Source organism: Enterobacter sp. 50793107, assembly GCF_001463365.1.
Classification (GTDB): Bacteria; Pseudomonadota; Gammaproteobacteria; order Enterobacterales; family Enterobacteriaceae; genus Enterobacter; species Enterobacter cloacae.
On sequence record NZ_LNII01000075.1, the window covers coordinates 170,878 to 219,887 of the forward strand.

45 protein-coding genes, 1 tRNA gene and 1 pseudogene (1 of these 47 running past the window's edge) are annotated in these 49,010 nt (G+C 55.6%); 26 read left to right on the plus strand and 21 right to left on the minus strand.

What is annotated here, in order from left to right; all coding sequences use genetic code 11:
* Positions 1-275, minus strand: partial view of a peptidylprolyl isomerase B gene (ppiB, locus tag APU11_RS11185; RefSeq protein ID WP_020685026.1) — the 5' portion only. Its footprint begins 220 nt before the window's first position; the window shows 275 of its 495 coding nt (coding positions 1-275); its start codon is at positions 273-275; the stop codon falls past the left edge of the window.
* 174 nt (positions 276-449) lie between these two features.
* Between ppiB and cysS the strand changes: the two genes are divergently transcribed.
* On the plus strand, positions 450-1,835 hold the full coding sequence (gene cysS / locus APU11_RS11190; RefSeq protein WP_020685027.1) for a cysteine--tRNA ligase: 1,386 nt from the start codon (positions 450-452) through the stop codon (positions 1,833-1,835).
* A gap of 88 nt (positions 1,836-1,923) precedes the next feature.
* Here the strand turns inward: cysS and APU11_RS11195 are convergent, their stop codons facing one another.
* The 5 genes from APU11_RS11195 to folD all read right to left on the minus strand — a co-directional run bounded on the left by APU11_RS11195 (position 1,924) and on the right by folD (position 6,441).
* The gene (locus tag APU11_RS11195) at positions 1,924-2,451 is read right to left on the minus strand and encodes a metal-dependent hydrolase (RefSeq protein ID WP_045902391.1); all 528 of its coding nucleotides are present in this window, start codon (positions 2,449-2,451) and stop codon (positions 1,924-1,926) included.
* A gap of 74 nt (positions 2,452-2,525) precedes the next feature.
* Positions 2,526-3,542, minus strand: a complete 1,017-nt coding sequence (gene malI, locus APU11_RS11200) for a Mal regulon transcriptional regulator MalI (RefSeq protein ID WP_020685029.1) — start codon at positions 3,540-3,542, stop codon at positions 2,526-2,528.
* An 83-nt stretch (positions 3,543-3,625) separates the two neighbouring features.
* The gene (locus tag APU11_RS11205; protein WP_014830936.1) at positions 3,626-5,125 is read right to left on the minus strand and encodes a PTS transporter subunit EIIC; all 1,500 of its coding nucleotides are present in this window, start codon (positions 5,123-5,125) and stop codon (positions 3,626-3,628) included.
* Positions 5,126-5,360: 235 nt separating this feature from the next.
* Positions 5,361-5,573 carry a ribosome-associated protein YbcJ gene (gene ybcJ, locus APU11_RS11210; RefSeq protein WP_023621558.1) on the minus strand — a complete coding sequence of 71 codons (213 nt, stop codon included), beginning with the start codon at positions 5,571-5,573 and terminating at the stop codon, positions 5,361-5,363.
* Position 5,574: 1 nt separating this feature from the next.
* Complete coding sequence (gene folD / locus APU11_RS11215) at positions 5,575-6,441, minus strand: bifunctional methylenetetrahydrofolate dehydrogenase/methenyltetrahydrofolate cyclohydrolase FolD (protein WP_013095929.1); 867 nt, start codon at positions 6,439-6,441, stop codon at positions 5,575-5,577.
* Between the two features lie 311 nt (positions 6,442-6,752).
* Between folD and fimA the strand changes: the two genes are divergently transcribed.
* From fimA to sfmF, 6 genes are all read left to right on the plus strand, one after another.
* Entirely contained in the window at positions 6,753-7,316 is a 564-nt protein-coding gene (gene fimA / locus APU11_RS11220; RefSeq protein WP_013095930.1) for a type 1 fimbrial major subunit FimA, read from the plus strand.
* A gap of 68 nt (positions 7,317-7,384) precedes the next feature.
* Positions 7,385-7,930 carry a type 1 fimbrial protein subunit FimI gene (gene fimI / locus APU11_RS11225; RefSeq protein WP_013095931.1) on the plus strand — a complete coding sequence of 182 codons (546 nt, stop codon included), beginning with the start codon at positions 7,385-7,387 and terminating at the stop codon, positions 7,928-7,930.
* Positions 7,931-7,964: 34 nt separating this feature from the next.
* Positions 7,965-8,657, plus strand: coding sequence for a type 1 fimbria chaperone FimC (fimC, locus tag APU11_RS11230; RefSeq protein WP_013095932.1), 693 nt, complete (start codon positions 7,965-7,967; stop codon positions 8,655-8,657).
* A 14-nt stretch (positions 8,658-8,671) separates the two neighbouring features.
* A complete protein-coding gene (locus tag APU11_RS11235) occupies positions 8,672-11,236 on the plus strand; it encodes a fimbrial biogenesis usher protein (RefSeq protein ID WP_013095933.1) in 2,565 nt (854 codons plus the stop codon).
* A 13-nt stretch (positions 11,237-11,249) separates the two neighbouring features.
* On the plus strand, positions 11,250-12,254 hold the full coding sequence (gene fimH, locus APU11_RS11240; protein WP_020685033.1) for a type 1 fimbria D-mannose specific adhesin FimH: 1,005 nt from the start codon (positions 11,250-11,252) through the stop codon (positions 12,252-12,254).
* A gap of 9 nt (positions 12,255-12,263) precedes the next feature.
* On the plus strand, positions 12,264-12,788 hold the full coding sequence (gene sfmF, locus APU11_RS11245) for a fimbria assembly protein (protein WP_013095935.1): 525 nt from the start codon (positions 12,264-12,266) through the stop codon (positions 12,786-12,788).
* Positions 12,789-12,839: 51 nt separating this feature from the next.
* Here sfmF and fimZ read toward each other — a convergent pair whose 3' ends face one another.
* The 3 genes from fimZ to APU11_RS11260 all read right to left on the minus strand — a co-directional run bounded on the left by fimZ (position 12,840) and on the right by APU11_RS11260 (position 15,723).
* Positions 12,840-13,472, minus strand: a complete 633-nt coding sequence (gene fimZ, locus APU11_RS11250; protein WP_013095936.1) for a fimbria biosynthesis transcriptional regulator FimZ — start codon at positions 13,470-13,472, stop codon at positions 12,840-12,842.
* Between the two features lie 805 nt (positions 13,473-14,277).
* A complete protein-coding gene (locus APU11_RS11255) occupies positions 14,278-15,000 on the minus strand; it encodes a response regulator transcription factor (RefSeq protein WP_023622262.1) in 723 nt (240 codons plus the stop codon).
* Positions 15,001-15,024: 24 nt separating this feature from the next.
* Positions 15,025-15,723, minus strand: coding sequence for an EAL domain-containing protein (locus tag APU11_RS11260; protein WP_038418832.1), 699 nt, complete (start codon positions 15,721-15,723; stop codon positions 15,025-15,027).
* Between the two features lie 278 nt (positions 15,724-16,001).
* On the opposite strand from APU11_RS11260, the gene APU11_RS11265 reads away from it, so the two are divergent.
* The 9 genes from APU11_RS11265 (at position 16,002) to pheP (ending at position 27,777) form a co-directional block, all read left to right on the plus strand.
* Positions 16,002-16,078, plus strand: a tRNA-Arg gene (locus APU11_RS11265).
* A 437-nt stretch (positions 16,079-16,515) separates the two neighbouring features.
* Positions 16,516-17,346, plus strand: coding sequence for a CPBP family intramembrane glutamic endopeptidase (locus APU11_RS11275; protein ID WP_038418833.1), 831 nt, complete (start codon positions 16,516-16,518; stop codon positions 17,344-17,346).
* 358 nt (positions 17,347-17,704) lie between these two features.
* Positions 17,705-18,721: an iron ABC transporter substrate-binding protein gene (locus tag APU11_RS11280; protein WP_058651673.1), complete on the plus strand. Its 1,017-nt coding sequence runs from the start codon at positions 17,705-17,707 to the stop codon at positions 18,719-18,721.
* A gap of 24 nt (positions 18,722-18,745) precedes the next feature.
* Positions 18,746-20,320: an iron ABC transporter permease gene (locus tag APU11_RS11285; RefSeq protein WP_038982839.1), complete on the plus strand. Its 1,575-nt coding sequence runs from the start codon at positions 18,746-18,748 to the stop codon at positions 20,318-20,320.
* Position 20,321: 1 nt separating this feature from the next.
* Entirely contained in the window at positions 20,322-21,353 is a 1,032-nt protein-coding gene (locus APU11_RS11290; RefSeq protein ID WP_040021458.1) for an ABC transporter ATP-binding protein, read from the plus strand.
* A gap of 150 nt (positions 21,354-21,503) precedes the next feature.
* The gene (yahO, locus tag APU11_RS11295) at positions 21,504-21,779 is read left to right on the plus strand and encodes a DUF1471 family periplasmic protein YahO (RefSeq protein WP_013097697.1); all 276 of its coding nucleotides are present in this window, start codon (positions 21,504-21,506) and stop codon (positions 21,777-21,779) included.
* Between the two features lie 223 nt (positions 21,780-22,002).
* Positions 22,003-24,186 (plus strand): TonB-dependent siderophore receptor, encoded by a 2,184-nt coding sequence (locus APU11_RS11300; RefSeq protein WP_058651674.1) that lies wholly within the window; start codon positions 22,003-22,005, stop codon positions 24,184-24,186.
* 126 nt (positions 24,187-24,312) lie between these two features.
* Positions 24,313-26,286, plus strand: coding sequence for a PhoX family phosphatase (locus APU11_RS11305; RefSeq protein ID WP_057071947.1), 1,974 nt, complete (start codon positions 24,313-24,315; stop codon positions 26,284-26,286).
* A gap of 102 nt (positions 26,287-26,388) precedes the next feature.
* Positions 26,389-27,777, plus strand: a complete 1,389-nt coding sequence (gene pheP, locus APU11_RS11310; protein WP_058651675.1) for a phenylalanine transporter — start codon at positions 26,389-26,391, stop codon at positions 27,775-27,777.
* Between the two features lie 123 nt (positions 27,778-27,900).
* On the opposite strand, the gene APU11_RS11315 is transcribed toward pheP, so the two are convergent.
* Positions 27,901-28,200 carry a helix-turn-helix transcriptional regulator gene (locus APU11_RS11315; protein ID WP_058651676.1) on the minus strand — a complete coding sequence of 100 codons (300 nt, stop codon included), beginning with the start codon at positions 28,198-28,200 and terminating at the stop codon, positions 27,901-27,903.
* Positions 28,188-28,550: a type II toxin-antitoxin system RelE/ParE family toxin gene (locus APU11_RS11320; protein ID WP_013097692.1), complete on the minus strand. Its 363-nt coding sequence runs from the start codon at positions 28,548-28,550 to the stop codon at positions 28,188-28,190. The genes APU11_RS11315 and APU11_RS11320 overlap by 13 nt, the downstream gene beginning before the upstream one ends.
* Before the next feature lie 204 nt (positions 28,551-28,754).
* On the opposite strand from APU11_RS11320, the gene APU11_RS11325 reads away from it, so the two are divergent.
* From APU11_RS11325 to APU11_RS11340, 4 genes are all read left to right on the plus strand, one after another.
* Positions 28,755-29,993, plus strand: coding sequence for an MFS transporter (locus tag APU11_RS11325; protein WP_058651677.1), 1,239 nt, complete (start codon positions 28,755-28,757; stop codon positions 29,991-29,993).
* Positions 29,994-30,008: 15 nt separating this feature from the next.
* Positions 30,009-31,034, plus strand: a complete 1,026-nt coding sequence (locus APU11_RS11330; RefSeq protein ID WP_058651678.1) for a sugar phosphate isomerase/epimerase family protein — start codon at positions 30,009-30,011, stop codon at positions 31,032-31,034.
* On the plus strand, positions 31,027-32,169 hold the full coding sequence (locus APU11_RS11335) for a Gfo/Idh/MocA family oxidoreductase (RefSeq protein WP_058651679.1): 1,143 nt from the start codon (positions 31,027-31,029) through the stop codon (positions 32,167-32,169). The genes APU11_RS11330 and APU11_RS11335 overlap by 8 nt, the downstream gene beginning before the upstream one ends.
* Positions 32,170-32,244: 75 nt before the next feature.
* Positions 32,245-33,216, plus strand: coding sequence for a LacI family DNA-binding transcriptional regulator (locus tag APU11_RS11340; RefSeq protein WP_023620419.1), 972 nt, complete (start codon positions 32,245-32,247; stop codon positions 33,214-33,216).
* Here the strand turns inward: APU11_RS11340 and APU11_RS11345 are convergent, their stop codons facing one another.
* Together APU11_RS11345 and APU11_RS11350 are read right to left on the minus strand one after the other, a co-directional pair.
* Entirely contained in the window at positions 33,217-34,461 is a 1,245-nt protein-coding gene (locus tag APU11_RS11345) for a mechanosensitive ion channel family protein (protein ID WP_060578484.1), read from the minus strand.
* Between the two features lie 64 nt (positions 34,462-34,525).
* Complete coding sequence (locus APU11_RS11350; RefSeq protein WP_029882609.1) at positions 34,526-35,962, minus strand: MFS transporter; 1,437 nt, start codon at positions 35,960-35,962, stop codon at positions 34,526-34,528.
* A 107-nt stretch (positions 35,963-36,069) separates the two neighbouring features.
* On the opposite strand from APU11_RS11350, the gene APU11_RS11355 reads away from it, so the two are divergent.
* Positions 36,070-36,939, plus strand: coding sequence for a helix-turn-helix transcriptional regulator (locus APU11_RS11355; protein WP_013097685.1), 870 nt, complete (start codon positions 36,070-36,072; stop codon positions 36,937-36,939).
* Positions 36,936-37,682 (plus strand): annotated as a pseudogene (locus APU11_RS11360) (DUF2157 domain-containing protein); the annotation flags it as partial. The gene APU11_RS11355 and the pseudogene APU11_RS11360, both read left to right, overlap by 4 nt.
* A 416-nt stretch (positions 37,683-38,098) precedes the next feature.
* Here APU11_RS11360 and APU11_RS11365 read toward each other — a convergent pair.
* The 4 genes from APU11_RS11365 to APU11_RS28375 all read right to left on the minus strand — a co-directional run bounded on the left by APU11_RS11365 (position 38,099) and on the right by APU11_RS28375 (position 40,556).
* Positions 38,099-38,431, minus strand: a complete 333-nt coding sequence (locus APU11_RS11365; RefSeq protein ID WP_029883747.1) for an SMR family transporter — start codon at positions 38,429-38,431, stop codon at positions 38,099-38,101.
* A 114-nt stretch (positions 38,432-38,545) separates the two neighbouring features.
* Entirely contained in the window at positions 38,546-38,968 is a 423-nt protein-coding gene (locus tag APU11_RS11370) for a DUF2000 domain-containing protein (protein WP_029883748.1), read from the minus strand.
* A gap of 9 nt (positions 38,969-38,977) precedes the next feature.
* On the minus strand, positions 38,978-40,282 hold the full coding sequence (gene brnQ, locus APU11_RS11375; RefSeq protein WP_058651701.1) for a branched-chain amino acid transport system II carrier protein: 1,305 nt from the start codon (positions 40,280-40,282) through the stop codon (positions 38,978-38,980).
* A gap of 91 nt (positions 40,283-40,373) precedes the next feature.
* Positions 40,374-40,556, minus strand: coding sequence for a hypothetical protein (locus APU11_RS28375; RefSeq protein WP_131729160.1), 183 nt, complete (start codon positions 40,554-40,556; stop codon positions 40,374-40,376).
* Between the two features lie 322 nt (positions 40,557-40,878).
* On the opposite strand from APU11_RS28375, the gene APU11_RS11380 reads away from it, so the two are divergent.
* Entirely contained in the window at positions 40,879-41,331 is a 453-nt protein-coding gene (locus APU11_RS11380; RefSeq protein WP_029883750.1) for an SgcJ/EcaC family oxidoreductase, read from the plus strand.
* Positions 41,332-41,369: 38 nt separating this feature from the next.
* On the opposite strand, the gene betA is transcribed toward APU11_RS11380, so the two are convergent.
* The 3 genes from betA to betI are packed head-to-tail and all read right to left on the minus strand — an operon-like array spanning position 41,370 to position 45,121.
* Positions 41,370-43,034, minus strand: coding sequence for a choline dehydrogenase (gene betA / locus APU11_RS11385; RefSeq protein ID WP_058651702.1), 1,665 nt, complete (start codon positions 43,032-43,034; stop codon positions 41,370-41,372).
* 13 nt (positions 43,035-43,047) lie between these two features.
* Positions 43,048-44,520: a betaine-aldehyde dehydrogenase gene (gene betB / locus APU11_RS11390; RefSeq protein WP_058651703.1), complete on the minus strand. Its 1,473-nt coding sequence runs from the start codon at positions 44,518-44,520 to the stop codon at positions 43,048-43,050.
* Between the two features lie 13 nt (positions 44,521-44,533).
* Positions 44,534-45,121 carry a transcriptional regulator BetI gene (gene betI, locus APU11_RS11395; RefSeq protein WP_058651704.1) on the minus strand — a complete coding sequence of 196 codons (588 nt, stop codon included), beginning with the start codon at positions 45,119-45,121 and terminating at the stop codon, positions 44,534-44,536.
* 128 nt (positions 45,122-45,249) lie between these two features.
* On the opposite strand from betI, the gene betT reads away from it, so the two are divergent.
* The 3 genes from betT (at position 45,250) to nadS (ending at position 48,093) form a co-directional block, all read left to right on the plus strand.
* Entirely contained in the window at positions 45,250-47,283 is a 2,034-nt protein-coding gene (betT, locus tag APU11_RS11400) for a choline BCCT transporter BetT (protein ID WP_038981034.1), read from the plus strand.
* A gap of 137 nt (positions 47,284-47,420) precedes the next feature.
* The gene (locus APU11_RS11405; RefSeq protein WP_058651249.1) at positions 47,421-47,807 is read left to right on the plus strand and encodes a type II toxin-antitoxin system RelE/ParE family toxin; all 387 of its coding nucleotides are present in this window, start codon (positions 47,421-47,423) and stop codon (positions 47,805-47,807) included.
* A gap of 1 nt (position 47,808) precedes the next feature.
* The gene (gene nadS, locus APU11_RS11410) at positions 47,809-48,093 is read left to right on the plus strand and encodes a NadS family protein (RefSeq protein WP_013097645.1); all 285 of its coding nucleotides are present in this window, start codon (positions 47,809-47,811) and stop codon (positions 48,091-48,093) included.
* Positions 48,094-48,173: 80 nt separating this feature from the next.
* Here nadS and entD read toward each other — a convergent pair whose 3' ends face one another.
* Complete coding sequence (gene entD, locus APU11_RS11415; protein ID WP_058651250.1) at positions 48,174-48,821, minus strand: enterobactin synthase subunit EntD; 648 nt, start codon at positions 48,819-48,821, stop codon at positions 48,174-48,176.
* Between the last annotated feature and the right edge of the window lie 189 nt (positions 48,822-49,010).

The following is a 49,010-nucleotide window of genomic DNA, read 5'->3' on the forward strand; positions in this document are numbered from 1 at the left end:
TGAGGTGCCTGAGTACGCGCCATCGCCAGCGTGCCGCGGGTGTTTTTCAGGCCGTTATTGGCTTCGTTTTTGATCGCTTCTTTTGTTTCTTTCTGCTTCATACCCGGTTCAAAACCGCCGCCCTGGATCATAAAGCCGTTGATCACACGGTGGAAAATGGTGTTGTTGTAGAAACCTTCGCGGCAGTAGTCCAGGAAGTTTTTAACTGTTTCAGGCGCTTTGTCATCAAAGGTTTTGATTACGATATCGCCATGATTAGTGTGGAAAGTAACCATTTTTGCATCCTGTTCCGTTATTGTGGTACGTCGACCCGCGTTCGGGTCAGATATAGGGGCCTGTTATAGCATAACCACAGGATGCGATCACCTTGCATTGTGTGCTGCTTCGGGTTTGAATTACGGGTAGAATACCCGGTTTTCGTCCACACACGTGTTTACATGGAATCTTCGATGTTAAAAATCTTTAATACAATGACGCGCCAGAAAGAGGAATTTAAACCTATCCATGCCGGGGAAGTCGGCATGTACGTGTGTGGTATTACGGTTTACGATCTCTGTCATATCGGCCATGGCCGTACCTTTGTCGCATTCGATGTCGTGTCGCGTTACCTGCGTTTCCTCGGGTATAACCTGAAGTACGTGCGTAACATCACCGATATTGACGACAAAATCATCAAGCGCGCTAATGAAAATGGCGAAAGCTTTGTCGCGCTGGTGGATCGTATGATCGTTGAGATGCACAAGGATTTTGACGCGTTAAACATTTTGCGCCCGGACAGCGAGCCGCGTGCGACCCACCATATTCACGAAATTATCGAGATCACGGAAAAGCTGATTGAACGCGGCCACGCGTACGTTGCGGACAATGGCGACGTGATGTTCTCAGTGCCAACCGATCCTACCTACGGCTCGCTTTCCCGTCAGGATCTTGACCAACTGCAGGCTGGCGCCCGCGTTGACGTGGTTGACGTGAAGCGTAACCCAATGGACTTCGTGCTGTGGAAGATGTCCAAAGAGGGCGAACCAAGCTGGCCATCTCCATGGGGAGAAGGGCGTCCGGGCTGGCACATTGAGTGCTCGGCGATGAACTGCAAACAGCTGGGCAAACATTTTGACATTCACGGCGGCGGTTCAGATCTCATGTTCCCGCACCACGAAAACGAAATCGCGCAGTCCACCTGTGCGCACGGCGGCGAGTATGTGAACTACTGGATGCACTCCGGGATGGTGATGGTTGACCGCGAGAAGATGTCTAAATCGCTGGGCAACTTCTTCACCGTGCGTGACGTGCTGAAGTATTACGATGCGGAAACCGTACGTTACTTCCTGATGTCGGGCCACTACCGCAGCCAGCTGAACTACAGTGAAGAGAACCTGAAACAGGCACGCTCTGCGCTGGAGCGTCTGTACACTGCGTTGCGCGGTACCGACAAGTCCGTGGAGGCCGCGGGCGGCGAGGCGTTTGAGGCCCGCTTTGTTGAGGTGATGAACGATGATTTCAACACCCCGGAAGCCTACTCGGTGCTGTTCGATATGGCGCGTGAAGTCAACCGTCTGAAGTCAGAAGATATGGCGGCGGCGAATGCGCTGGCTTCTCACCTGCGTAAACTCTCTTCCGTGCTTGGCCTGCTGGAACAGGAGCCGGATGCTTTCCTGCAGAGCGGTGCGCAGGCAGATGACGGCGAAGTGGCAGAGATTGAAGCGCTGATTAACGCGCGTCTCGAAGCCCGTCAGGCGAAAGACTGGGCGGCAGCGGATGCGGCGCGCAATCGCCTGACCGAGATGGGGATCATCCTGGAAGATGGCCCACAGGGGACCACCTGGCGCCGTAAGTAATTTTCCCCTCACCCAACCCTCTCCCACAGGGAGAGGGGATTGTTAGGTGTTCTCCCTCTCCCTGTGGGAGAGGGCCGGGGTGAGGGCATCAGCGTGCACGCTTTCGCCACCACAACAACCCCATCAGCACCACTCCCGGCAGCCACACCCACAGCAGTTCAGAGATAATCACCTGATGCCCGTACGGCGTGGTATAGCGCGACAGGGCAAACGGGGCGACCTTAATCACCTGCCACGGCGCAAAGAACCGTTCATCTGACCACGGCCACAGCCAGCCGACGCCCTTGCCGCCGGTGGTGACGGAATCCAGCAGGCTGTGCGACAGCAGCGACACGGTTAAAAACAGCCAGCAGCGCGTCAAACTTGCCCTGAACCATCGTCGCCCGACCAGTACGCAGAGTATCGGCACCACGAAGGCAAACAGCAGTGAATGGGTAAAGCCGCGATGACCGAAAACATTGCCGTAAGCAACGCCGAACTTAAACGCCAGCACGTCGGCATCGGGCAGCATCGCGAGCACGACACCGGCGAAAAGCAGGCGGGGAGGAATAACCCGGGTTCCCAGGCCTAAGCCCAGGCAAAGCGGAACAGCAGCGTGAGTGATAACGGTAGGCATCGTAATTTTCCATGACAAATCATGGGAATATAGCAGCGATTTCGCTGGAACTGACCTGTGCTAAATTCCGATTTTTACGCCGATTCCCGCGCGATAAGCTGGCCGGAGAGGGTAATGCGCTGCGTCTGCAACTCTGGCTCTTTCAGCTTACGGATGATAAGACCCGCCGCCTGGCGGCCTGTCTCGTCACTGGCAGAGGAGACATAGGTAAACGACGGCGAGGTCAGGTTGACGTGCAGCATATCTTCAAAGCCCACCAGCGCGACCTGCTGCGTCAGAAATACGTCTTTTCCCACGGTGCGGCCCACCTGATGAATGCCGCTAATGCAGCCGATCATCGCATCCGGTGAATGACAGAGCAGGGCGGTGATGGTGTTGTTTTTCTCAAGCAGCTGGCGGGTCGCCATTGCGGCGGCTTGCGTGTCATCGCTGCAGGCCGGGGAGCTTTCATCGCGCCACACCAGCCCGTTCTGGGTCATTGCGCTGCGAAATCCAAGCAGGCGTTGTTCGCGAATAAGGCAGCCTTCCCGTCCGCCAATGTAGGCGATGTTGCGGTGCCCGCGCTCGATAAGATAGCGCGCGGCCAGGTTTGCCGCCTGGCGGTTATCGCGCATCACCAGGTTGCATTTTTCATCCAGCAGAGACTGCGAGACCACCACCAGCGGCAGCGGGCACTGGCGGATCTGCTCCGGCAGGGTTGAGGAGCGCGTATCCGACGCGAGATAGATCACGCCCGCCACGCCCTGTTGCTTAAAGGAGAGCAGGGTGCGCTCTAAATGCTCCCGATCGTTCAGCGGCTGGCCGAGAAAAACCATATAGCCCTGCTTCTCCAGCTCCTGGACGATACTCGCCATGACTTTGATGGAAAAACTGTCGCTGAAATCACGCAGGATCAGGCCGATCAGGTTGGAGGTGTTGGCGCGAAGGTTGGCAGCGGCAACGTTATGAACATAGCCCAGCGTCGTGATGGCGGCATTGACCTTCTCGATCGTTGCTTCGGAGATTTTCCCTTTCTGGCGCAGCACCAGCGATACGGTAGAGACCGACACCCCCGCGTGCTTTGCGACATCAATGATGCTGACTTTCTTCAAAACCGCTCCCTGAAATTTACCGATTATCAGCCAGATACGACACGTCTCTCAGCCTACAGGAGACGTGTCGTTCCGGCATCTTATTATTTGCCAATCATGGTGGACATGGTCTGGGCGATAAACTGTGCTCTGGCACCGAAAATCACCTGAATTCCGTTATCACCCACGAAGACCACGCCGCGTGCGCCGAGTCCGTTCAGGCCATCTTTATCCACCGCATCACTTTTTGCCACTTCCAGGCGCAGACGGGTAATACAGGAGCCAACGGAGTCGATGTTGTGCGCACCGCCCAGCAGGGTAATGATTTCGGTGGCGAGTTCAGAATCGGATTTATCATCCGCGCTAGCGGTCACTTCGGTACGGCCCGGCGTTTTCACGTCAAAGCGACGGATCACGAAACGGAAGGTGAAGTAATAAATCAGGCCCATCGGAATACCAATGATAATGGCATTGAGGAAGTTGGTCTGATAGCCGTTGAATGACGGCAGGATCCCGAACGACAGATAATCGATAAAGCCTGCCGAGAACGACTTGGCGATATGGGCGTGCAGCAGATACATGGTCATGTACGCCAGGCCCGCCATAATGGCGTTAAAGACGTACAGGATCGGCGCGACGAAGATGAAAGTGAACTCCACCGGCTCGGTGATCCCCGTCAGGAAGCAGGTGAGTGCCGCAGAGAACAGAATACCGGCCGCGATTTTTTTATTTTTGGTATGCGCTTCATGATACATCGCCAGACACGCCGCAGGCAGGGCAAACAGCATCAGCGGGAATTCACCCTGCATGAACTTACCGGCGTTCTGGTAGGTGTCGCTGCTGAAGGATTTCACCCCTTCTTCCAGCATCTTGAACCAGATGGTCTGGTCGCCGTGGATCACCTGGCCCGCCTGAGTGGTGTAATCACCAAATGAATACCAGAAAGAGGGATACCAGATATGGTGCAGACCGAGCGGGATGAGGGCGCGTTCGACCAGACCGAAGATAAAGGTTGAGGCGGCCTGATTATCGCCGTTCACCACCACGGAGAGCGCGTCGATGCCTGCCTGAATGTGTTGCCAGACGTAGGGTAGCAGCAGGCCGAGCAGGAACGAGAGAAACGCCGTGGCAATCGCCACAAAGCGTTTGCCGGAGAAGAAGCCAAGGAACTCCGGCAGCTGCATGGTGTGGAAACGGTTATAGCACCACGCCGCCAGAATACCGCAGATAAGCCCGCCAAAGACGCCCATCTGCAGCGTCGGGATGCCGACCACCATAGCGTATTTGCCGCCCTGAGAGGCCATTTCCGGCGTAATGCTCAGCACGGTACTGATGGTGATATTGGTAACAAACACCGAGACGGCGGCAGACAGTGCGGCAATGCCGGATTCCGATGCCAGACCCACGGCGGAGCCAATGGCAAACAGCATGGGCAGGTTATCAAAGATAACCCCACCCGCGTTCATCATCAGCGGCAGGTGAAACTTATCGCCAAAGGCCAGCAGCAGGCCCGCAGCGGGAAGCAATGAAATTGGCAGCATTAAGGCGCGACCAATCATCGATAACTTAGACAGCGATTTAACAAACCCTGATATCAGACTCATGCTGATTTCCCCCGAGAAGCGCTTTTTTTGGCGCTGTTATTGTAAGTAGAACGTTTTAGTAGAACGTTCTACTTATCGTGGGCAAAGCGTGAAAAACGCGCAACACAATTTTCACTTTTCAACAGATGAAATAGTGATTATTTGAAGTTGATCGATAATTAACCGTGATAGGTGTGCGGGGATTGTTATCCCCTCTCCCGGCCGGGAGAGGGTTAGGGTGAGGGCATCAGACGGCTCAGGCCGTAACGGTCACGCTCTGGCCGTCAAAGCTGACGGTCTGACCGGCAACAATCTTGCAGCGCTTACGCGTTTCTACCACGCCGTCGACGAAAACCAGCCCGTCGGCAATGGCAATCTTGGCCTGCGCACCGCTCTCGCTCCAGCCTTCCAGCTTCAGCAGATCGCACAGCTCAACGTGTGGATGTTTACCTAATGAAAATGTCGCCATGTTACGCGTCCTCTACGTCGTGATACTCCTCGCATGCCTGCAAGGTATTCTGAATCAGGGTTGCTACGGTCATCGGGCCTACGCCGCCCGGTACCGGGGTGATGTAAGAGGCACGCGCTGCGGCATCTTCATAAACCACGTCGCCAACCACTTTGCCGTTTTCCAGACGGTTAATCCCGACGTCCACGACAATCGCCCCTTCCTTAATCCATTCCCCGGGAATGAAGCCCGGCTTACCGACCGCGACGATCAGCAGATCGGCATTCTCGACGTGATGACGCAGGTTTTTGGTGAAGCGGTGGGTCACGGTGGTGGTGCAACCGGCCAGCAGCAGCTCCATGCTCATCGGACGGCCCACGATGTTGGAGGCGCCAATCACTACGGCGTTCAGACCGTATGTGTCGATGTTATAACGCTCCAGCAGCGTCACGATGCCGCGCGGGGTGCAGGGACGCAGGCGCGGCGCGCGCTGGCACAGACGGCCAACGTTATACGGGTGGAAACCGTCCACATCTTTATCCGGCGCGATACGCTCCAGTACCTTCACGTTGTCGATGCCTGCCGGCAGCGGCAGCTGGACCAGAATACCGTCGATCTCTTTATCGGCATTCAGGGTGTCAATAAGTTCCAGCAGTTCTGCTTCGGTGGTGGTTTCCGGCAAATCGTAAGAGCGGGAGACGAACCCCACCTCTTCACACGCTTTGCGTTTGCTGCCGACATAAATCTGCGATGCCGGGTTGCTACCAACCAGCACAACGGCAAGCCCTGGTGCGCGAAAACCAGCCGCTTTACGCGCCTTCACTTTTTCCGCGACCTCAGAGCGCACCTGCTGCGCAATCGTTTTACCGTCAATAATCTTTGCTGCCATCAGAGAGAAGATTCCGTCTGTAACGTTTGAAAGGGGGGATGGCCTGTATTTTGTCAGAAGCGAGCGCCGCTGTCAGTCACCCTTTGCGAGTTTTCCTCCGGCGGGCGTAAAGACCCTTCTCGGGTGATGGTCAATTTCTTAGGCAGGATTAGGATGTGACCTGGTAAAATGGCAGCGTTTTGACATATTTAAAAATAGTTTCCTGAGCTACTTTGTCTCCTCCGAAATAAGCTTTCAATTTTTTCAATTGAACGTATTTCTTATTCCCGATAATTCACGGGAAGGGTTATTTACATTTTAAAGGAATAGACATGAAACTCAGCAACATTGCTTCTACTGTTATTGCTTCACTGGCCCTGGTCGCGGGTGCCGCTCACGCTGCCGATCCGGTTACGCCAGTTTCCGTAAATGGCGGTACCGTGCATTTTAAAGGTGAACTGGTTAATGCTGCATGTTCAGTAAATACCGATTCTTCCGAGCAGACTGTTAATCTCGGTCAGTACCGTACCGCGAAATTCACCAAAGTGGGTGATACCACCACCAATATTCCATTCACCATCGAACTGAACGATTGCGATCCGCTGGTGGCGAAAACGGCTGCTGTGGCGTTCACCGGTCAGATCGACGCAACTGACAAAACCCTGCTGGCAGTGACTTCCGGTAGCAACGACAACACCGCGAAAGGTGTTGGTATCGAGATCCTCGACAGCAAATCCAGCGTTCTGACGCCAGACGGTGCCACCTTCTCTGCTGCGCAGAACCTGATCCAGGGCACCAACACCCTGAACTTCAGCGCGCGTTATAAAGCCACTGCTGCGACCACTGAACCTGGTCAGGCAAATGCTGACGCCACTTTCGTTATGAAATACGAATAATTCCTCCGTACAGGGATGTTTTGGCCTCAGGGATGAGGCCCGTCATACGCTCAGGCCAGGAACGAAGGATGACAAGGACAGGAACACTACTGCTGTTAACCCTTGCGATGGCTTCCCAGGCATTCGCCCATACGGTGGTGATTGACGGCGGCAAAGTACACCTCCGGGGTGAACTGGTGAACGGTGGCTGCGCCGTGGCGCCAGACAGCCAGAATATGCGCATCGATATGGGACAATACCGGACCAACTCGTTTTCCGGGGTGGGCAGTTTTTCCACCGTTAATGTGCCTTTTACCGTGCGGCTGCTGGATTGCAGCGTGGATGTCTCACGCACCGTCGGGATCCAGTTCCAGGGCATCACGCCCGCGGAAGACCCGCAGGTTTTTCTGGCAACATCGCGCCCCGGTGAAACACCCATCAGCAGCGGGGTGGGGCTGGCTCTCTTTGACGAACAGCAGCGTCAGATAATCCCCAACGCCACGGCGGTCAGCTGGCTGCCCATTGATACCCGCGAGCTTGCGTTTCATTTTAGCGCCCGATATCGGGCTATTTCCGAACACCTTGTGCCAGGCAATATTCAGTCGGATGTCTGGTTTACGTTGATTTATCCATAACACCTGCGAACACATTATTAAAGGTACGGTTTTGATGAATACCCTAATTAAACCAGGACTGATTTTATCGTTTATTTTAATGATGGTTTCTGCAAGCGCGAATGCGTCCGGCGGTATTGCACTTGGAGCCACGCGCGTTATTTATCCGGCAGATGCTAAACAAACTTCACTGGCGATCACCAACAGTAACAAGCAAGAACGCTATTTAATTAACGCGTGGATCGAAAACGCAAACGGGCAAAAAGAAAAAACCTTTGCCGTCACGCCACCGCTGTTTGTCAGCGAGCCGGACAGCGAAAACACGCTGCGCATTATTTACGCCGGGCCTGCGTTGCCTGCAGATCGTGAATCGCTGTTTTACATGAACGTGAAAGCGATCCCGTCAGTGAACAAAGCCAAAACCGAAAACAATAACGTGCTGCAACTGGCCATCCTGTCGCGTATCAAGCTGTTTGTGCGTCCGAATAACCTGGCAATGCAGCCGGAAGAGGCGCTCTCTCAGCTGCGCTTTGAGCGCGTTGGCTCGCATCTGAAGATCAGCAACGCCTCACCGTATTACATCACGCTGGTCAATCTGAAGCTGGGCGGACAGACGCTGGATAACATCATGATTGCGCCAAAAAATTCGGCACAGCAGGCGCTGCCGGCTGGTGCGGGCGGTACGCTCTCCTGGCAGAGCGTCAATGACTACGGTGCCATTACTCCGGCGCGTAGCGTTAACCTGTGAGCAGAGTCAGGGCGATGAATAATCATCAATGGCGTTACTGCCCGGTTGCACTGGCGCTGATGGCAACGCTCTGGCCGCAGTCGGGCTGGAGCGAAAGCTACTTTAACCCGGCCTTTTTGTCCGACGATACCGCTAGCGTGGCGGATTTATCGCGTTTTGAACAAGGTCACCAGCAGGCACCCGGCGTGTATCGCGTGGATATCTGGCGTAACGATGAGTTTATCGCGACCCAGGACGTGCGCTTTGAGCAGGCCGACGATACGCCACCGGTGGCGGGCGGACTGGCGCCGTGCATCACACGTAAAATGCTGGAACGGTTTGGCGTTAACCTCGCCGCGTTTCCCGAGCTGGTAAAGGTGCAGGACGACACCTGTGTCCCGCTGGCGACAGCGATCCCCGGCAGCCTGGTCGCATTTAACTTCGCCTCGCAGCGTCTGAATATCAGCCTGCCGCAGGTGGCGATGCAGAACAGCGCCCGTGGCTATATCCCGCCTGAACAGTGGGATGAAGGGATCCCCGCCGCGCTGTTGAACTACAGCTTTACCGGCAACCGGGGAAGCGAGGATGACAGCTACTATCTGAACCTGCAGAGCGGGCTGAACTATGGCGCCTGGCGTTTACGCAATAACGGCGCCTGGCGTTATACGCAAAACAACGGTCAGCGGCACAGTAACTGGCAGAACATCGGCACCTGGGCGCAGCGCACCGTCATTCCGCTCAAAAGCGAGCTGGTGCTGGGCGACAGCAATACCGGCAATGATGTCTTTGACAGCGTCGGTTTCCGTGGCGGGCGGCTTTTCTCGTCCGACAGCATGTACCCGGACAGCCTGCAGGGCTACGCGCCAACCGTGCGCGGTATCGCCCGTACCCCGGCCAAAGTGGTTGTTCGCCAGAACGGCTATGTTATCTACCAGAGCTATGTCCAGCCTGGCGCGTTTGCCATCACCGATCTGAACCCTACCTCTTCAAGCGGCGATCTGGAAGTGACCGTAGAAGAGAAGGACGGCAGTCAGCAACGCTATACCGTGCCGTACTCCACCGTGCCGCTGTTGCAGCGTGAAGGTCGCTGGAAGTATGACCTCGTGGCCGGGGATTACCGCAGCGGTAACAGCGATCAGGACACGCCGTTCTTCACCCAGGGCACGCTGATTACCGGTCTGGCCAATGGCTACACGCTCTACGGCGGTACGCAGCTGGCGTCGCGCTATACCGCGGTGGCCATTGGCGCCGGGAAAAACCTCGGTGACTGGGGGGCGGTGTCGGTCGATATCACCCATGCCCGCAGCCAGCTGGCGGACGACAGCCGCCATGAGGGCCAGTCCCTGCGTTTCCTGTATGCAAAATCACTCAACGGATTCGGCACCAACTTCCAGCTGCTGGGCTATCGCTACTCCACGAAAGGGTTTTACACCCTGGATGATGTGGCCTGGCGTTCGATGGAAGGCTATCAATATGCCGACAGCAAGGATGATGACGGCGTGCCGGACGTGCAGAGCTATCACAACCTGACGTGGAACAAAAAAGGGCGCTTCCAGCTCAATATCTCTCAGTCGCTGGGTGATTACGGCTCAGTCTATGTCTCCGGCAGCGAGCAGACCTACTGGGGCACCAGCCAGTCGAACCTCTGGTATCAGCTCGGCTATGCCGGAGGTGTAAAAGGGATCAACTACTCCCTGTCATGGTCGTGGAACAAGTCCGTCGGGATAGAGGGCACGGACCGGATCGCGTCCTTTAACGTCTCGGTGCCGTTCAGCCTCTTTACCCGTCAGGGATATCGCCGGGACAGCGCCATCGATCGCGCTTACGCCACGGCCTCAGCCAGCCGCAACAGCGACGGTGATACCAGCTGGCAAACCGGGGTCAGCGGCACCCTGCTGGAAGATCGCAACCTGAACTACAGCGTTACGCAGGGGCACACCAGCACCAACGGCTCAAGCGGTAGCGCCAGCGCAAACTGGCAGGCGACCTACGGCACGCTGGGGGTGGGCTACAACTACGCGCGCGATCAGCACGATCTCAACTGGCAGCTCTCCGGTGGGGTGGTAGGCCATGCCGACGGCGTCACCTTCAGCCAGCCGCTGGGCGACACTAACGTCCTGATCAAAGCGCCGGGAGCCTCGGGCGTCAGCGTGGAAAACCAGACGGGGGTGAAAACCGACTGGCGAGGCTACGCGGTCATGCCGTATGCCACCGTCTACCGCTATAACCGCGTGGCGCTGGATACCAACTCCATGAGTAACAACACCGACATCGAAAATAACGTCAGCAGCGTAGTACCGACCAAAGGTGCGCTGGTGCGCGCCAGCTTCGATACCCGTATCGGCGTGCGTGCCCTGCTGACCGTAACCCGCGGCAACCAGCCTGTGCCGTTTGGTGCCGTGGTCCGTGAAACCCAGAGCGGGGTCACCAGTATGGTGGGCGATGACGGGCAGATTTACCTGAGCGGGCTGCCGCTGGAAGGGGAGTTGCTTATTCAGTGGGGCAATGGGATGCAGTCCCAGTGTCGTGCGCACTATCGTTTATCGCCTGAAAGCCAAAACCAGGCCATTACCATGGCGGGGGCAAGCTGTGACCGTTAACAGGAACCCAAAGATGCGCAGTTTACGCAATGTGTTTAGCTTAGCGCTGCTCTGCAGCACGATGCCCGCGTGGGCGACGGTTTGCCAGAACGCCACGGGCGTGCCGAAGGATATCTCATACGATCTTTCAAACGTCTTTAACAGTTCCAATAACAAACCGGGGCAGATTGTGACCCTTGCGCAAAAATCCGGGCTGGTGGGCGTGAACGCCATTTGCCCTAAAGGAACAACCGGAAAGTCCACGATGCGTAGTTATGTCACCAGCCTGCCGATAACGACGGTAATTGATGGCTATAAGTATGTGAAGCTGAATGACTACCTTGATGGCGCAATGCAGATCCACGATGACTACGCGGGCACCTTCTATCCACCGTCAGACTACATTCAGATGGGGCAGCACCCTAACGTTCCGAACAACAAAGCGTTTCCTGTCACCGATTCGAAGCTGGTCTTTCGTCTGCGGGTCACACGGCGGTTTATCAACATGGTGGTGATCCCCCAGCAGACCATGTTCACCGTCTATGTCACCACCACGTCATCCGATCCGCTGAATACGCCGGTCTATACCATCAGCTACAGCGGCACCATTCAGGTACCACAAAGCTGTGCGATTAACGCCGGGCAGGTGGTGGAGTTTGATTTTGGTGATATTGGCGCGTCGTTGTTCAGCCAGGCGGGGGCCGGCAATCGTCCTCAGAACGTCTCACCACAAAGCAAAACCATTGCCATTAAGTGCACCAATGTGGAGGCCAATGCGTATCTGACGATGCGCATCGAGGCGGAAAAAATCTCGGGCAATGCGCTGGTTTCCGATAACCCGGATTTAGGGTTTGTCGTGGCGAACGATAGCGGTACGCCTCTGACGCCTAACAACCTGAACAGCAAAATTCCGTTCCGTCTGGATGACAGCGCGCAGGCGCAGGTGGGGATCCGGGTCTGGCCGGTGAGCATTACGGGGAATAAGCCAGCGGAAGGCCGGTTCACCTCTCGCGGCTATCTGCGCGTGGATTACGATTAAGGGGAAGAGATGGGGAACTGGAAATGGCCTTTCGCTGCGCTGGCCCTGACGATGTGTCAGGCAAACGCGTGGTCAGCCACAGCGCTGGGCGAGATCAATATTCAGATGTACGGCAATATCGTTGATTTTACCTGCGTGGCAGAGGGCAGCGACAGCGACAAGACCGTCACGCTGGGCACCTGGCCGACGAAGCAGCTCAGCACCACGGGGAGCCGCACGCAGCCCATGCCCTTTACGCTGAAGCTGACTGGCTGTCCGCCAGGCTCGGCATCAATTACGTTTTCCGGGAAAACTGACGGGAGTGACAGCGGATTGCTGGCGTTGAATGACGCCAGTACGGCGAATAACGTCGCGGTGGAGATCAGGGATGCGGATAAAACACGTCTTGCGTTACAGCAGGCCAGCCAGCCGGTAGCGGTAGATGCGCAGGGTAATGCCGTGTTGTCATTTTATGCTAATTATATTGCCACAGCGGATAACCCCCGACCCGGACGCGCCGATGCGGATGCCACATTTATGATTAATTATAATTAGCGCTGACCGCACTCCCTGCAACTCAGATAAACTGCAGGGAGTGAATTCAGGTTATAGCAGCTCGTGTGCCTTGGCGTAATCAATTAATTCCACAATGCTTTGCACACCGAGCTTGGAATAAATATTGGATTTGTGCGCGCTAATGGTTTTGTTGCTTAATAGCAGCTGTTCGGCAATTTCCTTATTCGATAAGCCATTCGCCAGATACCGCAGTACGGTGACCTCACGGTTCGATAATGGCATATCGGATGCCATCCCTTTCCCGGAGCCCAGGTGATTAATAAAGTTCAACGTTTCCGACGGGAAAAAAGAATAGCCCATCAGAATCATTTCCACGGCGTTGTAGATCTCACCTAAATCTTTTCGTTTACTGACAAACCCATTTGCCCCAGCGCGGATGGCGCGGCCCGCGTAAAAGGACTCCGATTTGGAAGAGAGGAACAGGACCTTTATGTCTTTGTTTAAGTTTCTGATTCTTTTCAATAAAGCGAAGCCATCGGTGCCCGTAAGTTCAATGTCCAGGATCACCAGATCGATGGCGTGATTGCGGATACAGTCGAGAACTTCATGGCTGTCGCCAGACTTCAGTTTGACTGTGATATTTTTATTTTTCTGTAGCAGGACTTCTATCGACATTCTGACGATAGGATGTTCGTCCATAATGATAACGGATGCCGGTTTCATTTTTTATGCCTCAGATTGTTAAAAGCGTTATGCTGAGTTTGGTTCAAACTCTCGAAATGCCGGAAGGATAAATTTGCAGATCCTTATAGGGTGGTATTTCCCTGGAAAGAGCGAAAGCATCCTTGTTAACGTAGTGGTAATGTCATTGCCTCAGCGCGGTCATCTCATTTGGCTGGTGGCGGCAAAAAGGTTTTTCTTATTCATAATTGGTACGCGTCTTATTATACCGTGTAAGTTTTCTCCGAAAAGCCTGCAGATTAATTCATGATTATTGATTTGTATTATCTTCTGGATCTGAATGGCTATTTTTTTAAATTTAGCGGAAATGTCCTGTTATTCCATTTACCGCATCTTTTCATCTTTATGTAATAACAAAAAATAACAGATACCACTATATGTTGCAATATTGTTAATGAAATGGCGGGGCAGTAAAACGTCTCACCTGCTGCTGAAATGGCGTGAATTTGCACAGATAGCGCGTCTCATCCTCATCCTGATACCTCTCCCCGATATCAGAAAAATACTATGCCGGAAGAGCAAAATCTTCTGCGGCCTTCGCTTTAAGCGCCAGGGGCGTGCAACCAAATTGCTTGTTTTTACATCATTATCATCCTGTTAACGGAACCATCAATCCCTTAACGCATGGATGAAAGTGCTGCGCTTTACTTATTCTTTAATATTTCACGTGGTTCAGAGTCAGAAATTAGGAATAGTTGTAATTTCGAGATTTATGTTAACGGTTAACATAAAATTAACATTTTCAGTAAGTAACTTCCTAAAGATCTTTAGGAAATAAGGGGTTAGGTTAAGAGTAAAACGGGCAGTCGGAGAGATTATTGAGAAGATGCAGCAGTTCCTGGCGATGGCTAAGCCCGAGCTTCACCAGAATGCAGCTCAGGCGATAGATAATGCGGCTGTAGGGGCGATTCTGCAGCAGGGCGATCTGACGTAGTGACTTCCCCCGCGACAGCTCCTGTAAAATGGGCCACTCGCCGCGAGAGAACCACTCTTTACTGGAGCCCTGTGGAGGGCTAATGTCCATCAGGCTGTGCTGGAGTGCCGCCGCCGTTGACTGGCGTTCAAGGACATGAAACGGCCCCGCCGCTTTACAGAACAGACGGGTGTCGTAATTATCCGCCCTGACCAACAGATACGGCGTGAGAAAGGGCGGATACAGGCTGTGTCTTCTCAACTGATCCAGCTTTTCCATAAGCGCCGTGGTGCGGCTTTCAATATCTACCACCAGACGGGCTGCAGGCCACTGATTCAACGCCTGAAAAGCTTCGTCCAGCGTCGGGTAGTCGCTACAACTGCTCAGGGGAAACTGGCCGTTCAGAAAACCGGTGCGCAGGAAATGATCTTCCGTGACCAGAATAATAAAGGGCGCGTCGGTTTTGCGATGTTGGTGGATGGACTGGCTCAAAAATTCGAGCCGGTCGAAAAAGGGGGGAGCAAAAGGCGAGTGCGTAAATCCCAGTGCATCACTTCCTGTACGCCGCCGCCGGTAACGGCGCACTGTCATTCGCATGGCTTCCCTCCTGGAAATGGCTTTTTATTCCTCCGGCCATGTCCAGGACGGCCAGTAGTACCCCTGGCCGAGTCCTGCTCCTGCCTGTCGTGCCCGGTTATGATCCTTTTCAGTCTCAATACCTTCAATAAGCACGTTGTCGGCAAGCTGAAAGCAACGTGTTACCAGTTGCCCGAGCGCAGGGGTGGCGCGTAAACGCCAGAATGCTTCCTTGTCGATTTTTATGCCGGTTAACGGCAGCCGGCAGGACAAAAACGGTTGGACGATCGCTTCATCAATATCATCCAGCCAGATACCGTGGCCTTGTCTTCTGAGCTGCAGCAGGCGCTGGTGAACGTCCTGCCGTTTTGTGTCAGACAGCGCCAGAAAGCGTGCCGGGTCGACAATTTCTATATTCAGCGGTGCGGCAGGCAGCCGGAGAAGCCGCTGAAAGGCGTCCGGCTGCGTTAATACGGTTATCGGCAGATTGACGTAAAGATTATGACAGTGCGGGGTATTTTTTAGCGCGACAAGTTGCGCTTCAAGCAGCGTAAGTGACCACTCCGCAGACCGATCGTTGAAAAATGCTTCGCTTTGCTCTCTTGCTGACAGAACGCTCAACACTTCCACCCCAACCTGGCGCTGCGAGGAGAGGGCGATGATAGGCTCAAGTTTGATGCCCGCGATACCGTGAGAGAGGTGCTGTAAGCTGGGGGACGTATCGATCAGGTTTTGCGCTGTCACTCCATTGTCCTGTTGTCTGTCAGCCTCCAGGCGGCCGGGATACCTCACACTAGTGTGACGAGCTGACGCTCAGGAAAACAGCAGGCGTTACTTAAATGCAGCTAAGCCTTTTCGCAGCGCTAAATTCTACGAAAGAAAAGCCGGGAATGTTGAAAAAACAGCCATATTTACAATCAGCTAACCCTAATCGGGGGTGAAAACGGAAAAGGCATTGACTCACCTGCCATTGACCGTATAATTCTTCGCGTTTCACCACCGCGAAGTTCACTCTTCTCAGTGCGCCCTTAGCTCAGTTGGATAGAGCAACGGCCTTCTAAGCCGTAGGTCGTAGGTTCGAATCCTACAGGGCGTGCCATTTAGTCTCAGCGCTTAATCCAGCCCACTCTTCCCCAGACCGACCAACCGCTACCGATCCTTCACTCTGTGCCTGCTTTTAACCGTCTGATTTGCGTGGTTAATTCCAGATGTGTATCATTCTGAACCCGGCTCTGTAGCCTGTCGGTCAGAACGTTTGTTCCGCCATCGACCGGTCATTGGCGTAGTTCCAGTCAGGGCCACCATACCGCCACTAGCTCATCGGGAAGAGCGACAACCAGGATGTTGTAGTACGGGGTTCGAGGCTCCGGTGGCGGACCAACGCCGACTTAGCTCAGTAGGTAGAGCAACTGACGTGTAATCCGTAGGTCATCCGTTCGATTCCGGTAGTCGGCACCCTATTTATGGCTTCCCCGTGGGATGCCTCTGGCACGACATTCATTTCACTGTTGTACATGCCAATCATGAAGGACATTTATGTGGTATCTACTCGCAACTTCGCTTGCCGCACTTTCCCTGAATAAAAGCCTGGCTTACCTGATGCTGGGGTTAACGGCATTTCTCGGCTGGAAACAGAGCATTCTTGACGCCCCGGCGCTGCTGGTGATTGCATTAATCGTTATTGGCTGGTCTGTTGTTGAATGGCTACGTAATAAAAATAATAAATATACTTATCTGGTCGAAGGCCTGTGCGTGGTCATCGCCGTTGCCCTGGTTTTGCATGCGATCCCTGGCTTCCATAACCCGAAGGTACTGGACGCTGTCGTTGTTGGTCCGCAAAGCATGCCGTTCAGTATGTACTTTAATATGGACAAGGCAGTGGTGCCGTTCTTTTTAATTACGTGCATGCCAACGTTATTCGTAGCAAAACCCCTTTATAAAGCTGGCAAGGTCGGCTGGGGAATATTGGTATTGGCGATACCCGCGCTGTTACTTCTGGCTGTTGCGTTGGGCGGGCTGAGAATTGAGCCGCATGCGCCAGAATGGTTCGCTCAATTTGCCCTTGCGAATATTTTCTTCGTCTCTTTAGCCGAGGAAGCCTTGTTCAGAGGCTATCTGCAGCAGCGCTTGTCCCGGGTTGTGCATCCTGTTGTAGCGCTATTGATTGCCTCACTCATTTTTGGGCTAATGCATTATAGCGGCGGTTTACTGCTGATTATTTTTGCCAGCCTCTCCGGTATTATTTACGGCCTGGCGTGGATGTGGAGCGGCAGGCTCTGGGTTGCAACGTTCTTCCATTTTGGGCTGAACTGCGTGCATTTATTGTTCTTCACCTATCCGATGTACGCCCCTCACGCGTCTGTATGATGCTTTTTAAAATAGTGGCCTTATAAATTTGGCTGCCTCCGGATAAGCATAAAAAGCCCCGAAGCATCGGGGCTTTTTTTATATATGCCGCGGGCATGAATAACACATTTATCTTCGCGTCAGAATAAATAGAAGGCTAATGAATTTCATTGTTGGCAGACTTAAGGTTTTCTTAATCTAAAAATTATCTCGCATTAAAATTTGGGTTTTTATCATTCTAAAATCTGCTAAAAACGAATTTTACACTTTTACGTCTAAACTCGATTGATAGTAATTATCATTAGCGTTGTTGTATGCTTTAATCCTGTCCCACACAGCCCTTTGTTGTTTATCACGTTGGTCTATTAAGGATATGTTCATGAATTCTCGCCTGCTGTCATGCTTCTCGCTTGCCCTGTTGTCTTCATCACTTTTCCTTTCAACTCAATCGATTGCTGCTGATAACAACGAAGGTATCGTTGTTTATAACGCGCAGCATGAAAATCTGGTGAAGTCGTGGGTAGACGGTTTTACCAAAGAAACGGGTATTAAGGTCACGCTGCGTAATGGCGATGACAGCGAGCTGGGCAACCAGCTGGTGCAGGAAGGCAGCGCATCGCCTGCGGATGTATTTTTAACTGAAAACTCGCCGTCAATGGTGCTGGTTGATAACGCTAAACTGTTTGCGCCATTAGATGCAGAGACATTAAAGCAGGTACCGGCGGAGTATCGTCCGGCACACGGCCGCTGGATCGGGATCGCCGCTCGCAGCACGGTATTTGTCTATAACCCGGAAAAACTGAGCGAGCAGCAGCTGCCAAAATCGCTGATGGATCTGGCTAAACCCGAGTGGAAAGGCCGCTGGGCTGCCTCTCCGTCAGGAGCCGATTTCCAGGCGATCGTCAGCGCAATGCTGGCCCTGAAAGGCGAGCAGGCCACCCTTGAGTGGCTCAAAGCGATGAAAGCCAATTTCGTTGCCTATAAAGGCAACAGCACGGTGATGAAAGCCGTTAACGCCGGTCAGATTGATGGCGGGGTGATTTATCACTACTACCGTTTTGTCGATCAGTCCAAAACGGGTGAAAACAGCAAAAACACTAAGCTCTACTACTTCAAACACCAGGATCCGGGCGCCTTTGTTAGCCTCTCCGGCGGCGGCGTGCTGGCGTCCAGCAAACACAAAGCGCAGGCACAGGCCTTCATTAAATACATCACCGGCAAAGAAGGGCAGGAGAGCCTGCGCACCAATAACGCCTTTGAATATGCGGTGGGCGTGAATGCGGCCTCTAACCCGAAACTGGTGCCGCTGAACGAGCTGGATGCACCGAAAGTGGAACCTTCCACGCTTAACAGTAAAAAAGTCATCGAGCTGATGACGCAAGCTGGCCTGCTGTGATCCTGAGAGTAAAGTGAACGTCCTATGTCTGGTCTGAGTCTCGACATCGGCAAAAACAGAGTGCGGGAGCCTGCCCGCAGGCGTCCTGCGCTGCCGATGGTTGCGTTAGCTGTCCTGTTTTCATTAATGGCGCTTCTGCCTTTGGGCTTTATCATTGCCATAGGCATTGAGACGGGCTGGGAAACCATTAAGGCGTTGGTGTTTCGCCCGCGTGTTGCTGAACTGCTCAGCAACACGCTGTGGCTGACGGCCTTAGCGGTGCCACTCTGTATCGTCACCGGCGTGGCGATAGCCTGGCTGACGGAACGTACTCAGCTCGCCGGGCGGGGGATCTGGTCTGCGCTGGCGGTGGCCCCGTTGGCCATCCCCGCGTTCGTGCAAAGCTACGCCTGGGTGAGTGTGGTGCCTTCCATGCATGGGCTTTCTGCGGGCGTGTTTCTCTCCGTGTTAGCCTACTACCCGTTTATCTATATGCCCGTGGCGGCGGTGCTGCGTCGTCTGGATCCAACGCTTGAAGATGTTGCCGCTTCGCTCGGCACGCCGCCGTGGCGGGTCTTTTTTCGCGTGGTGTTACCGCAGCTTAAGCTCGCGATTTGCGGCGGCGCGCTGCTGGTGGCCCTGCATCTGCTGGCGGAATATGGCCTGTACGTGATGATCCGCTTTGATACCTTCACCACCGCCATTTACGACCAGTTCCAGTCGACATTCAGTGGCCCGGCGGCAAACATGCTGGCGGGGGTGCTGGCGCTATGCTGTCTGGCCATCTTGCTGCTGGAAGGGGTCACCCGCGGGAAAGCCCGTTATGCGCGCATCGGCGCTGGGGCGGCACGTGAACAGACGCGCTGGCCGCTAAAGCCTGTTGCTGCGGCGTTGGGCCAGCTGTTTTTCCTCGTGCTGATTGTGCTGGCGCTGGGCGTACCGCTCACTGTGCTGTGTCGCTGGATATGGCTTGGCGGCGTACAGAACTGGATGAGCGCCGATCTCTGGCACTCGCTGCGCCAGACGCTGATGCTCGGCGTGGGCGGCGCGCTGCTGACCACCGCCTGTGTCATTCCCATCGCCTGGCTCGGTATCCGTTATCCGCACCGCATCTTCCGGATGCTGGAAGGGTGCATTTACATCACCAGTTCTCTGCCGGGGATCGTCACCGCCCTCGCGCTGGTCACGGTCACCATTCACTATGCACGTCCGATTTATCAGACCGAAATTACGCTGTTCCTGGCTTACCTGCTGATGTTTATGCCCCGTGCGCTCATTAACCTGCGGGCCGGGATTGCCCAGGCGCCGGTGGAGCTCGAAAACGTGGCGCGCAGTCTGGGCAGCACGCCCGCGAAGGCATTGTGGAGCGTCACCATGCGATTGGCCGCGCCCGGTGCGGCGGCAGGGGCGGCGCTGGTCTTCCTTGGCGTCAGTAACGAACTGACGGCGACGCTGCTGCTCTCCCCGCTGGGAACGCGCACGCTGTCCACCGGTTTCTGGGCGCTGACCAGCGAGATCGATTATGTTGCCGCTGCGCCTTACGCCATGCTGATGATTTTGATTTCACTTCCGCTGACCGCCATTCTTTATATGCAGTCCAAAAAAATTGCAGGGCTATGAGATGCTTGAATTAACGTCCATTTCTAAATCGTTTTCCGATGCGCAGGTGCTCGACAGCTTAAACCTGAGCGTCGCGCCGGGAAGCCGGACGGCGATTGTCGGGCCGTCAGGGTCGGGTAAAACCACGCTGCTGCGTATCCTTGCCGGGTTCGAAACGCCGGATAGCGGACGGATCGTGATGCAGGGCCGAACCCTGTTCGATCAGAACAACTTTATTCCCGCGCATCTGCGTAAAATTGGCTTTGTTCCTCAGGAGGGGGCGCTCTTCCCGCATCTTAATGTGGCAGACAACATTGCCTGGGGATTAGACGGTACCCGCCACGAGAAGCGCCAGCGCGTGGAAGCACTGATGGAGATGGTCTCGCTTGACAGACAACTCGCCACGCACTGGCCGCATGAGATTTCCGGCGGCCAGCAGCAGCGCGTGGCGCTTGCCCGCGCGCTGGCGCAGCGTCCTTCCCTGATGCTGCTGGATGAACCCTTCTCGGCGCTGGATACCGGCCTGCGCGCCATGACGCGTAAGGCCACGGCTGACCTGCTGGCGGAAGCGGGCGTGGCCTCGATCCTGGTTACTCACGATCAAAACGAAGCGTTGTCCTTTGCCACGCAGGTGGCGGTCATGCGATCCGGACGTTTCACTCAGGTCGGCACGCCTTATCAGGTCTATAGCCAGCCCGTGGATGAAGAGACGGCGCTGTTCCTGGGGGATGCGGTGATCCTGCCTGCTCAGCTCGCCAGCGGCTATGCGCTCTGCGCGCTGGGCGAGGTGCCCACGGATAACGCCCAGGCGACGGGGCAGGGCAGAGTGATGTTGCGCCCTGAGCAACTGCACGTGACGGCATGCGCGGCGCACGAAAGCCCGGTGTCGATTGTTGATGTGGATTTCACCGGCCAGCTCTCCACGCTGACGCTGGCGTTAGCCGGACAAACGGAGCCGATTACCCTGAAAACCGTCAGTCAGCCTGGATGGCACCCGGGGGCGGCGGTGCGTATTGATATTGCTGGTACGGCGCGCGTTTTTGAATATTCTTAATGTTCGTTAGTAATTTAATCCAACGGGTTGTTATAAAAGAATTTTCCTTAACGTGTGGCATTTCCTGAGATTCTCTACCATGCTCATAAAACCTCACCATCATGTGTGAGGTTTTTCGTAGTTGCTGATTAATCTCAAGGAAAAAAGGTTATGAAAAAGACGACTGCTATTTTGCTGGGAACGGCGTTTCTGTTTACCACCAATACCTTTGCGGCTGAACTGCTGACGAAAAATGAATTCGAGAAAGTCGAATCGCAGTATGAAAAAATCGGTACGGTAAGCACTTCAAATGAAGTCTCTATTGATGATGCAAAGAAAGAATTGATTGAAAAAGCAGATAAAGAAGGTGCCGACGTACTGGTGCTCACGTCAGGTAATACCAACAACAAAATTCACGGCACGGCCGATATTTACAAGAAAAAATAATGTCCTGCAGCCATCCCGGATCCGGGGTGGCTGTGCGTCACGCTTTCCCTCTGTAACACCTCTCTCTTCCCCGGCTTCATTTAACCCCCTGTCCTCAGGCCGAAACGCGCGGTTACACTTGCTAACGCAGATATAATGCGTATAGTTCTCATTTGCATTACACATAAACTTTTCTAAGGCCCGACAACGGGCTATTTTTGCGCGCACATTTAATGAGTCCATTATGAACAACACCAGAATGCATAAAACACTGCTGGCGCTCGCCATTGGCGCAGTGACCCACGCTGCCCTTGCGGCAGAGGCAAAGCCAGAAGACACCATGGTCGTCCAGTCTGCCACCGGGCCTGATTTCACTCCCGGCGGCGACCAACTGGTACCCGCCTTCCTGGATGGACAGGTGGCAAACGGCGGCCGTCTGGGGATGCTCGGCCAGCAGAATGCCATGGACGTGCCGTTTAATATCATCAGCTACACCTCGAAGCTGGTGGAAGATCAGCAGGCGAAAACCATTGCTGATGTGGTTGCCAACGATGCGGGCGTGCAGTTTGTTCAGGGTTACGGTAACAGCGCCGAAACCTTCCGTATTCGTGGCCTGAAGTTTGACGGCGATGACATGACCTTTGGCGGCCTGTCCGGCGTGCTGCCGCGTCAGGTTGTGGATGCCCAGATGGTCGATCGCATTGAAATTTTCAAAGGGGCAAACTCGCTGATGAACGGCGCGGCAAGCTCCGGCGTGGGCGGGATGATTAACCTTGAGCCAAAACATGCGGGCGACGTCCCGCAGGCGAAAGTGGGCGTGGACTACACCTCCGACTCACAGATTGGCACCACGCTCGATGCTGGCCGACGCTTTGGCGACAACGACCAGTTCGGCGCGCGCGTGAACCTGGTTCACCGGGAAGGGGAAACCGGCGTGCCGAACGACCGCCGCCGCACCACGCTGCTCTCCACCGGTCTGGATTACAAAGGCGACAATTTCCGTACCTCGCTGGATCTGGGCTATCAGAAGAAAACCTTCCACGGCAGCCCGACCAGCGTCAACATTTCCGCCGTGGACTTTGTGCCAGAGCCGCCGAAAAACGATCGTAACTTCTCGCAGAAATGGGCCTACAGTGACATTGAAAACGAGTTCGGGATGTGGCGCAGCGAGTACGACATCACTGACAACTGGACGGCCTATACCGGTCTCGGCGCGCAGCACGCGCACGAAGAGGGGATCTACAGCGCGCCGAAGCTGGTGGACAAGAGCGGTAAGGCCACGGTCAGCCGTCTTGATACCAACCGTATCAGCGATTCCGTCAGCGGTATGGCGGGGATACGCGGTCACTTCACTACCGGCTTTGTCTCGCACAAGGTCAACGTGGGGTATTCCGCGATGACCAAAAACGAAAAAATCGCCTGGAAAATGTCGGCGACGGCGGATAACCCAACCACCAACATTTACCACAACACCGGCGTCGCGATGCCGGACAGCTCCAATTTCAACGGCTCTGGCGGCAAATACAGCGATCCGCTGACCAGCGGGCGCACCCGCACTCAGGGCTGGCTGCTGAGCGATACCCTGGGCGTGCTGGATGACAAGCTGCTGTTTACCGCTGGTGCACGTCATCAGAAAGTGGTCATCCGCGGGTACAACAAAATTACCGGTGCGGAAAACGACGCGGACGGTTTTGACGGCAGCCGCTGGATGCCAACCTACGGTGTGGTTTATAAACCGTGGGAGGAAATTTCGCTCTACGCTAACCACACCGAAGCGCTGCAACCGGGTAAAACCGCGCCCAACACGGCCACCAACTACGGCCAGAGCACCGGTATCGTTCACTCTAAGCAGAATGAAGTGGGCGTGAAGGCGGACTTTGGCCGCGTGGGCGGCTCCCTGGCGCTGTTTGAGATCAAAATGCCGTCGGCGATCCTCGACGACAGCGGTCACTACGGCCTGGACGCTGAGCAGCGTAACCGTGGCGTAGAGCTGAACGTCTTCGGCGAGCCAATGCTCGGGATGCGTCTGAACGCCAGCGCCACCTGGCTGCAGGCCGAGCTGACCAAAACCAAAAACGGCGTGAATCAGGGCAACGATGCCATTGGTGTCCCGAACTTCTACGCCGTGCTGGGCGCAGAGTACGACATCAAACCGATTGAGGGCCTGACGGCTACCGCCCGCGTCAACCACTCCGGCACGCAGTACGCCGACCTCGCGAACAGCAAAAAGCTCGACAGCTATACCACGCTGGATCTGGGCATGCGCTATCGCTTCGCGGTGAACCACAATGAAAACCAGATGACGGTGCGCGCGGGCATCGACAACGTGACTAACGAAAACTACTGGTCCAGCGTTGACGATTCCGGCACCTACATCACGCAGGGCGAACCGCGTACCTTTAAGGTCTCGGTTGGCTACGAGTTCTAAGCGTTCCACCTCGTTATCCGGGGCAGGGATGCCCCCATCCTTCCGTACCTTGTTATAAAATTGTAATAAAAGCTTCTTACACTGGCCTCCAGACCTTTACCTCTTGGCCAATGACAGGAAGCCGCTATGGGCAGACCCCTCAAATCCGTATTTAAAAAAGAACATCGCGACGATATCACTAACCGCAGCGCTAACCCGGTATTCTCCGAGGTTGCGGAGGTATTCCTCTCCCGCCGCCGTTTTTTACAGATGGGCGCCGTGGCGGGTGCTGCCGCTTCATTCCCTTTTCTGATCAAACCTGAAAGCGCCATTGCCGCAGTATCAAAGCCTTCTGCACTGGCAAAAGCGGTTTCCCTGGGCTTTACCAGCATCGACGTATCCACGGAAGATACGGTCAGGGTGCCGGAAGGCTATATCGCCCGTCCGTTTTATCGCTGGGGTGACCCGACGGGGATCAAGAACAACATGCCGGCGTTTAAACAGGATGCCAGCAACACCACCGACGAACAGGCCGTGCAGGCGGGCATGCACCACGACGGGATGGCGTGGTTTAGCCTGCCGCAAGGGAAACAAAACCCGGAACATGGCCTGCTGGCGCTGAATCATGAGTACATCGATAACGGGATGCTGTTTACCGATGGCACGGCCAACTGGAATCTCGACAAGGCCCGCAAGGGGCAGAACGCGATGGGCGTGTCGGTGGTGGAAGTGAAAAAATCGGGCAGCGACTGGCAGGTGGTTCGCCCGTCTTCGTATGCCCGCCGCATTACCGTCAATACGCCGATGCAGCTTACCGGCCCGGCACGGCATCAGGACTTAATGAAAACCGCCGCTGACCCGCAGGGGGAACGCGTGCTGGGCACCATGCAAAACTGCGCCAACGGCCATACGCCGTGGGGCACCTATCTCACCTGCGAGGAGAACTGGTCGGATATTTTTGTCAAAAAAGCCGATCTTAATCCGCTGGAAAAACGCTACGGCATCAGCGACAGCGATGAATCCTACCGCTGGAACGAGGTGGATGACCGCTTCAGCGTCGATAAAACCCCTAACGAACCCAACCGTTTCGGCTGGGTGGTGGAGATTGATCCCTACGATCCCAGCTCCACGCCGCGCAAGCACACCGCTCTGGGCCGCTTCAAGCATGAAGGCGCCGCCGTCACGCTCGCCGCCGATAACCGCGTGGTGGTCTATATGGGGGACGACCAGAAGTTTGAGTACATCTATAAATTCGTCTCGGACAAAAAATACGATCCTGCCAACCGTGAAGCCAATATGCAGCTGCTGACGTCCGGCACGCTGTACGTTGCCCGGTTCAACGAGGAGGGGAGCGGCGACTGGCTGCCGCTGATCTTCGGGCAGAATGGCCTGGATAAAAGCAACGGTTTCGAAAGCCAGGGCGATCTGCTGATCAAAACCCGTCTGGCGGCCGACGTGGTGGGGGCGACGAAAATGGATCGTCCAGAGTGGATTGCGGTCGATCCGCACGCCAGCGGCAGCGTCTACTGTACGCTCACCAACAACAGCGATCGCGGTAAAGAGGGCAAGGCGCCGGTCGATGCCGCCAACCCGCGTGCCAACAACGTGTTTGGTCATATTATGCACTGGCACGAAGAGGGAGCCGATCCGGCCGCCGCTCGCTTTAAGTGGGATATTCTGGTGATGGCCGGGCGTACCGACAGCGACGATCCGAAGGCCAAAGGCTCCATGCAGGGGGCAGCATTCGGCAGCCCGGATGGCCTGTCGTTCGATCACCAGGGCGTGCTGTGGATCCAGACCGATGTCTCTTCCAGCACCATTAATAAGAAAGCGTACGAAGGGATGGGCAATAACCAGATGGTGGCTACCATTCCGGGCACCAATGAGTATCGCCGTTTCCTGACCGGCCCACGCGGGTGTGAAATCACCGGGATTGCGTTTACGCCGGACAACCGCACGCTGTTTATTAACATTCAGCATCCGGGAGAGGGCGGGGATGATATTACCGACCCGGCCAATCCGCGTGCTGTTTCCAACTGGCCAGACGCGAACCCGAACGGGCGTCCGCGTTCGTCGACGGTGGTGATCACCAAAGCGGACGGTGGGATCATCGGTTCGTGACGTTTATCCGCCGGGTGCACGCAGTGGCCCGGCGTTAAACTTGCTACCACCAGCATGAAGTGTTAAAACGTGCCCCTTCTAAAAAAGAGACAGGGGTAGGACGTGAAAGACGCGTCATCCGCTTCAGGCAACGGTAGCGCTGAAGCTTCGTCGGAACAGAACCCGACGCTGCAACGTGGTTTGCAAAATCGACATATTCAGTTAATTGCCCTTGGCGGCGCGATCGGTACCGGGCTGTTCCTGGGTATCGGCCCCGCCATTCAGATGGCTGGCCCGGCGGTCCTGCTGGGGTACGGTATCGCCGGGGTTATCGCCTTCCTGATCATGCGCCAGCTCGGCGAGATGGTCGTCGAAGAGCCGGTGTCAGGCTCGTTCGCTCACTTTGCCTATAAATACTGGGGCCCGTTCGCAGGCTTCCTCTCCGGCTGGAACTACTGGGTGATGTTTGTGCTGGTGGGAATGGCCGAACTGACCGCCGCAGGCATATATATGCAGTACTGGCTGCCCGAGGTGCCAACGTGGGTCTGGGCTGCGGCCTTCTTTATTATCATCAACGCCGTTAACTTCGTGAACGTGCGCCTGTATGGTGAAACCGAGTTCTGGTTCGCGCTGATCAAGGTGCTGGCGATTATCGGCATGATCGGCTTTGGCCTGTGGCTGCTGTTCTCAGGCCACGGCGGCAAGCGGGCCACTCTCGACAACCTCTGGCAGCACGGCGGCTTCCTGGCGACGGGCTGGAAGGGGCTGATCCTGTCGCTGGCAGTGATTATGTTCTCGTTCGGCGGGCTGGAGCTGATTGGGATCACCGCGGCCGAAGCGCGCGATCCGCATAAAAGCATTCCAAAAGCGGTTAACCAGGTGGTGTACCGTATTCTGCTGTTCTACATCGGCTCGCTGGTGGTACTGCTGGCGCTCTACCCGTGGGTGGAAGTGAAGTCCGACAGCAGTCCGTTTGTGATGATTTTCCACGATCTGAACAGCAACGTGGTGGCGTCGGCGCTGAACTTCGTCATTCTGGTGGCGTCGCTGTCGGTCTATAACAGCGGGGTGTACTCCAACAGCCGCATGCTGTTTGGCCTTTCGGTGCAGGGGAACGCCCCGAAATTCCTCACCCGCGTCAGCCGCCGCGGCGTACCGGTCAACTCTCTGCTGCTTTCCGGCGCTATCACCTCGCTGGTGGTGCTGATCAACTACCTGCTGCCGAAATCCGCCTTTGGTCTGTTGATGGCGCTGGTTGTCGCCACGCTGCTACTGAACTGGATCATGATCTGCCTGGCGCACCTGCGTTTTCGCGCCGCGATGCGCCGCAAGGGGCGTGAGACGCAGTTTAAGGCGCTGCTCTATCCGGCGGGGAACTATATCTGTATCGCGTTCCTGGCGATGATCCTGGTGCTGATGTGCACCATCGACGACATGCGTCTGTCCGCGATGCTGCTGCCGGTGTGGGTGGTGTTCCTGTTTATCGCGTTTAAGCTCTCACGCAAAAAGTAGCCCGTTTTTCTCCCTCTCCCTGTGGGAGAGGGCCGGGGTGAGGGCAACAGACCGCATCAAACCAGACCGCACCTGCCTTCACGCCCGGTGGCGCTGCGCTTACCGGGCCTACATGTTGCACTATTAAATCTCAAACGCTATCCGTTTCCCGTTTGGTAACGTTACATCGATGCTTAGCTCCCCTCCAAGCGCACTCACATAGCGTTTGAGCGTTGAAAGTCGGGGGTCGTTTCCCGGCTGTTCGATTTTCGCCACCGTGGGTTGTTTTACCCCCATTGCCACAGCCAGTTCTGTCTGCGAAATATTGAGCTCATCCCGCAGTTGGTTCAGCGCAACAATTCTGCGCATTACTTCAACTTTCGCCGCAATGCGCTCCTGACTTTCCGCGCTCTGTTGTGCCATAAGTTCTTTTAGCGTTGCCATATGGCCTCCTTATTCGCCAGATGTCTGTGATACTCAACGTCAGCCAGCGCTATCATCTCTTTATAAAACCGTTTTTGGTTGCAACCGGTTTTGTCCCCGGCACAGAGCACAATTGCTTTGCGGTCAGGATCAAAAGCAAAAAAGGCCCTGATGGGATTTCCTCTGTGCTGAATTCGTAACTCTTTCATGTTCCCAAAGGCTGAAGCCTTCACGGTGTCTACAAACGGCCGCCCAAGTTGCGGACCAAACTCAGAAAGAATATGCATTGCTGCCAGCACATCTTCTTTTAACGCTGTTGTTTGTTCAAAGAACCATTCATCAAATCTGTCTGTTGTCTCGACGTTCCACATCGTTTCTCCTGTAGCTTCCTCGCCTTATTATCTTATAGCCTATTGGCTATAATTCCAATCAGAACACATCTGTTTATCAGGCAAGCCTCTTTATCGTGACCCCCCTCCCAAATCTTCTACGATCCACAGGATCTTTATTTTGTAATCGATTACTTTTTGTTTGAGCTGTTTTGTAATCGATTACTTTTGAGGGTGAGGCTTATCATGGTGTCAACAACTGAAAGTAGTGGAAAGGCGATAGCACCGCACCGGCTGCTGGTGCCGCGTCTGTCGCTGATGATGTTTCTGCAGTTTTTTATCTGGGGAAGCTGGTCGGTCACGCTGGGTCTGGTGATGACCCAGCACAACATGTCGTTGCTGATTGGCGATGCGTTCTCCGCCGGGCCTATCGCCTCTATTTTGTCGCCGTTTGTGCTCGGCATGCTGGTGGATCGCTTCTTCGCTTCGCAAAAGGTGATGGCGGTGATGCATCTGGCCGGGGCAGCAATCCTCTGGTTCGTGCCGGGCGCGCTGATTGCTGAAAACGGTGCGCTGCTGATCGGTCTGCTGTTTGGTTATACGCTCTGCTATATGCCGACGCTGGCGCTGACCAACAATATCGCCTTCCACAGCCTGGCGAACGTGGATAAAACCTTCCCGGTGGTGCGCGTGTTTGGCACTATCGGCTGGATTGTGGCGGGCATTTTCATCGGCGTCACCGGCGTGGCGGCAAGCGTCACCATCTTCCAGGTGGCGGCAGTCAGCTCCGTGCTGCTGGCTCTCTACAGCCTGACGCTACCGCACACGCCTGCTCCCGCGAAAGGGCTGCCGGTGCAGGTTCGCGATCTCTTCTGCGCGGATGCCTTTGCGCTGCTTAAAACCCGCCACTTTTTCGTCTTTTCCGTCTGCGCGATGCTGATCTCCGTCCCGCTGGGGACCTACTACGCCTACACTGCCTCGTATCTGGCGGATGCGGGTATTGCGGATGTCAGTACCGCCATGTCGTTCGGGCAGATGTCTGAGATCGTCTTCATGCTGGTCATTCCGCTGCTGTTCCGCCGCCTGGGCGTGAAAATCATGTTGCTGATCGGCATGCTGGCGTGGTTTGTGCGCTACGCCATGTTTGCGCTGGGCGTGAGTGAAGAGGGGCGCATCCTGCTCTATCTCGGCATTCTGTTGCACGGCGTCTGCTACGATTTCTTCTTTGTCGTCGGCTTTATCTATACCGACCGGGTCGCAGGCGAAAAGGTCAAAGGTCAGGCGCAGAGCATGATCGTGATGTTCACCTACGGCATCGGCATGCTGCTTGGCTCGCAGATATCCGGCGCGCTCTATAACCGCCTGGTGGCCGGGCAGGCCGTTCCGCAGGCGTGGGTCACGTTCTGGTGGATCCCGGCGGTGGCTGCCGCGGCGATCGCGCTGATTTTCCTTCTCACGTTTAAGTATGACGATGACAAGGCGTAATGTTCTGGAGGTGGTATGAGAACGATTAAGGGACCGGGTATTTTTCTGTCGCAATTTATTGGTGTGAATGCACCGTTCAACAGGCTCGACGGGCTAGCGGGCTGGGCGGCAGCGATGGGCTATAAGGCGGTGCAGATCCCCTGTAACCATCCGGCTATTTTTGATGTGCAGAAAGCGGCGGAAAGCCAGACCTATTGTGATGACCTCACCGGCACGCTGGCGGAGCACGGGCTGGTGATCAGCGAGCTGTCGACCCATCTGGAAGGCCAGCTTGTGGCGGTAAACCCGGTGTACAGTGACGCGTTTGACCACTTCGCCTCTGCAGCCGTACGCGGCAATGACGCCGCCCGGCAGGCGTGGGCCACAGAAAAACTGAAACAGGCCGCTGTGGCCTCGGCGAGATTAGGCCTGAAGGCGCACGCCACCTTCTCCGGCTCGCTGGCATGGCCGTTTTTCTACCCGTGGCCGCCGCACAATGAGCAGCGTTTTCAGGCGGCGTTCCAGGAACTGGCAACCCGCTGGCGCCCGATTCTGGACGCCTTTGACGAGCAGGGCGTGAACGTCTGCTTTGAGCTGCATCCGGGGGAAGATCTGCACGATGGAGTGACCTTTGAACGTTTTCTGGCGCTTGTTGATAACCACCCGCGCTGCAACATTCTCTACGACCCAAGCCATATGCTGCTCCAGCAAATGGACTACCTGACCTTTATCGACATCTACCATGCGCGTATTAAAGCGTTTCACGTGAAGGATGCCGAGTTTCGCCCCAACGGGCGCAGCGGCGTCTACGGCGGCTACCAGCCGTGGCTCAACCGGGCCGGGCGGTTCCGCTCACTGGGGGACGGGCAGATCGACTTCAAAGGCATCTTCAGCAAGCTGACCCAGTACGACTACGACGGCTGGGCGGTGCTGGAGTGGGAGTGCTGCCTGAAGGATGGCGATACCGGCGCGAGGGAAGGCAGCGAGTTTATCCGCCGTCACATCATTCCGGTCTCCGGGCGTGCGTTTGATGATTTTGCCGCAGGGGGTAACGATGATTAACGTCGGCATTATCGGCAGCGGGTTTATCGGCCCGGCGCATATCGAGGCGCTTCGGCGTCTCGGGTTTGTGCAGGTGGTGGCGCTTTGCGACGGTACGTTTGCCGAGGCGCAGGCAAAAGCGCGTCAGCTTAACGTGCCGCACGCCTTCGACAGCGTGGAAGCGTTGCTTGCACATCCGGATTTACACGTGGTGCACAACTGCACGCCAAACCATCTGCACGCGGAGATTAACCGCCAGATCCTGCGCGCGGGAAAACACGTCTTTTCCGAGAAGCCGCTGTGCATGACCCCGGACGAAGCGCGTGAGCTGGTAGCGCTGGCGGAGCAGGCAGGGGTGATCCACGGCGTCAGCTTTGTCTATCGCCAGTTTGCCATGGTGCGCCAGGCCGCAAGCATGATGAGGGCGGGTAGCATCGGGCGGATCTTCGCCGCGCACGGCAGCTATCTGCAGGACTGGATGCTGCTGGAAACGGACTACAACTGGCGGGTGGATGCGGCCCTGGGCGGTGCGTCGCGCGCGGTGGCGGATATCGGTTCGCACTGGTGTGACACGGTGCAGTTTGTTACCGGGCGGCGCATCACCGAGGTGATGGCCGATTTATCCATCGTCTGGCCGACGCGCAAGGCAAACGTGGCAGGCAATCACACCTTCACACATGACGAAAACGCGCAGTATGAAGACAAGCGGGTCACCACCGAAGACGTTGGCTCAGTCCTGTTCCGCTTTGACGACGGCAGCAAAGGCTGCTTTAGCGTTTCGCAGGTGAGCGCCGGGCGCAAAAACCGTCTGACGTTTGAAATCAACGGCAGCGAACGGTCGGTGGCATGGGATCAGGAGGTGCCGCAACAGCTGTGGATTGGCCACCGCGCGCAGGCCAATCAGACGCTCAGTGACGATCCGGGTCTGATGAACCGCGATGTGGCCGACAGCGCTCACTTCCCCGGCGGACACATCGAAGGCTGGCCCGATGCGTTTAAAAACATGATGGCGCAGTTTTACCGTGCCGTACAGGCCGGCGTGATGCCCGAACGGCCGGCGTTTGCGACGTTCCACGACGGGGCGAACGTGATGTATATCATTGATGCCATTGTGAAAAGCCATCAGCAGCAGCGCTGGGTTCGTGTGCAAGCGTAACGCGTTGCCCGGTTCGCCGGGCAACGAATTTATGGTAGCCTGCATAAAACGTTAACCGCAGGAAGTGCCGTCGCTATGTCAATTCAGAAAATCGCTCAGCTTGCCGGAGTGTCCGTGGCAACGGTCTCGCGCGTGCTTAACAACAGCGATACCGTGAAGGCGAAAAACCGCGAGCGCGTCCTGCAGGCCATTAAAGAGAGCAATTACCAGCCCAACCTGCTGGCACGCCAGCTGCGCACCGCGCGCAGCTATATGATCCTGGTGATGGTCTCGAATATCGCCAACCCGTTCTGTGCCGAAGTGGTGAAGGGCATTGAAGAGGAAGCCGAGAAGAACGGCTACCGTATTTTGCTGTGCAATTCCGGGTCTGATATCGAACGCTCCCGCTCGGGGTTAAGCCTGCTGTCGGGCAAAATCGTCGACGGCATTATCACCATGGATGCCTTCTCAAAATTGCCTGAACTCGCCGCCCTGATCGGCTCCGCGCCGTGGGTGCAGTGCGCCGAATACGCCGATGCCGGAACGGTCTCCTGCGTGGGCATCAATGATGTGGACGCGTCACAGCATGCCATCAGCCAGCTTGCCGACGGCGGACGCAAACGTATCGCGATGATCAATCACGATCTCAGCTACAAATATGCCCGCCTGCGCGAACGCGGCTACAAAAGCGTGCTCCACCTGCGGGATCTGGATTATCAGGCGGTGGAATATGCCCGCGATCTCAGCTCCAGCGCGGGCATGGCGGCGATGCAAAATTTGCTGAAGGACAACCCGCCGGACGCGGTGTTTGCCGTGTCCGATACCCTTGCGGCAGGGGCGCTGCGGGCCATACAGCAGGCGGGGCTGCGCGTGCCGGAGGATATCGCGGTGGTAGGGTTTGACGGTACGGAGCTGGCGGAGATGATCTCGCTGACCACCATTGAACAGCCTTCGCGGGATATCGGGCGCAAGGCAGTCGATCTGCTGTTGAATAAAATCGATAACCCGGATGCGCCCACGGAGAGGGTGATGCTGGACTGGCGCTTTATTTCCCGCGCCAGTACCTGATTATTGTGCGATGCTGCCCGCCAGGGAGCGAATATCGTTCCCGGTGGGGGACTGATGAATACGCAGACCAAATTCATCCACCACGGCAAAAATATGGTCGAAGATGTCAGCCTGAATCTCTTCATATTCCGCCCAGACCACCGTGTTGGTGAAGGCATATATTTCAATCGGCAGACCATTTGCGTCAGGCGCCAGCTGGCGCACCATCAGCGTCATATCTTTACGAATACGCGGGTGGTTACGCAGATATTCATTCAGATAGGCGCGGAAGGTGCCGATATTGGTCATCTTGCGCAGGTTTAATACCGATTCCCCTTCACCGTTTTGCTGATTCCACAGGTTTATTTCCTCATGACGCGCGGCCAGATAAGGCTTCAGCAGTTTCGCCTGAATCAGCTTCTGCTGCTCCTGCTCGTCGAGGAAGTGAATGCTGGTGGTGTCGATATTCAGGCTGCGCTTAATGCGTCGCCCGCCGGAGGCAGACATGCCGCTCCAGTTGATGAACGCGTCGGAGACCAGCGCCCACGTCGGAATGGTGGTGATGGTGTTATCGAAGTTGCGGACTTTAACCGTGGTGAGACCAATGTCCGTCACCGTGCCGTTAGCGCCGTATTTCGGCATCTCCAGCCAGTCGCCGAGCTTGAGCATATCGTTAGCGGAGAGCTGAATACCGGCGACCAGCCCCAGAATGGGGTCTTTAAACACCAACATTAACACCGCCGCCATGGCCCCCAGGCCGCTTATCAGAATGGCGGGTGACTGGCCGATCAGCAGGGAGATGATTAAGATCCCCACCAGAATGGCGCTCACCAGCTTGATCCCCTGGAAGATCCCCTTCAGCGGCAGCTGTGAGGCGGTCGCCATTTTCTGCGACAGATTAAAAATCACGTCCAGCAGCGAGAAGAAAGAGAGCAGGGCATACACCATCACCCACAGCTTCGCGCAGGTGGTGAGCATTTCCGCTGCTTCGCTGCCTTTTTGCAGCCACAGTACCGCCTGAACGTTGACGATTATCCCCTGAAGGGTAAACGCCAGGCGGTGAAATAACTTGTTCTGAGTAATGATCTGCAACCATAAATGGCTGCTGGCCTGCGCGCGTTTCTCAAAAGCGCGGAGCACCACTTTGTGCAGAATAAAATGAACAATGATGGCGGTAAGAAAAATAATACCAAAGATAATCACTAACGAGGTGGTGTGATTAATTTCAATCCCTAACTCTTCAACCTGAGCAATTAATTCCTGCATAACGTCTCCTGTATTGATGCAGCCCCATAATGGCGGCTGCGGATCTATTATGCAAATTCGCGGCTTATTTGGTGGCGTGGCAGGTTTTCACCACCGGCAGGCACAGACGATGGCGCATACGTAACGTTGCCAGCCCCAGCACGATCATCATGCCGGTTTCCACGGCGAGGAAGACGTTAATCGCCTGGGTGTAATCGCCGTGGTGGTTTTGCAGCGCGTGCAGCAGGATCGCACCAAAAATCGCCGGGCCAAGCCCCAGGGCGGCCTGCTGCAGTGTACTTAAAATCGCGCTGGCCGCTCCGGCATCGTCAGGCTGAATGTCGCGCATCCCGATGCGGTAGAAGCTGTTGACGATCAGTGCCTGCCCATAGCCAACCAGCCCGGTTGCCGGTGCCAGCGTCAGCGCCGTGTTGTCCATGCCCCAGAGACGGAAGGTGGCAATCAGCGCCAGCAGGCCGATAATCTGAATCGCCAGCCCGGTCAGCAGAATCGAGCTGGTGCTGTAGCGGGCAATCAGACGCGGGGCAAACCATGCCGATATAAAATAGGTCACCCCCAGGGCGATAAAACTGTTCCCCGACTGCCACGGTGCCATTCCCAGACCGGTTTGCATGGTCAGCGCCATACAGAACATAAACCCGGACCAGACGCTGAAAAAGAGCAGCGCAATCAGCACGCCAAAGCGGATGCTGCGAAGCTGCATCAGACGCGGCGGGATCAGCGGATGGGCATCCTCACGCTCTTTTTTACGGGCATTTAAGACCATCAGATACCCCAGCGGGATAATCGCCATCAGTGCGGCCTTCAGCGGCCAGGACCAGTGCCACTGCGGGCCGAGGGCCATCGGAAACAGCAGGCAGCAGAGAATGACGGCCAGCAGGACGGTGCCCGTCCAGTCAATGCGCGACGGGGTTTCGCGACGGGTTTCCGGCACATAGCGACGGCTCAGCCCCAGAACCACCAGACAGATGGGCACGTTGATAAAGAAGGCGTTACGCCAGCCCAGCCCGGCGATATCTGCCGACACCAGCCAGCCGCCGCCCATCTGCCCGACGATAAACGCAATGCCGCCGATACCGCCAAACAGGCTGATCGCTTTCGCATGGGCCGTGCCTTTTAGCGTCACGTGCAGCGTGGCGAGGATTTGCGGCACGATCAGCGCCGCTCCTGCGCCCTGAATGATGCGCGCGGCAAGCAGTTGCTCAATGGTTCCCGCCATTCCGCACAGCAGCGACGCCAGGCCAAAACTTGCCACGCCCCACATAAACAGACGACGGCGCCCGAGGTTATCCCCGAGCTTGCTGCCAAGGGCAAGGCAGACGGCGAAGGCCACGCCGTAGAGCGCGACAATCAGCTCCAGTTCGGTGGCGGTGGCGTGCAAGGAGTGGGTGATAGCGTCCAGCGCTACGTTGGTGATCGAGGTATCAATCAGCGGCAGCATCTGGCCGGTTAACAGCAATATCAGGCCTGCGCGACCCGGTGAAACAACTGACGTATTCATGGTAACTCCATTGCGTCATTCAACAGATGGTCGTAGCATCAACGAGCTGATAAACGGGTACCAGTTCTTGCTTATACTGGTACTGGCACTACCATGCAGGGGGAGTTATGGCGCTGATGTCTGAACCTGTTGTCTCACTCAAGGACGACACGCGAAAACAGCTGGGGGCATTTTTACGCGCCCGGCGTGAGAGCCTTGATCCACAGCGTCTTGGATTGCCGCGCAGCGGCCGCCGTCGCACGCCGGGGCTGCGCCGTGAAGAGGTGGCTTTGCTGGCTGACGTGGGCGTGACCTGGTACACGTGGCTGGAGCAGGGCAGAGATGTTAATCCCTCCAGCACCGTGATGGCGGCAGTGGCAAAAGCGCTGCAATGCACCCCGACCGAGACGCGCCATCTGTTTGTGCTGGCCGGATTGCCGCCGGGTGAAGCGCCACAGGCGACGGGCTGCGAGGGGATCAGCGAGGGCACGCGTCGCCTGCTTGATACCCTCATGCCGAAACCCGCCAGCATCCAGAAACCCAACTTCGATATCGTGGCGTGGAACGACAGCTTCGGGCACTTAATGGGCGTCGATTTCAATGCGATCCCGCCGGAAGATCGCAACTGTATTTATCTTTTCCTCACCCATCCCGCATGGCGTGCGCGGCTTGGCAAGCGTGACGACGTGCTGCCGATCTTTGTCTCCTATTTCCGCGCGGCGATGGCCGAGCATCGGGGCGATCCGCTGTGGGAAGCGAAACTGGCGCGTTTCTTTGCGGTGTCTGAAGAATTTAAAACCCTGTGGCATCAGCGCAACGACGTGCGCGGAGTGGAGAACCAGCTCAAGCTGTTTACCCATCCTGAGCTGGGCGAGTTTACCCTGCAGCAGATGTACTGGTACTCTGCACCGCGTAATGGATCGCGGCTACTGGTCTATCTGCCGGTGGATGACGCGGGGGAGAGGGCGATGGAATGGCTGGCGGAGCAGGCAAAATGAAGGTAACCCGAAAACAGGAGCGGCTTTTGCGCCGCGCGCTCAACGAGTGGCAGCAGGAAGGCACATTAAGCGCTGACGAGCATCAGCGTCTGGCGGGCACCTTGACACGCGTCACCATGGACTGGCAGCGGCTCAGCCGCTATGCCTTCTGGACGGCGCTGGCCTGCGTGATCATCGCTATCGGCAGCCTGTTCTCCGACAGTGAACTGATGGCGCGCATTATTGCATTCTTCTCTTTCTCCTCCATCGCCCGCATCGGGCTGCCTGCGCTGGTTGCCGTGCTGTTTTATCTGTGGGGCTTCAGCCGACTGCGGCGGGAAACCCAGTGGCATTACAGCACTGAAGCCATGCTTTTCCTCGGCGTGCTCTTTACCGCCATCGCGCTCTGGCAACTCGGGGAGCGGCTGGATAACGGCAGCGGCCATATCGCACCGCTGTTCCTGGCGGGGAGTGCGGTTTATGGGCTGGTGGGCTTCTTTGGTCGCTCCGGCCTGGTGTGGCTGTTTTTCCTGCTCTCACTCGGTAACTGGTTTGGCGCGGAGACGGGCTATATGTCGGGCTGGGGCGCCTACTGGCTGGGAATGAACTACCCGGTACGCTTTATCTTCTTCGGCGGTGCGCTGCTGGCACTGTGCTGGCTGTTGCGCGGAAGGCTGCAGGCGCGCCATCTATACACGACCAGCAAAGCGATGGGGCTCATGTATCTGTTTGTCGCCCTGTGGATCATGTCGATTTTTGGTAACAAATAAAATACTCTATAAATACAGTTTAGCCACCTCAGTAGAGAGTACATAATAGTTATTGCCTATTCATAAGATTAACGCTGATAAGCATCTGATAAATCTGCTGTCAAATATACGACAATACTTTACATTGATAAAACATTACGTTGAATATTTAACAAAAGTAATAATATGTTTGTGCTGCGGCGGTAATAAATGTTTAAATATTAAACGACAGTCCGGGTTTAATGTTCCTCCCACAAAGATAACACCTCCTCAACGTTTCTTACGCCATCGCGAAAATAATTAACATGGCGTTTTTCGATAAAAAAGACTTCAAGGGATAAGAGAAGGAACAGCAACACCACAAAAATAACGAGAAAATTTTTGATCATAATTTGTACCGTATGACATAAAACCAGGCGGGATAGAGCTTTTCAATGACCTGATGAATTTGAAAACAGGTTTATCACCACCACACCCGCAATGATCAGCCCCATCCCTGCCAGGGCGGCCATATCCAGTTTTTGGCCATAAACAACCCATCCCACCAGACTAATCAGGACAATTCCGGCTCCTGACCATATCGCATAGATAATGCCCGTCGGTATGGTTCGCATGGGAATGGTTAACGACCAAAACGCAAGAAGGTAGAAAAGAACCGTAACGGTGGCAGGCCATAGCCGGGTAAAGCTGTCGGATAATTTTAATGCTGTTGTTGCAATAACTTCACAAACAATTGATATAAAAAGAAAAAGGTAGCTATTCATATAAAGGCCTGTCACAACATACTTCTGTATCACCCATATCGGGTGGAAAAATAGTATCAACATTTAGTTGTAAATTAAACTTCTTGTTTAATTTGTGTGAGCCAGCGCACCTTCTCAGGCCAGCTTAAAAACAGAAAATTTTCTGGTTATCGGCGCTATCGCTTCCGTATCCCCGTAGAGCGCAATGGCGACGAATTCCAGTGCTTCAAGCGTGGTTTCTTTCGTTGCCTGAATCTGGGCTTCAGAGGAGGGGCCAAGCATCGTCGTCGTAAAGAAATTAAACGGGATCCCCGCTTCCTGAGATTTCAGTGCCGCGGTTTTTAACTGATTGCTGTTTTTGGCCTGCAGGATCACGACCGGGTAATGGCTAAGATAAGCGTTCAGCCCGCTTTCAGCGTTTGGGTAGTCATGGAAGAGGACATCATCCGCCTTGCGCATGATCCCGGCGGCCAGGTGGGCCGTGGCATTCAGCAGCAACGCCGGATCCTGCGTGCGGTTAACAACGACATAGAGTTTTTTTTGATTGTCTTCAAACATCTCGATTCCTCAGTGATTTTTTGATTTATACCGTAGCTGGTCATTCACGATCGTTACGCAAAGTATGCCGACAGCAGGTAGCAGCCAGGCCAAACCCTGATTATGTAGCGGCATCCTGGCACTGAGCGTTGTCAGCCATAAGGGGCCGCCCGCGGCGCTAAGTGCCTCAGCCAGACCAAACAGAAAGGTAACGAATGCCGCAGGGACAATGACCCGCGCTGGTGAGTGGAAGGTTGTTCGCATGAAAAAGGTCACGATAAGTACAACAAACACCGGATAAATCGCCGTCAGAACCGGCACCGATAACGCAATCAATTGGGTCAACCCGATATTTGATATCAGCATGGAGACGATGGCAAAAAACCAGATGCAGGTTCGATAGCTAAAACGGGTATGGTCGCTGAACCAGGCGCCACAGGCCGATGTCAGCCCGACAGCGGTAACCAGGCAGGCAAGGGTCATCAACACCCCCAGAAAAATGTCGCCGCCAGGTCCATAGCTAAAGTGGACATAAGCACTAAGCACCTGAGCGCCGTTTGTTGCCCCATCAATCAGCCCGCTGCTACTTAGCCCAAGCCGGAACAGGCCTGCATAAACCACGACAAGGCCCACGCCTGCAATCAGGCCGGAACAGAACGCATAACGAGTAATAAGGCGGGGAGAGGTTACCCCTCTGGATTGAATCGCTCTGACAATCACCAGCCCAAAGACCAGGGCTGCCAGCGTATCCATCGTCAGATAACCATTGGTGATCCCCTGAGAAAAAGGGGATGTGGCATACAGACCCTGTGGAGGCAGGGGAGCCCCCGCTGGTACGAGCATCGCCGTGATTGTCAGTACCAGAAGCGCCACGATTTTCAAAGGCGACAGGAACTTGCCTACCGTATCGAGAAGGCGGCCGGGATGAAGGGAGATCAGAACGACCAGCGCGAAAAAGCTCAGGCTCCACCATGCTAAGCCATACGCGCCAGGGTGATAATGTTGTAATGCCAGCTCGTACGAGACGGTGGCGGTTCGCGGAATGGCGAACAGCGGTCCGATACAAAGATAACAGGCAATAGTCAGGACCAGACTGCAGAGGCGCCCGGTGGGCTGGGTTATTGCCTGCAGCGATCCGCCGGCTTTCGCCATGGCAATGGCGGTCATCACCGGCAACCCGACACCCGTCAATAAAAAGCCCATTGCGGCATACCAGACGGATGTTCCTGCCTGTAAGCCGATCAGGGGCGGAAAAATGATATTACCGGCCCCAACAAACAAGGCGAAGTTGAGAAACCCCAGGATAAAAATGTCTCTGACGCGGAAAGTTGTCATGTGGATATCGTCTTCACTCTGGTTGTCGGCAGCGCCAGGGGTTAATTATAAAACACGCCCTGAAACCGGGCGTGCCAGCCGTACATGGGGATCAATGATGGCCGTGATGCCCATGAAAATCATGCCAGCCATGTGCATGGGAAGGATCATGGTGCCAGTGATGATGATCCGGATGATGGCGATCGGTGGAGTGATGATCCCTGATCACGCAGCCGCTGAGCATCAGGCTCAGGATAACCAGGGAGACATTCAGACATAACTTACTGTTCGGCATACTGCCATCCTCTCAAGAGTGCTTAATGAGTTGAGGGCAATGATATAGATTAAACAAAAAGTTGTAATTTCAACATTTGTTGTATGTTGAAATTAAAGGTAACAAAATTATTCAATGCGTAAAATCTTATGAAAATAAAATTACAATTTAACTTATTGTTTTTTCGGTGGTTTTGTTTTGATGGATTTGTGTGGCGGTATAAAAATTGGCCTTTTCTCTCACTTCTGTAAAAAGCGTAATAATAAGTAATGGAGATTGTCACGCAGCGGAATAAAACGGATAGTGCGCCCCACAGGAACAAAACCACATAAGGAAAATGGTTATGAAAACGTTACTCTCTCTTGCTGCACTTCTCGGTCTTGCCTCGTCTTCTGCTTTTGCTGCCACTGCACAGGACTGTGTAAAGGCAGATAACCCGCAAATTGAAGCACTCTTTGACAGATGGAATGCGTCCTTACAAACAGGCGATGCCCATAAAGTGGCGGAGAATTATCTGAGTGATGCGGTTTTGCTACCGACAATTTCAAATCAGGTGCGACTGACCGATCAGGAGCGCGTGGATTACTTCCAGGATTTTCTGAAGAAGAAGCCTTACGGGAAAATTGATAGCCGCACCATTCGTCTGGGCTGCAATAAAGCTATTGATACCGGAACGTATACCTTCACTTTCGCCGATAAATCGACCGTGACTGCCCGCTATACCTTCACCTATGCGTGGGACGGAAAAGAGTGGAAAATTTCCTCCCATCACTCTTCCGCAATGCCTGAAGGATAAGATCTGTCCCCTCTCCCTTTGGGGAGAGGGGGAACCACTCAGCGTCTTACCGGCGCTCCGTTCGCCACGTAATACGCCGCTGTACTCTTCGCCAGCGGCTCGCGCCCGCGAATGGCATCAGCAATTTTCTCACCGATCATAATGGTGGTGGCGTTCAGGTTGCCGGTGATGATCTGCGGCATGATCGACGCATCCACCACGCGTAACCCTTCCAGCCCGTGAACGCGGCCTTCGCCATCGACTACCGCCATCTCGTCATAGCCCATTTTGCAGCTTCCACACGGGTGGAAGGCGGTTTCGGCGTGGTTGCGCACAAACTCGTCCAGCTGTTCGTCGGTCTGGCACTCAACCCCCGGGCTGATTTCGCGGCCACGGTATTTGTCCAGCGCGGGCTGATGCATGATTTCGCGGGTGATGCGGATCGCATCGCGGAACTCCTGCCAGTCCTGCTCGTGGGACATATAGTTGAACAGGATCGCCGGATGCTGGTGCGGATCGCGCGATTTAATACGCACGTGCCCGCGGCTTGGTGAGCGCATCGACCCAACGTGACACTGGAAGCCGTGCTCTTTCACCGCGTTGGAGCCGTTGTAGTTAATCGCCACCGGCAGGAAGTGATACTGAATGTTCGGCCACTCGAACTCCTCGCGGCTGCGGATAAACCCACCCGCCTCGAAGTGGTTGCTCGCCCCCACGCCGATGCCGCCAAACAGCCACTCGGCGCCAATCTTCGGCTGGTTCCACCACTGCAGGGCAGGGTAGAGGGAGACCGGCTCTTTGCATTCGTACTGGAGATACATCTCCAGGTGATCCTGCAGGTTTTCGCCCACGCCGGGCAGGTCATGCACCAGCGGAATATCAAACTGCTTCAGCAGTTCCGCGTTGCCCACGCCGGAGCGTTGCAGGATCTGCGGAGAGGCAATTGCGCCTGCGCACAGCAGCACCTCTTTGTTTGCCGATGCTTTGGACGGGATGGTGCTTTCGCCTTCCAGCCACTCAACGCCCACGGCGCGCTTGCCGTCAAAGAGAATGCGATCGGTCATGGCGTGGGTGCAGATGGTCAGGTTCGGGCGCTGCTTCGCCTGGTCCAGATAGCCGCGCGCGGTACTGGCGCGTCGGCCCTGTGGCGTAACCGTTCTGTCCATCGGGCCGAACCCTTCCTGCTGATAGCCGTTGAGATCGTCCGTGCGCGGGTAGCCCGCCTGTACGCCCGCTTCCACCATTGCCTCAAACAGCGGGTTCACGCCCGGTTTGGAGGTGGTGACGCTCACCGGGCCGTCGCCGCCGTGGTAGTCGTTCGGACCCACGTCGCGAGTTTCAGCCTTACGGTAGTAGGGCAGGCAGTTGAGGTAGCTCCAGTGCTCCAGACCCGGCTCTTTCGCCCAGTTGTCCAGATCCATCGCGTTGCCGCGCACGTAGCACATGCCGTTGATGAGCGACGACCCGCCCAGCCCTTTACCGCGTCCGCACTCCATGCGGCGGTTATTCATATAGGGCTCTGGCTCGGTTTCATACGCCCAGTTGTAGCGCTTGCCCTGCAGCGGGAATGCCAGTGCGGCAGGCATCTGGGTGCGGAAGTCAAAGCGGTAATCCGGGCCGCCCGCTTCAAGCAGCAGAACGGTGGTATCCGGATCTTCAGTCAGTCGTGTTGCCAGAACGTTGCCGGCAGAGCCGGCACCAATAATGATGTAGTCAAATTGCAAAAAAACCTCCCGGTTAAAATATGGACTGGAATTTACCCATCTCAACCTGGATGGACTTCACCTGGGTGTAACTCTGGAGCGTCATCACGCCGTTTTCACGGCCGATACCGGAGTGTTTGTAGCCGCCAACCGGCATCTCTGCCGGGGATTCACCCCAGGTGTTGATCCAGCAAATACCCGCCTCAAGCTGATTAATCGCGCGATGGGCCCGGTTCAGATCGGCCGTCACGATGCCTGCCGCCAGCCCGTAGTCGGTATCGTTGGCGCGGCGGAGAGCTTCTTCTTCAGATTCATAGGTGAGGATGGACATCACCGGCCCGAAGATCTCTTCGCGCACAATGGTCATCTCGTCGGTGCAGTCGGTGAACACGGTCGGAGCGACCCACGCGCCGTTGTCAAAGCCTTCGCCCTTCAGCACGTCGCCGCCGCACAGCACGCGCGCACCTTCCTCTTTGCCTTTGGCGATATAGCGCAGCACATTGTCGCGGTGCGGGAAGCTGACCAGCGGGCCAAAGTTGGTGTTTTCATCGAACAGATCGCCCGCGCGGATGCGGCCCACGCGCTCAACAATTTTCTGCTCAAACGCGGCCTTGAACTTCGCGGGTACGAACACGCGGGTGCCGTTGGTGCAGACCTGGCCGGAGCTGAAGAAGTTGGCCATCATCGCGATGTCGGCAGCGAGATCGAGATCCGCATCGTCAAACACAATCAGCGGGGATTTGCCGCCCAGCTCCATCGTCACCTCTTTCAGGGACGAGGCCGCCGAGTTCGCCATCACCTTTTTGCCGCTGGCGACGCCACCGGTGAAGGAGACTTTCGCGATGCCCGGGTGTTCGGTCAGGTACTGGCCGGTCTCCGCGCCTACGCCCGGCAGAACGTTAAACACGCCGTCCGGCAGGCCCGCTTCGGTGTAGATTTCCGCAAGCTTCAGGGCGGTGAGGGGGGTGACTTCGCTCGGCTTGAAGATCATCGCGTTGCCCGCCGCCAGCGCCGGGGCGGATTTCCACAGGGCGATCTGGATCGGGTAGTTCCACGCGCCAATACCCGCCACCACGCCCAGCGGCTCGCGACGGGTGTAGACGAAAGAGGTATCGCGCAGTGGGATCTGGCTGCCTTCCAGCGCCGGGATCAGCCCCGCGTAGTACTCCAGCACGTCCGCACCGGTGACGATATCCACGGTTGAGGTTTCCGAATACGCTTTACCGGTGTCGAGGGTTTCCAGCTTCGCCAGTTCGTCGTTCCGCTCGCGCAGGATATCGACGGCGCGACGCAGAATGCGCGAGCGCTCCATGGCGGTCATTGCCGCCCAGATTTTTTGCCCTTGCCGGGCACTCTGGACGGCGCGATCGACATCTTCGCGCCCGGCGGCCTGTACGGTCGCCAGAACGTCGCCGTTAGCCGGGTTAATGGTCTCGAAGGTGCGACCGCTGGTGGCGGATGTATAACCACCATTGATATAAAGCTGCTGTTCTGCCATTCGGGACATAAATTCTCCTCGGTTATTCGGTCGGTAAATGCTGGCTGATAAAGTGGCTGGTGAGCGACTGGGCTACGTTTTTATCCAGCGGTTTGCCGCTTAGCGCGGCGCGCAGCCACAACCCGTCGATCAGCGCTGCAAGCCCGTAGCCCGCCTCCTGCGCCTGTTCACGCGGCAGTTCGCGGCGGAATTCGTACACCAGGTTTGAAAGCAAACGGCGGCTGCTTACCTGTTGCAACCGGTAGAGCATCGGCTGATGCATGCTGCTCGCCCAGAAGGCCAGCCAGGCTTTCATTGCCGCGCTGCTGATCTGGGTTTCATCAAAGTTGCCGCCGACAATCGCCTGCAATCGTTGCTCTGCGCTGCCATCCGGCAGGGCATGCAGGCGGCTCAGAACCGCGTCGCGCAGCTGGCCGGTGATGTCGCGCATGGTCGCTTCCAGCAGGCCATTTTTATCTTTGAAGTAGTGACTGATGATCCCGGTTGAGACTCCCGCCCGACGGGCGATCTGCGCGATGGTTGCGTCATGCATTCCCACTTCATTTATTGCTTCCAGCGTGGCGTCGATCAGTTGCCTGCGCCGGATCGGCTGCATCCCCACTTTGGGCATTTTTGCCACTCCATTCATCAGCGTTGGTTAACCATTAAAGCGGTTTTTGATTGGACGTTCAATATAAAATGTGTCTTAATTGTTGCGGATTTGGATTTTAATAGTTACAAAAATAGTGGGGATACTGGATGACAGATCTTTCGCAAGACAGAGAAAAGGACAAAATCAATCCGGTTGTTTTTTATACATCCGCAGGACTGATTTTGTTGTTTTCCCTGATGACGATCTTCTTTAGCGACTTCTCTGCCGAGTGGATTGGGCGCACCCTGAACTGGGTGTCGAAGACCTTCGGCTGGTACTATTTGCTGGCGGCGACGCTCTATATTGTCTTTGTTGTCTGCATTGCCTGTTCGCGCTTTGGCTCGGTGAAGCTCGGGCCCGAGCAGTCAAAACCCGAGTTTAGTCTGTTAAGCTGGGCGGCGATGCTGTTTGCCGCCGGTATCGGCATCGACCTGATGTTCTTCTCCGTGGCCGAACCGGTCACGCAATATATGCAGCCGCCGGAAGGGGCAGGGCAGACGATGGAGGCCGCGCGCCAGGCGATGGTCTGGACGCTGTTCCACTACGGACTGACCGGCTGGTCGATGTACGCCCTGATGGGCATGGCGCTCGGATACTTTAGCTATCGTTATAATTTACCCCTCACCATCCGCTCCGCGCTGTACCCGATTTTCGGTAAAAAGATAAACGGCCCGATAGGGCACAGCGTCGATATTGCGGCGGTGATCGGCACCATCTTCGGTATCGCCACCACGCTTGGCATTGGCGTGGTGCAGCTCAACTACGGGCTGAGCGTGCTGTTTGATATCCCGGATTCGCTGGCGGCGAAAGCCGCGCTGATCGCGCTGTCGGTGATTATCGCCACCATCTCGGTCACTGCCGGCGTGGATAAGGGGATCCGCGTGCTCTCCGAGCTGAACGTCGCGCTGGCGCTGGGGCTGATTTTGTTTGTGCTGTTTGTGGGCGACACCTCGTTCCTGCTCAATGCCTTAGTGCTGAACGTGGGTGACTACGTGAACCGCTTTATGGGCATGACGCTGAACAGCTTCGCCTTTGACCGCCCGGTGGAGTGGATGAACAACTGGACGCTGTTCTTCTGGGCGTGGTGGGTGGCGTGGTCGCCGTTTGTCGGCCTGTTCCTGGCGCGTATTTCGCGCGGGCGCACCATCCGCCAGTTCGTGATGGGCACGCTGATCATTCCGTTCACCTTTACCCTGCTGTGGCTGTCGGTCTTTGGCAACAGTGCGCTGCATGAGATCATCCACGGTGACGCGGCGTTTGCGCAGGAGGCGATGGCGCACCCGGAGCGCGGATTTTACAGCCTGCTGGCGCAATATCCGGCGTTCACCTTTAGCGCCTCCGTGGCCACCATTACCGGTCTGCTGTTTTACGTCACCTCAGCGGATTCCGGTGCGCTGGTGCTGGGGAACTTCACCTCGAAGCTGAAGGACATCAACAGCGATGCACCAAACTGGCTGCGTATCTTCTGGTCGGTCGCCATCGGCCTGCTGACGCTCGGCATGCTGATGACCAACGGGATTTCCGCCCTGCAGAACACCACGGTGATCATGGGGCTGCCGTTCAGCTTTGTGATCTTCTTTGTGATGGCCGGGCTGTATAAATCGCTCAAGGTGGAAGACTACCGCCGCGTCAGCGCCAGCCGCGATACCGCGCCGCGTCCGATGGGCGCCCAGGACAGACTGAGCTGGAAGAAGCGTCTCTCGCGCCTGATGAACTACCCGGGCACTCGCTACACCAGCCAGATGATGGAGACGGTCTGCTTCCCGGCAATGGAAGAGGTGGCGCAGGAGTTGCGATTACGCGGTGCCTACGTGGAGCTGAAAAACCTGCCGCCGGAAGAGGGCGAGACCCTGGGGCACCTGGATCTGCTGGTGCATATGGGCGACGAGCAGAACTTTGTCTATCAGATCTGGCCGCAGCAGTATTCGGTGCCCGGGTTTACCTACCGCGCGCGCAGCGGCAAATCGACCTACTACCGGCTGGAGACCTTCCTGCTGGAAGGCAGCCAGGGGAATGATTTGATGGATTACAGCAAGGAGCAGGTGATTACGGACATTCTGGACCAGTATGAACGGCACCTGAACTTTATCCATCTCCACAGGGAAGCGCCGGGGAATAGCGTGATGTTCCCGGATGTCTAAACGAATTCTTAAAACTCCTTTTGTCTGTATATAAATACAGTTCCCTGGAGCAGTATTACTCAAGGAAGAGTAACAATGCAGCAAGAGCCTGACTTTGATGTCTTAGGTTTTTGCTGCGATTAGGGAAGGAAACATGGATGAATCACGCGATAGAGTTTATCGAAACATCACTCTTTACCCGGCAGATTAAAAGCATTGCTACGGATGATGAATTAAAGGATCTGCAAAAGGAACTCATTGCCTGGCCTGATAAAGGCGACCTGATCCAGCAGACGGGGGGTTTACGTAAAATAAGGATGGCTACAGGCCCAAAAGGAAAGAGAGGCGGTGCAAGAGTGATTTACTTTTTGGCCACGAAGGAGGTGATCTATTTCATTATGGCCTACCCAAAAAACACTAAAGACAGCCTGACTGAGGCAGAGAAAGCAGAACTTAAAAAACTGACTTCTGTGCTGAAAAATACTGCTTCCAATGCCGTAAATGAAAGGTGTACTATGTACTCCGTTCAGGCAGAAGGAGGCTGACATGAGTATCTTTGATGAGTTAAAAACTTCGCTTGAAGAGGCCGTTGAGATCCATAGCGGAAGGAAAGCCGCTTCCAGGGTAACCCGCTATGAAGTCGCGGATGTTCGCGCAATCAGAGAACAGCTAAATGTTACTCAAAGCGAAATGGCGAAGGCGCTTGGCACGAGCGTTGATACCATAAAAAGCTGGGAGTCTAAACGTCGTAACCCAACCGGGCTGGCGGCGAAGGTTCTCAATGTGATTCAGAAGGATCCCGCGTTTTATAAAGCGCTTGCAGCTCAATGAGCCCCCTCATGCCGGGTGGCGGCTTCGCCTTACCCGGCCTACCGCGAGCCAACTTTGTAGGCCTGATAAGCGAAGCGCCATCAGGCTTGTAGCAGCGTCAACACGCTGTCATCCCTTTTGTGCCAGAAGAGGGTGAAACGTGTACCCTCCGCATATTCTCCAGCCGGGCGCGAAAGCCCCAGCACAAGGGTTTTATCATCTAACGCTGCGACTCTCGCACAGTCAAAACCCATGTAAATCTTTACCTGCGGAAACAGCGCTTTAAACAAACTTTCTTTCGCGCTAAACGCGAGCGTCAGCGCCTGTGCAAAAGGGTAGCCTGAACGCGTTAAACACGCCGCTTCCTGCGCATTGATGATACCGTACTGGATTTCATGGGCTTCACGGTCGGAAAGGATCGCCTCTGTATCGATACCTACAAGGGCATGAGGATGGTGAACCACAACCGCCATCGCCTGCGTGCCGCTGTGAGTGATGCTACCCGAAACCCCGTGCGGCCAGAGCGGTTCGCCGCTGGGGCCGATGCCGGGAACGGCATGGCCAGGTAAGGCATGCGCGGCGGCGATGCGGCCCGCCAGATGTTCGGCTTTGCGTTTGCGTCCGGCGTCAGCCAGCTGTGTGTGATGGGGGAGCCAGAGGAGATCGGCGTCGGTGAAGGTGGTGGGGTCAAAGGTGATGCGGTGAACGGTGAGGCTGGCGAGAACGAACGTGCTGTGGGTTGTGTGCATGGTATTCCCTTCAGTCAGTATTGTGCGGCCTGCTGCCCTCACCCTGGCCCTCTCCCACAGGACTGAGGGTTCCCCAGAAAAATGAAAAGCACGATGAAGTGTGATCTACTGGTTGCGCTAACAAATCAGAAGAGACCTCATCGTGCCTTTACAGACAAACCCAACGAACGCTGCCGACGAAAAATATGT

What these genes read in the sequence shown, in the direction of transcription:
- cysS (WP_020685027.1), top strand. Translation starts at nt 450, where the DNA reads ATGTTAAAAATCTTTAATACAATGACGCGCCAGAAAGAGGAATTTAAA.
- APU11_RS11195 (WP_045902391.1), bottom strand. Translation starts at nt 2,451, where the DNA reads ATGCCTACCGTTATCACTCACGCTGCTGTTCCGCTTTGCCTGGGCTTA.
- APU11_RS11205 (WP_014830936.1), bottom strand. Translation starts at nt 5,125, where the DNA reads ATGAGTCTGATATCAGGGTTTGTTAAATCGCTGTCTAAGTTATCGATG.
- ybcJ (WP_023621558.1), bottom strand. Translation starts at nt 5,573, where the DNA reads ATGGCGACATTTTCATTAGGTAAACATCCACACGTTGAGCTGTGCGAT.
- folD (WP_013095929.1), bottom strand. Translation starts at nt 6,441, where the DNA reads ATGGCAGCAAAGATTATTGACGGTAAAACGATTGCGCAGCAGGTGCGC.
- fimA (WP_013095930.1), top strand. Translation starts at nt 6,753, where the DNA reads ATGAAACTCAGCAACATTGCTTCTACTGTTATTGCTTCACTGGCCCTG.
- fimI (WP_013095931.1), top strand. Translation starts at nt 7,385, where the DNA reads ATGACAAGGACAGGAACACTACTGCTGTTAACCCTTGCGATGGCTTCC.
- fimC (WP_013095932.1), top strand. Translation starts at nt 7,965, where the DNA reads ATGAATACCCTAATTAAACCAGGACTGATTTTATCGTTTATTTTAATG.
- APU11_RS11235 (WP_013095933.1), top strand. Translation starts at nt 8,672, where the DNA reads ATGAATAATCATCAATGGCGTTACTGCCCGGTTGCACTGGCGCTGATG.
- fimH (WP_020685033.1), top strand. Translation starts at nt 11,250, where the DNA reads ATGCGCAGTTTACGCAATGTGTTTAGCTTAGCGCTGCTCTGCAGCACG.
- sfmF (WP_013095935.1), top strand. Translation starts at nt 12,264, where the DNA reads ATGGGGAACTGGAAATGGCCTTTCGCTGCGCTGGCCCTGACGATGTGT.
- fimZ (WP_013095936.1), bottom strand. Translation starts at nt 13,472, where the DNA reads ATGAAACCGGCATCCGTTATCATTATGGACGAACATCCTATCGTCAGA.
- APU11_RS11255 (WP_023622262.1), bottom strand. Translation starts at nt 15,000, where the DNA reads ATGCGAATGACAGTGCGCCGTTACCGGCGGCGGCGTACAGGAAGTGAT.
- APU11_RS11275 (WP_038418833.1), top strand. Translation starts at nt 16,516, where the DNA reads ATGTGGTATCTACTCGCAACTTCGCTTGCCGCACTTTCCCTGAATAAA.
- APU11_RS11280 (WP_058651673.1), top strand. Translation starts at nt 17,705, where the DNA reads ATGAATTCTCGCCTGCTGTCATGCTTCTCGCTTGCCCTGTTGTCTTCA.
- APU11_RS11285 (WP_038982839.1), top strand. Translation starts at nt 18,746, where the DNA reads ATGTCTGGTCTGAGTCTCGACATCGGCAAAAACAGAGTGCGGGAGCCT.
- APU11_RS11290 (WP_040021458.1), top strand. Translation starts at nt 20,322, where the DNA reads ATGCTTGAATTAACGTCCATTTCTAAATCGTTTTCCGATGCGCAGGTG.
- yahO (WP_013097697.1), top strand. Translation starts at nt 21,504, where the DNA reads ATGAAAAAGACGACTGCTATTTTGCTGGGAACGGCGTTTCTGTTTACC.
- APU11_RS11300 (WP_058651674.1), top strand. Translation starts at nt 22,003, where the DNA reads ATGAACAACACCAGAATGCATAAAACACTGCTGGCGCTCGCCATTGGC.
- APU11_RS11305 (WP_057071947.1), top strand. Translation starts at nt 24,313, where the DNA reads ATGGGCAGACCCCTCAAATCCGTATTTAAAAAAGAACATCGCGACGAT.
- APU11_RS11315 (WP_058651676.1), bottom strand. Translation starts at nt 28,200, where the DNA reads ATGGCAACGCTAAAAGAACTTATGGCACAACAGAGCGCGGAAAGTCAG.
- APU11_RS11320 (WP_013097692.1), bottom strand. Translation starts at nt 28,550, where the DNA reads ATGTGGAACGTCGAGACAACAGACAGATTTGATGAATGGTTCTTTGAA.
- APU11_RS11325 (WP_058651677.1), top strand. Translation starts at nt 28,755, where the DNA reads ATGGTGTCAACAACTGAAAGTAGTGGAAAGGCGATAGCACCGCACCGG.
- APU11_RS11330 (WP_058651678.1), top strand. Translation starts at nt 30,009, where the DNA reads ATGAGAACGATTAAGGGACCGGGTATTTTTCTGTCGCAATTTATTGGT.
- APU11_RS11335 (WP_058651679.1), top strand. Translation starts at nt 31,027, where the DNA reads ATGATTAACGTCGGCATTATCGGCAGCGGGTTTATCGGCCCGGCGCAT.
- APU11_RS11340 (WP_023620419.1), top strand. Translation starts at nt 32,245, where the DNA reads ATGTCAATTCAGAAAATCGCTCAGCTTGCCGGAGTGTCCGTGGCAACG.
- APU11_RS11345 (WP_060578484.1), bottom strand. Translation starts at nt 34,461, where the DNA reads ATGCAGGAATTAATTGCTCAGGTTGAAGAGTTAGGGATTGAAATTAAT.
- APU11_RS11350 (WP_029882609.1), bottom strand. Translation starts at nt 35,962, where the DNA reads ATGAATACGTCAGTTGTTTCACCGGGTCGCGCAGGCCTGATATTGCTG.
- APU11_RS11355 (WP_013097685.1), top strand. Translation starts at nt 36,070, where the DNA reads ATGGCGCTGATGTCTGAACCTGTTGTCTCACTCAAGGACGACACGCGA.
- APU11_RS11365 (WP_029883747.1), bottom strand. Translation starts at nt 38,431, where the DNA reads ATGAATAGCTACCTTTTTCTTTTTATATCAATTGTTTGTGAAGTTATT.
- APU11_RS11370 (WP_029883748.1), bottom strand. Translation starts at nt 38,968, where the DNA reads ATGTTTGAAGACAATCAAAAAAAACTCTATGTCGTTGTTAACCGCACG.
- brnQ (WP_058651701.1), bottom strand. Translation starts at nt 40,282, where the DNA reads ATGACAACTTTCCGCGTCAGAGACATTTTTATCCTGGGGTTTCTCAAC.
- APU11_RS28375 (WP_131729160.1), bottom strand. Translation starts at nt 40,556, where the DNA reads ATGCCGAACAGTAAGTTATGTCTGAATGTCTCCCTGGTTATCCTGAGC.
- APU11_RS11380 (WP_029883750.1), top strand. Translation starts at nt 40,879, where the DNA reads ATGAAAACGTTACTCTCTCTTGCTGCACTTCTCGGTCTTGCCTCGTCT.
- betB (WP_058651703.1), bottom strand. Translation starts at nt 44,520, where the DNA reads ATGTCCCGAATGGCAGAACAGCAGCTTTATATCAATGGTGGTTATACA.
- betI (WP_058651704.1), bottom strand. Translation starts at nt 45,121, where the DNA reads ATGCCCAAAGTGGGGATGCAGCCGATCCGGCGCAGGCAACTGATCGAC.
- betT (WP_038981034.1), top strand. Translation starts at nt 45,250, where the DNA reads ATGACAGATCTTTCGCAAGACAGAGAAAAGGACAAAATCAATCCGGTT.
- APU11_RS11405 (WP_058651249.1), top strand. Translation starts at nt 47,421, where the DNA reads ATGAATCACGCGATAGAGTTTATCGAAACATCACTCTTTACCCGGCAG.
- nadS (WP_013097645.1), top strand. Translation starts at nt 47,809, where the DNA reads ATGAGTATCTTTGATGAGTTAAAAACTTCGCTTGAAGAGGCCGTTGAG.
- entD (WP_058651250.1), bottom strand. Translation starts at nt 48,821, where the DNA reads ATGCACACAACCCACAGCACGTTCGTTCTCGCCAGCCTCACCGTTCAC.